General features: G+C 69.2%; 55 protein-coding genes (1 of these 55 cut by a window edge). 22 read left to right on the top strand and 33 right to left on the bottom strand.

What is annotated here, in order from left to right; translation table 11 throughout:
• The 3 genes in view from NM203_RS05555 to NM203_RS05545 are tightly spaced (at most 17 nt apart) and all read right to left on the bottom strand, a layout consistent with a single transcriptional unit that may run on beyond the window.
• Positions 1-903 carry the 5' portion of a serine hydrolase gene (locus NM203_RS05555; protein WP_255058698.1) on the bottom strand. It extends 708 nt beyond the left edge of the window, so the window shows 903 of its 1,611 coding nt (coding positions 1-903); the start codon lies at positions 901-903; its stop codon lies off the left edge, out of view.
• Positions 904-920: 17 nt separating this feature from the next.
• Positions 921-2,027, bottom strand: coding sequence for an MBL fold metallo-hydrolase (locus NM203_RS05550; protein ID WP_255058697.1), 1,107 nt, complete (start codon positions 2,025-2,027; stop codon positions 921-923).
• Positions 2,028-2,762 carry an enoyl-CoA hydratase gene (locus tag NM203_RS05545; RefSeq protein ID WP_255058696.1) on the bottom strand — a complete coding sequence of 245 codons (735 nt, stop codon included), beginning with the start codon at positions 2,760-2,762 and terminating at the stop codon, positions 2,028-2,030.
• Positions 2,763-2,800: 38 nt separating this feature from the next.
• Here NM203_RS05545 and NM203_RS05540 point away from each other — a divergent pair, with 38 nt between their 5' ends.
• A complete protein-coding gene (locus NM203_RS05540) occupies positions 2,801-4,276 on the top strand; it encodes a carboxyl transferase domain-containing protein (protein WP_255058695.1) in 1,476 nt (491 codons plus the stop codon).
• A gap of 77 nt (positions 4,277-4,353) precedes the next feature.
• On the opposite strand, the gene NM203_RS05535 is transcribed toward NM203_RS05540, so the two are convergent.
• On the bottom strand, positions 4,354-4,989 hold the full coding sequence (locus NM203_RS05535) for an NUDIX hydrolase (RefSeq protein ID WP_255058694.1): 636 nt from the start codon (positions 4,987-4,989) through the stop codon (positions 4,354-4,356).
• Positions 4,990-5,065: 76 nt separating this feature from the next.
• Here NM203_RS05535 and NM203_RS05530 point away from each other — a divergent pair, with 76 nt between their 5' ends.
• Both NM203_RS05530 and NM203_RS05525 read left to right on the top strand, forming a co-directional pair.
• Positions 5,066-6,496, top strand: a complete 1,431-nt coding sequence (locus NM203_RS05530; protein WP_255058693.1) for an ADP-ribosylglycohydrolase family protein — start codon at positions 5,066-5,068, stop codon at positions 6,494-6,496.
• Positions 6,497-6,527: 31 nt separating this feature from the next.
• Entirely contained in the window at positions 6,528-7,208 is a 681-nt protein-coding gene (locus NM203_RS05525) for a DUF2786 domain-containing protein (protein ID WP_255058692.1), read from the top strand.
• Positions 7,209-7,219: 11 nt separating this feature from the next.
• On the opposite strand, the gene NM203_RS05520 is transcribed toward NM203_RS05525, so the two are convergent.
• Positions 7,220-7,759, bottom strand: coding sequence for a TetR/AcrR family transcriptional regulator (locus NM203_RS05520; RefSeq protein ID WP_255058691.1), 540 nt, complete (start codon positions 7,757-7,759; stop codon positions 7,220-7,222).
• 99 nt (positions 7,760-7,858) lie between these two features.
• On the opposite strand from NM203_RS05520, the gene NM203_RS05515 reads away from it, so the two are divergent.
• The 3 genes from NM203_RS05515 (at position 7,859) to NM203_RS05505 (ending at position 11,208) form a co-directional block, all read left to right on the top strand.
• Positions 7,859-8,992: an FAD-dependent oxidoreductase gene (locus NM203_RS05515; RefSeq protein ID WP_255058690.1), complete on the top strand. Its 1,134-nt coding sequence runs from the start codon at positions 7,859-7,861 to the stop codon at positions 8,990-8,992.
• A 197-nt stretch (positions 8,993-9,189) separates the two neighbouring features.
• Positions 9,190-9,774, top strand: a complete 585-nt coding sequence (locus tag NM203_RS05510; protein WP_255058689.1) for a VOC family protein — start codon at positions 9,190-9,192, stop codon at positions 9,772-9,774.
• A gap of 27 nt (positions 9,775-9,801) precedes the next feature.
• Positions 9,802-11,208 carry an NAD(P)-binding protein gene (locus NM203_RS05505; RefSeq protein ID WP_255058688.1) on the top strand — a complete coding sequence of 469 codons (1,407 nt, stop codon included), beginning with the start codon at positions 9,802-9,804 and terminating at the stop codon, positions 11,206-11,208.
• Positions 11,209-11,263: 55 nt separating this feature from the next.
• Here the strand turns inward: NM203_RS05505 and NM203_RS05500 are convergent, their stop codons facing one another.
• Positions 11,264-12,886 carry an AMP-binding protein gene (locus NM203_RS05500; protein WP_255058687.1) on the bottom strand — a complete coding sequence of 541 codons (1,623 nt, stop codon included), beginning with the start codon at positions 12,884-12,886 and terminating at the stop codon, positions 11,264-11,266.
• Positions 12,883-14,568, bottom strand: coding sequence for an AMP-binding protein (locus NM203_RS05495; RefSeq protein WP_255058686.1), 1,686 nt, complete (start codon positions 14,566-14,568; stop codon positions 12,883-12,885). Before NM203_RS05495 ends, NM203_RS05500 begins: the two co-directional genes overlap by 4 nt.
• A 58-nt stretch (positions 14,569-14,626) precedes the next feature.
• Here NM203_RS05495 and NM203_RS05490 point away from each other — a divergent pair, with 58 nt between their 5' ends.
• Complete coding sequence (locus tag NM203_RS05490) at positions 14,627-15,445, top strand: helix-turn-helix transcriptional regulator (RefSeq protein WP_255058685.1); 819 nt, start codon at positions 14,627-14,629, stop codon at positions 15,443-15,445.
• Here NM203_RS05490 and NM203_RS05485 read toward each other — a convergent pair.
• The 7 genes from NM203_RS05485 to NM203_RS05455 all read right to left on the bottom strand — a co-directional run bounded on the left by NM203_RS05485 (position 15,442) and on the right by NM203_RS05455 (position 25,893).
• Entirely contained in the window at positions 15,442-16,896 is a 1,455-nt protein-coding gene (locus tag NM203_RS05485; RefSeq protein WP_255058684.1) for a purine-cytosine permease family protein, read from the bottom strand. The genes NM203_RS05490 and NM203_RS05485 overlap by 4 nt on opposite strands.
• Positions 16,897-16,914: 18 nt before the next feature.
• Positions 16,915-17,742, bottom strand: coding sequence for a nitrilase-related carbon-nitrogen hydrolase (locus NM203_RS05480; protein ID WP_255058683.1), 828 nt, complete (start codon positions 17,740-17,742; stop codon positions 16,915-16,917).
• Positions 17,742-19,100, bottom strand: coding sequence for a histidinol dehydrogenase (gene hisD / locus NM203_RS05475; protein WP_255058682.1), 1,359 nt, complete (start codon positions 19,098-19,100; stop codon positions 17,742-17,744). Before hisD ends, NM203_RS05480 begins: the two co-directional genes overlap by 1 nt.
• A 94-nt stretch (positions 19,101-19,194) precedes the next feature.
• A complete protein-coding gene (locus tag NM203_RS05470; protein WP_255058681.1) occupies positions 19,195-20,157 on the bottom strand; it encodes a LysR family transcriptional regulator in 963 nt (320 codons plus the stop codon).
• 26 nt (positions 20,158-20,183) lie between these two features.
• Positions 20,184-22,004, bottom strand: a complete 1,821-nt coding sequence (locus NM203_RS05465) for an ABC transporter ATP-binding protein (protein ID WP_255058680.1) — start codon at positions 22,002-22,004, stop codon at positions 20,184-20,186.
• Positions 22,001-23,917, bottom strand: a complete 1,917-nt coding sequence (locus NM203_RS05460; RefSeq protein WP_255058679.1) for an ABC transporter ATP-binding protein — start codon at positions 23,915-23,917, stop codon at positions 22,001-22,003. Before NM203_RS05460 ends, NM203_RS05465 begins: the two co-directional genes overlap by 4 nt.
• 95 nt (positions 23,918-24,012) lie before the next feature.
• Positions 24,013-25,893 (bottom strand): ABC transporter ATP-binding protein, encoded by a 1,881-nt coding sequence (locus tag NM203_RS05455; protein WP_255058678.1) that lies wholly within the window; start codon positions 25,891-25,893, stop codon positions 24,013-24,015.
• A gap of 170 nt (positions 25,894-26,063) precedes the next feature.
• Here NM203_RS05455 and NM203_RS05450 point away from each other — a divergent pair, with 170 nt between their 5' ends.
• Together NM203_RS05450 and NM203_RS05445 are read left to right on the top strand one after the other, a co-directional pair.
• A complete protein-coding gene (locus tag NM203_RS05450) occupies positions 26,064-26,783 on the top strand; it encodes a response regulator transcription factor (RefSeq protein WP_255058677.1) in 720 nt (239 codons plus the stop codon).
• A gap of 2 nt (positions 26,784-26,785) precedes the next feature.
• On the top strand, positions 26,786-28,159 hold the full coding sequence (locus tag NM203_RS05445; RefSeq protein ID WP_255058676.1) for a sensor histidine kinase: 1,374 nt from the start codon (positions 26,786-26,788) through the stop codon (positions 28,157-28,159).
• 4 nt (positions 28,160-28,163) lie between these two features.
• Here the strand turns inward: NM203_RS05445 and arfC are convergent, their stop codons facing one another.
• The 4 genes from arfC to NM203_RS05425 are packed head-to-tail and all read right to left on the bottom strand — an operon-like array spanning position 28,164 to position 30,137.
• On the bottom strand, positions 28,164-28,559 hold the full coding sequence (arfC, locus tag NM203_RS05440) for a channel accessory protein ArfC, sunset domain variant (RefSeq protein ID WP_255058675.1): 396 nt from the start codon (positions 28,557-28,559) through the stop codon (positions 28,164-28,166).
• Positions 28,556-28,711 carry a channel accessory protein ArfB gene (gene arfB, locus NM203_RS05435; RefSeq protein ID WP_255058674.1) on the bottom strand — a complete coding sequence of 52 codons (156 nt, stop codon included), beginning with the start codon at positions 28,709-28,711 and terminating at the stop codon, positions 28,556-28,558. The genes arfC and arfB overlap by 4 nt, the downstream gene beginning before the upstream one ends.
• Positions 28,712-28,723: 12 nt before the next feature.
• Positions 28,724-29,758: a channel-forming protein ArfA/OmpATb gene (gene arfA, locus NM203_RS05430; protein WP_255058673.1), complete on the bottom strand. Its 1,035-nt coding sequence runs from the start codon at positions 29,756-29,758 to the stop codon at positions 28,724-28,726.
• A gap of 10 nt (positions 29,759-29,768) precedes the next feature.
• Complete coding sequence (locus NM203_RS05425) at positions 29,769-30,137, bottom strand: FKBP-type peptidyl-prolyl cis-trans isomerase (RefSeq protein WP_255058672.1); 369 nt, start codon at positions 30,135-30,137, stop codon at positions 29,769-29,771.
• A 31-nt stretch (positions 30,138-30,168) separates the two neighbouring features.
• On the opposite strand from NM203_RS05425, the gene NM203_RS05420 reads away from it, so the two are divergent.
• Together NM203_RS05420 and NM203_RS05415 are read left to right on the top strand one after the other, a co-directional pair.
• Entirely contained in the window at positions 30,169-30,417 is a 249-nt protein-coding gene (locus NM203_RS05420) for a DUF2630 family protein (protein WP_255058671.1), read from the top strand.
• A gap of 9 nt (positions 30,418-30,426) precedes the next feature.
• Positions 30,427-31,986, top strand: coding sequence for a phytoene desaturase family protein (locus NM203_RS05415; protein ID WP_255058670.1), 1,560 nt, complete (start codon positions 30,427-30,429; stop codon positions 31,984-31,986).
• Here the strand turns inward: NM203_RS05415 and NM203_RS05410 are convergent.
• From NM203_RS05410 to pdxH, 6 genes are all read right to left on the bottom strand, one after another.
• On the bottom strand, positions 31,983-32,402 hold the full coding sequence (locus NM203_RS05410; RefSeq protein ID WP_255058669.1) for a MarR family winged helix-turn-helix transcriptional regulator: 420 nt from the start codon (positions 32,400-32,402) through the stop codon (positions 31,983-31,985). The genes NM203_RS05415 and NM203_RS05410 overlap by 4 nt on opposite strands.
• Entirely contained in the window at positions 32,395-33,828 is a 1,434-nt protein-coding gene (locus NM203_RS05405; protein WP_255059125.1) for an MFS transporter, read from the bottom strand. The genes NM203_RS05410 and NM203_RS05405 overlap by 8 nt, the downstream gene beginning before the upstream one ends.
• Positions 33,829-33,934: 106 nt before the next feature.
• Positions 33,935-35,236: a citrate synthase gene (locus NM203_RS05400; protein WP_255058668.1), complete on the bottom strand. Its 1,302-nt coding sequence runs from the start codon at positions 35,234-35,236 to the stop codon at positions 33,935-33,937.
• A gap of 58 nt (positions 35,237-35,294) precedes the next feature.
• Complete coding sequence (locus NM203_RS05395; protein ID WP_255058667.1) at positions 35,295-35,990, bottom strand: TetR/AcrR family transcriptional regulator; 696 nt, start codon at positions 35,988-35,990, stop codon at positions 35,295-35,297.
• An 81-nt stretch (positions 35,991-36,071) separates the two neighbouring features.
• Positions 36,072-37,331: an MFS transporter gene (locus tag NM203_RS05390; protein WP_255058666.1), complete on the bottom strand. Its 1,260-nt coding sequence runs from the start codon at positions 37,329-37,331 to the stop codon at positions 36,072-36,074.
• A gap of 2 nt (positions 37,332-37,333) precedes the next feature.
• The gene (gene pdxH / locus NM203_RS05385; protein ID WP_255059124.1) at positions 37,334-37,963 is read right to left on the bottom strand and encodes a pyridoxamine 5'-phosphate oxidase; all 630 of its coding nucleotides are present in this window, start codon (positions 37,961-37,963) and stop codon (positions 37,334-37,336) included.
• Between the two features lie 138 nt (positions 37,964-38,101).
• On the opposite strand from pdxH, the gene NM203_RS05380 reads away from it, so the two are divergent.
• The 3 genes from NM203_RS05380 to NM203_RS05370 are packed head-to-tail and all read left to right on the top strand — an operon-like array spanning position 38,102 to position 40,356.
• Positions 38,102-39,229 (top strand): citrate synthase 2, encoded by a 1,128-nt coding sequence (locus tag NM203_RS05380; RefSeq protein WP_255058665.1) that lies wholly within the window; start codon positions 38,102-38,104, stop codon positions 39,227-39,229.
• Positions 39,226-39,831 (top strand): maleylpyruvate isomerase N-terminal domain-containing protein, encoded by a 606-nt coding sequence (locus NM203_RS05375; protein ID WP_255058664.1) that lies wholly within the window; start codon positions 39,226-39,228, stop codon positions 39,829-39,831. Before NM203_RS05380 ends, NM203_RS05375 begins: the two co-directional genes overlap by 4 nt.
• Before the next feature lie 60 nt (positions 39,832-39,891).
• Positions 39,892-40,356: a VOC family protein gene (locus NM203_RS05370; protein ID WP_255058663.1), complete on the top strand. Its 465-nt coding sequence runs from the start codon at positions 39,892-39,894 to the stop codon at positions 40,354-40,356.
• Here the strand turns inward: NM203_RS05370 and NM203_RS05365 are convergent.
• Genes NM203_RS05365 through NM203_RS05355 form a run of 3 tightly spaced genes read right to left on the bottom strand, consistent with a single transcriptional unit; the run spans position 40,351 to position 45,745 of the window.
• A complete protein-coding gene (locus NM203_RS05365) occupies positions 40,351-42,972 on the bottom strand; it encodes a family 1 glycosylhydrolase (RefSeq protein WP_255058662.1) in 2,622 nt (873 codons plus the stop codon). The two genes, NM203_RS05370 and NM203_RS05365, sit on opposite strands and share 6 nt — an antisense overlap.
• Positions 42,973-43,027: 55 nt before the next feature.
• Positions 43,028-44,692: an FAD-dependent oxidoreductase gene (locus tag NM203_RS05360; protein WP_255058661.1), complete on the bottom strand. Its 1,665-nt coding sequence runs from the start codon at positions 44,690-44,692 to the stop codon at positions 43,028-43,030.
• Positions 44,693-44,701: 9 nt separating this feature from the next.
• Positions 44,702-45,745 carry an AurF N-oxygenase family protein gene (locus tag NM203_RS05355; protein ID WP_255058660.1) on the bottom strand — a complete coding sequence of 348 codons (1,044 nt, stop codon included), beginning with the start codon at positions 45,743-45,745 and terminating at the stop codon, positions 44,702-44,704.
• Between the two features lie 212 nt (positions 45,746-45,957).
• Here NM203_RS05355 and serC point away from each other — a divergent pair, with 212 nt between their 5' ends.
• Together serC and sepH are read left to right on the top strand one after the other, a co-directional pair.
• Positions 45,958-47,061 carry a phosphoserine transaminase gene (serC, locus tag NM203_RS05350; protein WP_255058659.1) on the top strand — a complete coding sequence of 368 codons (1,104 nt, stop codon included), beginning with the start codon at positions 45,958-45,960 and terminating at the stop codon, positions 47,059-47,061.
• A 138-nt stretch (positions 47,062-47,199) separates the two neighbouring features.
• On the top strand, positions 47,200-48,003 hold the full coding sequence (sepH, locus tag NM203_RS05345) for a septation protein SepH (protein WP_255058658.1): 804 nt from the start codon (positions 47,200-47,202) through the stop codon (positions 48,001-48,003).
• On the opposite strand, the gene NM203_RS05340 is transcribed toward sepH, so the two are convergent.
• The 3 genes from NM203_RS05340 to NM203_RS05330 are packed head-to-tail and all read right to left on the bottom strand — an operon-like array spanning position 47,994 to position 49,533.
• Entirely contained in the window at positions 47,994-48,290 is a 297-nt protein-coding gene (locus NM203_RS05340; protein WP_255058657.1) for a DUF2537 domain-containing protein, read from the bottom strand. The two genes, sepH and NM203_RS05340, sit on opposite strands and share 10 nt — an antisense overlap.
• Positions 48,287-49,105, bottom strand: a complete 819-nt coding sequence (locus tag NM203_RS05335; RefSeq protein WP_408633307.1) for a TrmH family RNA methyltransferase — start codon at positions 49,103-49,105, stop codon at positions 48,287-48,289. Before NM203_RS05335 ends, NM203_RS05340 begins: the two co-directional genes overlap by 4 nt.
• Positions 49,102-49,533, bottom strand: coding sequence for an Rv0880 family HTH-type transcriptional regulator (locus tag NM203_RS05330; RefSeq protein ID WP_255058656.1), 432 nt, complete (start codon positions 49,531-49,533; stop codon positions 49,102-49,104). The genes NM203_RS05335 and NM203_RS05330 overlap by 4 nt, the downstream gene beginning before the upstream one ends.
• Positions 49,534-49,630: 97 nt before the next feature.
• Here NM203_RS05330 and NM203_RS05325 point away from each other — a divergent pair, with 97 nt between their 5' ends.
• Positions 49,631-49,903, top strand: a complete 273-nt coding sequence (locus NM203_RS05325; RefSeq protein ID WP_255058655.1) for a DUF2530 domain-containing protein — start codon at positions 49,631-49,633, stop codon at positions 49,901-49,903.
• 22 nt (positions 49,904-49,925) lie between these two features.
• Complete coding sequence (locus tag NM203_RS05320; RefSeq protein ID WP_255058654.1) at positions 49,926-50,378, top strand: SRPBCC family protein; 453 nt, start codon at positions 49,926-49,928, stop codon at positions 50,376-50,378.
• Here NM203_RS05320 and NM203_RS05315 read toward each other — a convergent pair whose 3' ends face one another.
• Complete coding sequence (locus NM203_RS05315) at positions 50,379-51,173, bottom strand: DUF3027 domain-containing protein (protein ID WP_255058652.1); 795 nt, start codon at positions 51,171-51,173, stop codon at positions 50,379-50,381. It abuts the gene before it with no gap.
• Between the two features lie 200 nt (positions 51,174-51,373).
• Here NM203_RS05315 and NM203_RS05310 point away from each other — a divergent pair, with 200 nt between their 5' ends.
• Both NM203_RS05310 and NM203_RS05305 read left to right on the top strand, forming a co-directional pair.
• Positions 51,374-52,948, top strand: a complete 1,575-nt coding sequence (locus NM203_RS05310) for an MFS transporter (RefSeq protein ID WP_255059121.1) — start codon at positions 51,374-51,376, stop codon at positions 52,946-52,948.
• Positions 52,945-53,433, top strand: a complete 489-nt coding sequence (locus NM203_RS05305; RefSeq protein ID WP_255058651.1) for a DUF2771 domain-containing protein — start codon at positions 52,945-52,947, stop codon at positions 53,431-53,433. Before NM203_RS05310 ends, NM203_RS05305 begins: the two co-directional genes overlap by 4 nt.
• Here the strand turns inward: NM203_RS05305 and NM203_RS05300 are convergent.
• Together NM203_RS05300 and NM203_RS05295 are read right to left on the bottom strand one after the other, a co-directional pair.
• A complete protein-coding gene (locus tag NM203_RS05300) occupies positions 53,430-54,434 on the bottom strand; it encodes a glutathione S-transferase family protein (protein WP_255058650.1) in 1,005 nt (334 codons plus the stop codon). The two genes, NM203_RS05305 and NM203_RS05300, sit on opposite strands and share 4 nt — an antisense overlap.
• 28 nt (positions 54,435-54,462) lie before the next feature.
• Positions 54,463-54,873 (bottom strand): cold-shock protein, encoded by a 411-nt coding sequence (locus NM203_RS05295; protein ID WP_255058649.1) that lies wholly within the window; start codon positions 54,871-54,873, stop codon positions 54,463-54,465.
• Between the two features lie 157 nt (positions 54,874-55,030).
• On the opposite strand from NM203_RS05295, the gene NM203_RS05290 reads away from it, so the two are divergent.
• Together NM203_RS05290 and moaA are read left to right on the top strand one after the other, a co-directional pair.
• Entirely contained in the window at positions 55,031-55,429 is a 399-nt protein-coding gene (locus NM203_RS05290; RefSeq protein ID WP_255058648.1) for a YccF domain-containing protein, read from the top strand.
• A complete protein-coding gene (gene moaA, locus NM203_RS05285; protein ID WP_255058647.1) occupies positions 55,426-56,484 on the top strand; it encodes a GTP 3',8-cyclase MoaA in 1,059 nt (352 codons plus the stop codon). The genes NM203_RS05290 and moaA overlap by 4 nt, the downstream gene beginning before the upstream one ends.
• Positions 56,485-56,694: the final 210 nt, after the last annotated feature.

The raw sequence follows: 56,694 nt of genomic DNA, 5'->3' as shown, positions 1-56,694 counted from the left end.
CATGTCGTTGACCGAACTGCTCGCGCCGCCCGCCGGCGATTGCTGTTGCGGGTCGCGGACGTAGTCGGGCGCGTACTTGTCCCCGAGGCGGATGTGTCCGACGGCGCGGTCCGGCCGGGCCTCGTAGTCGGCGAACTCGGAGCTCGTCGAGCTCATGCCGAGCGGCGCGTACAGCACGTCCCGGCTGAGGTCCTCCCACGACTTGCCCGCACCGAAGGCTGCCGCTTCGGCACCCGTCGTGTAGCCGTAGTTGGTGTAGGCATAGGAGATTCGGAACGGATCGAGCGGGAAGTCACGTAGCTTCTCGAGAATCTGCTGCCGGTCGTAGCCGAGGTCCTCGAGCAGATCGCCCGCGTGGTCCGGCAGCCCCGACCGATGCGACATCATGTCCCCGATCGTGACCATGCGGGTGACTGCCGGATCGGAGAGCGCGAACCAGGGCAGCTTCTCGACGATGGGCGTGTCCCAACCAATCGCCTTCTCCCCGACCTGATGGGCGACGACCGTCGAGGCCAGCGACTTCGAGACGGAGGCGAGTTGGAACACCGTATCGGGATCAACCCTGTTCGCCGGGTCGTCGGTTGGCTTGCGGTTGTCCTTGACCCCGAAGCCCTTGGCGTACACGCTCTTTCCGCCGTGCACCACGGCGACGGCCATGCCGGGCAGCCCGGACTTCTTCAGCAGGTCCTCGGCGAGTCCGTCCAGCTTGGCGACGGCGTTCTCGACGGCGTTCTCCGGCAGCGGCATTGCCGGAACGAGCGGGGGTGGGACGTTGCCGAGTTCGGGCGGCTTGCTCGCCGACGACGCCGACGGTTGGGCGGGCTCCGCGGGTCGGGCGTCGCAGCCAACCACGAGGAGCGCGACGGCGGCGAGACAGGCGACGGAACGGCGGGGCGGGATCACACCAGCACGCTAGCCGGTCAGGCCCGCCACCACGTGTCCAATGGCGGCGACACGGACGCGACGCGCTCACCCGGTCTCGGCGTCGCCACCCGCACGTTCTCCGCGGCCGCGGCGGCGAGCATGCGCTCGACCGGTTCGGACCACGGATGCGGTGCGAGGCGGAACGTCGCCCAGTGGATGGGCACCAGGAGGCCCGTGTCGGTGACGTCGCGGTGCGCCCGGATCGCGTCCTCCGGGTTCATGTGGATGTCGGGCCAGCCGGGGTGGTACGCGCCGATCGGCATCAGCGTGACGTCGAACGGTCCGTGGTCGGCGCCGATGTCGGGGAAGCTCTTGGTGTAGCCGGTGTCGCCGCCGAAGAAGGCCCGGTGCGTCGGCCCGATCAGCGCCCAGGACGACCACAGCGTGACGTTGCGAGTGAGGAAGCGCCCCGAGAAGTGCCGCGCGGGAGTGCACACCAGCGTCAGCTCGCCGAGCGTCGCGCTCTCGTTCCAGTCGAGTTCGACGATGCGGTCCTCGGGAATCCGCCACTCCCGCAGATGCGCTCCGATACCGAGCGGCACGAAGAACTTCGCGCGCTGCGTGCGCGCGAGCACCTTGACGGTGTCGACGTCGAGATGGTCGTAGTGGTCGTGGCTGATGATCACCGCGTCGATCGCGGGTAGCGCGTCGAGCGCGGAGGGCGGCTCGTGGAGGCGCTGGGGTCCGACGACGCGCGACGGCGAGCACCGGTCGCTCCACACCGGATCGGCGAGCACCCGGTAGCCGTCGATTTCGATGATCGCCGACGAGTGGCCGTACCAGGTGACGGCCAACTCCCCCGCGGGCAGAGCCGGGGCCGGGGTGACCAGCGGAACCGGGAACGGCGGCTGGCGCTTCTCGTTGCCGGTGAAGAGTTCACCGACGAGCCGGAACTGATCCTGGCGCGTCATGCTCGCGTCGGACGCCGGCTCGAGGTTCTGGAAGACGCCCTCGCTCCAGTTGGGTGAGTTCCTGGCGACGGGGTGGATGTCCAGCGGTGACGCGCCGAGCGCGGCGGGTGCACCCTGGACGGCCCGCAGCGCAAAGCCACCGGCGACGACCGCCGCCGTGCCCCCCACCAGCCGGGCCGCCTGCACCCACATCTAGGCCCCCTGGAAGTTCGGCGGCCGCTTCTCGATGCGCGCCACCTGTGCCTCGATGATGTCCTTGCTGCTCCAGGCCCTGTCGAAGAGCTCCTGATGCGCCGGCCACGGATCCTCGTAGGCGCCGTCGTCGTTGAGGACCCGCTTCGCGTGCTGCAGGGCCAGCGGCGCGAAACCGGCGAGCTCCTGCGCCCAGGCCTGGGCGTCGGCGAGCGTGCCGATCCGGTTGGCCAGTCCGGTCTGCAGGGCGGTGTCGGCGGTCAGCCGATCGGCCGCCATCAGCATGCCGCGGGCCCGGCCGTGGCCGACCAGCGAGACGAGGCGACGGATGCTCCAGTTGTCGAGCGCGATGCCGTACTTCGCGACGGGGAACTGGAAGTACGCCTCGGGCGCGACGACCCGCAGATCGCAGATCATCGACAGGATGACCCCCGCGCCGATGGCCGGGCCGTTGATCGCCCCGATCACCGGGATGGGCGCCTGATCGATCGCGATGTTCAGCGCCTTGGCCTTGTCCGGCAGCTCCTCGGCGACACCGGACGCGTCGGACAGATCCGCACCGGAACTGAAGACGTGGCCCTGGCCGGTGAGCACGACGACGCGGGTGTCGTCGGCGGCGGCTCTCTCGATCGCCTCCCGCAAACCGTCGACGAGTTCGCTGTTGAGCGCGTTGCGGCGCTCGGCGCGTTGCAGTTCGAGGGTCGTGACGTGGCCCTCTCGGGTAACTCCGATCATGCCGACCACCCTAACGACCACCCGGCTAGCCTTTCCTGGTGAGCCGGATCAGCGCCACCACCCTGCGCGACACCGTGCTGGACGAGGGGTCGTTCATCAGCTGGGATTCGCCACCGTTGGACGTGCGGCCGAACGCCTCGTATCGCGACGAGCTGGCGGCGGCGCGGGCGGCGACGGGCCTCGATGAATCGGTGCTGACCGGCGAGGGCAGGGTGTTCGGCCGCCGGGTGGCCGTGGTGGCCTGCGAGTTCGACTTCCTGGCCGGCTCCATCGGCGTCGCGGCCGCCGAGCGCATCACCACGGCCGTCGAGCGCGCCACCGCCGAGGGGCTGCCGCTGGTGGCGTCGCCCAGCTCCGGCGGTACCCGCATGCAGGAGGGGACGGTCGCGTTCCTCCAGATGGTGAAGATCGCCGCCGCCGTCGAACTGCACAAGAAGGCGCATCTGCCCTACCTGGTGTACCTGAGGCACCCGACGACGGGCGGGGTGTTCGCATCGTGGGGTTCACTCGGGCACGTAACCGCCGCCGAACCCGGCGCGCTGATCGGCTTCCTCGGGCCGCGCGTGTACGAGCACCTCTACGGCGAGCCGTTCCCGAAGGGGGTGCAGGTGGCGGAGAACCTGCACCGCAACGGCGTCATCGACGGCGTCGTCCCACTGGAGTTCCTGAGGTCGACGCTCGACCGGGCACTGCGCGTCGTCGCGGATGCGCCGGGCGCAACGCATCCGGTTCCGGCTACCGGCCCGGTGCCCGATGTGCCGGCCTGGGAGTCCGTGGTGGCGTCACGCAGGCCCGATCGACCCGGTATCGGCTACGTGCTGAAGCACGGCACGACCGAGCGGGTGCTGCTGTCCGGTACCGACCAGGGCGAAGCGGCGACGACGGTGCTGGCGCTGGCGCGGTTCGGCGGGCAGCCCGCGGTGGTCGTCGGGCAGCAGCGCGCCGCGGGTGGCCTTGTCGGTCCGGCGGCGCTGCGCGAGGCGCGCCGCGGAATGGCGCTGGCCGAGGGACTTCGACTGCCCCTGGTGTCGGTGATCGACACCGTCGGGCCGGCGCTCTCGGTGGAGGCCGAGCAGGACGGTCTGGCGGGCGAGATCGCACGCTGCTTGGCCGAACTCGTCACGCTGGACACTCCGACGGTGTCGGTGTTGCTCGGACAGGGCAGCGGTGGACCCGCACTGGCGATGGTGCCCGCCGATCGCGTGCTCGCCGCCCTGCACGGGTGGCTGGCGCCGCTTCCGCCGGAGGGTGCGAGCGCCATCGTGTATCGCGACGTCGATCACGCACCGGAACTCGCTGCGGCGCAGGGCATCCGGTCGGTGGATCTGATGCGCAACGGCATCGTCGACGCGATCGTGCCCGAGAAGCCCGATGCCGCCGACACTCCCGCCGACTTCACCGAACGGTTGTCGGCCACCATCGCGGGCGAACTGTCCGCATTGCGAGACATGCCCGCCGCCGAGCGACTGTCGCAGCGGTTGGACCGGTATCGGCGAATCGGCTTGCCGGACTGAGGGATCGCGCGACGAGACTGCACTTGATGACGGAATGAACTCGATTCTCGTCATCAAGTGAAGTCTCGAAGATGATCTCAGTGCGGTAGTTTTCGCCGGAAGAGTTCGGCGGGTCTCCCGCGGCCACGCGTCACCGACTCGTTCACCGACTCGACGTGATCTCGCATGGCCCGGCGAAAGCTGTCGCGCTGCAACCTCTTTCCCGCGACGGCACTGTGGGCGTTCAGCAGCTCGAGCATGGTGAACGTGTCATCGAGCAGCCCGTCCGGGTCGGCCCCCTTCGCGTAGCGAGCACGGAGATCGTCGACGGCCCTGCCGATGATCTCGGGGTGATCCCAGGCCATCTCGCGCGGATCGATCGCCGCCACGGGAGCCAGGCGCGTGGTCTCGGCCAGCCGGCCGGCCAGCTCCTCGCGATGAACGACCGCGACGTGCGCGACGGACAGCACCCAACCCCGGTCATCGCGGTCGAGTGCGTCGAACACGTGCAGCTGCCGTGGCCGGACCCCCTCGACCCCGGTCTTCACCCGCAGAGCCCGGCGCACGGCGTCGGCCAGGGTCTCACCCTGGTGCAGGAACGTGCCGGGCAGCGCCCACGTCGGCCCCGCCTCGCGGTGGACCAGCAGGACCTGCAGTTCGCGGCCGCTGTCGTCGAGCGTCAGCAGGGCCGCGTCGACGGCCACCGACGGTCTCGGATAGCGGTCGAGCTGCACGTGTCGGCCCCCTCGTTATAGTGGTCTCAGGAATTAGAGCGTAATCGCTCAAATTCATCAACCGGGGAGGATGACGATGGAACTCAACACGGCACAGCTGGATCGGGCGGTCGGGGTGCTGCTGGCCAACGCGGCGGGCGACGCACTCGGCGCCCCCTACGAGTTCCAGCCGGCGCGCGGCCCCGAACTCGAGGTCGCGATGGTCGGGGGCGGCGCGTTCGGCTGGAAGCGCGGCGAGTGGACCGACGACACCTCGATGGCGATCGCGATCGGCGAGGTCGCGGCGACCGGCGTCGACCTCCGCGATGACGCCGCGCTGACCGCGATCGTCACGCGCTGGCATGGCTGGGCGCAGACCGCCAACGACGTCGGCAACCAGACCCGGAGCGTGCTCGGCGCGACCGGGCGCGCGGGCCTCTCGGCGACCAACGCGCTCACCGCGTCCCGAGAGCACTACGAACGCACCGGCCACTCGGCGGGCAACGGGTCGCTCATGCGCACCTCCCCCGTCGCCCTGGCGTTTCTCGACGACCCGGCCGCGCTGGCCGAGGCAGCGGCGCGCATCAGCGCGCTGACGCACTACGACCCCGATGCGCAGGACGCGTGCGTGCTGTGGTGTCTCGCCATCCGGCACGCGGTGCTGACCGGAGCACTCGACGTCCGCGCCGGGCTCGACCGGCTCCCCGACGACCGGCGGGCGCTGTGGTCCGAGCGGCTCGACGTCGCCGAGCGGTCGACGCCGTCGGACTTCCGCAACAACGGCTGGGTGGTCGAGGCGCTGCAGGCCGCGTGGTGCGCGATCGCCACCACCCCGGTGCCCGAGGACGATCCCGAGGCCGGCGTGTTCGCCGCGGACCACCTGCGGCTCGCACTCGACGCTGCTGTGCGTTCGGGCAACGACACCGACACCGTGGCCGCCATCGCGGGCGGCCTGCTGGGGGCGCGCTGGGGCGCGTCGGCGGTGCCGGGCGTGTGGCGCCGCGTGCTCAACGGCTGGCCGGGGCTACGCACGCGCGGGCTGGTGCAGATGGCGACGCGAATCGTGAAGGCCGACAGGGACTTCCCGCGCCCGCAGCGGCCGCACATCGCCGTTCAGCATCCTGTCGACGATGGCGTCTGGCTTGGCAACGCCCACACTCTGCGAAAACTCCCGCCGGGCGTCGACTGCATCGTGTCGCTCTGCCGGGTGCACGACGACGACCTGCCATCGGGCGTCGAACACATCGACGTGCGGCTGGTCGATCGCACGGATCCGGACGAGAACGTCAACCTGGAGTTCGTGCTGACCGACACGGTGCGGTTGATCGAGCAGTTGCGCATCGAGCACCGCACCGTGCTGGTGCACTGTCACGGCGCCTACAGCAGGACACCGACGATCGGTGCGCTGTACGGGGCGCGGGCTCTCCCGACCAGTGGTGCGGAGGCACTGCACGACGTGCTCGAGGTACTCCCGCATGCCGATCCGAACATCGCCTTCCGGGATGCGATCGAACGGCTCGCGCCCTGACCGACCGACGCGCGATGGCATCCTGGATGAGGTGGAGTCGTTCCTACAGTTCGCCGGAAACTTCTGGTGGCTGATCTTTCCGCTCGGCGGCGTGATCGGCGGTGGTGTGAAGGCGGTCTCCGCCGCGAACGAGCGCCGCGCCGAACGGCGACTCGAGCGGTACCGCATCAAGCAGCAGACGAAGGTCGCGGTCGCCGAGGCTCGCGGGCGGGCGAAGGTCGACGACGCCGCCCTCCGCCGCGACACCGGCAAGGTCCTCGCCCAGCACGAGAGCACCGACGCGCGGTGGCTGGACTACGAGATGGACGTGGCCAAGCTACTCGACTTCCCGATGATGACCGACATGCGCGAACCGCTGACCGTGGCGTTCCACAAGGCCCGCAGCCGAGCCGACCTGCTGAGGCCCGTCGGGGACGTCGACCGGGATGCCGCGCTCGAGTACCGCGACGCCGTCCACGAGTACGTGACCGCGTTCGACGTCGCCGAAGCCGAGGCGGTTCGCCGCAGGCGCAGCGACTTCAGCGCGGAGGGCCGGGAACGCATCGAACGCGCGCAGCGGCTGCTGCGCCTGGCATCCGACTCCGCGGCAACGCCGGACGAGCGGCAGAACGCCTACGCCAAGGCGCAGCGGGAACTCGACGGCTTGATCGTGCTTCCCGCGGTGACGCGACGCGCACTCGAGCGGGCCGTCGCCCGCGAACTCGAGGCCTGAGTACCGCCCGCTCACTCGGTCGCGTAGCGCTGCAGTGTGGGACCCAACCAGTCGACGAGTTCGGCGCGGCTCAACCCGACCACCGGTGGCAGCTTGAGCACGAAGCGGCACAGCGCCATGCCGAGCACCTGGGTCGCGATGAGGCCGGCTCGCCGGGGTGCGTCGTCGGGCACGATCTTGGCGATCGCGGGTAGTAGCTGCGCCGCGAAGATGTCCGTCATGCGTTGTGCCGCTTCGGCGTTCGTGGTGGCCGAGCGCAGCAACACGATGAGCGCGTCATCGTCCTCCCAGCGCAGCAGGAAGTGCGACACCAGCGCCTCGCCCAGCTCGCCGGGCGGCACGTCGGTGAGGTCCGGGAACCGCAGGTCGAACTCCGCGGCCGCGGCGAACAGCAGATCCTTACTGCCGAAGTAGCGCATGACCATCGACGGATCGATGTGCGCGTCGGCCGCGATGGCGCGAATCGTCGCCGCCTCGTACCCGGACTCGGCGAAGCGGTCCCTGGCCGCGGCCAGTATCGCGGCCCTCGTCTGATCACCCTTCCTGCCCACGCCCGACACTATATGCCAACAGGTGTTGACTTTTTCTTCGTCCGGGCGCACGATAAAAAAAGTCAACGTCCGTTGGCTTTTATCTCGAAGGGATTCGCCATGACCACCACCGACGTCCTCATCGTGGGAGCGGGCCCGACAGGGCTCACGCTGGCCGCGTCACTACTGCTGCACGGTGTCGACGTGATGCTCGTCGACCGCCAGGCCGACGGCGCGAACACCTCGCGAGCGGCGGCCGTCAACGCGCGCACGCTCGAAGTGCTCGAGCACGTCGACGTCACGCGCCGACTGCTCAAGGAGGGCGTCGAAGCACCGCGCTTCGCCATCCGCGACCGCGCCAAGACGCTCGTCGACGTCGACTTCAGCGGACTGGCCACCGACTATCCGTTCACGCTGCTGATACCCCAGTCGACCACCGAACGTCTGCTGCTCGAGCGGGTCCGCGAACTCGGTGGCGACGTGACTCGACCCAAGGTGCTCGCCGCCGTCACCCAGGATGCGGTGGGGGTCACCGCCACCTTCGACGACGGCGACACGGTCCGGGCGCGGTACGTCGTCGGCGCCGACGGCATGCACAGCACCGTCCGCGAGCAGGCCGGCATCGGCTTCGCCGGCGGGTCCTACGAGCACTCGTTCGTCCTCGCCGATGCCCGGCTGACGGGCGACGCCCCCGCCGACGAGGTGCGGCTGTTCTGGGCCGGCGAGGGCCTGACCGTCGTCGCCCCCCTGCCCAACGGCGACTTCCGCATCGTCGCGCCCGTGGACGACGCACCGGAGGAACCCTCGGTGGCGTTCGTCCAGCAGATCCTCGACGAACGCGGTCCCGGTGGCATCACCGTCACCGACGTCACGTGGGGTTCGCGATTCCGCATCCACCACCGCGTCGCGGACACCTACCGCGCGGGCCGGATCCTGCTCGCGGGCGATGCCGCGCACGTCCACAGCCCGGCAGGCGGGCAGGGCATGAACCTCGGAGTTCAGGACGCCGTCGCGTTGGCCGACGCGTTGGTCGCCGTCCTCGGTGGTGGTGCCGATTCGCTCCTCGACGACTACAGCGCCACGCGACGCCCGATCGCGCAGCAGGTCGTCGCGTTGACCGACCGGCTGACCCGGTTGGCCACCCTGCCCCCAGCGCTTCGCCCGATCCGAAACGTGTTGCTGGGCATCATCGGTCGCATTCCACCGGCGACGACGGCGCTGGCGTCGCGGCTCTCGGGGCTGGTCTACCGCTGATCAGGGGTTGGCTACTCCGGTGAGGGGGAACCAGAACCGCGGCCTGTTCGACTGGACGTTCACCGACGCCATGCCCGCCGAAGCGCCGGGCAACTACCTGGTCGCGACGATCGGTGGTGAGGACGTCGCGGCGATCGGAACGGCTGACGGCGGACCCGAGGGAGTCTGGCGCACCTACATCGCCGTCGACGACGCCGATGCGTCCGCCGCAGCGGTCGAAGGCGCCGGCGGCGAGGTCACGCTGGCACCCGTCGACGCCGGTCCCGGCGGGCGCCGCGCGGTGTGCGTCGACCCGCGCGGCGCCGCGTTCAGCCTGTGGCAGGCGTGCGCCCGGCCGGGCGCCCAGCGGGTCAACGTGCACGGCACGTGGAACTTCAGCGATCTGCACACCACCGACCCGCACGCCGCGGCGCCGTTCTACGGAGGTCTTCGGCTGGGAGGTCGACGACGTCGGCTTCGCCACTCTGATACGACGGCCCGGCTACGGCGACCACCTCGCGGCGACCGTCAACCCCGACATCAGGAAGATCCAAGCCGACGTGATGGTGCCGCCGGGATTCGAGGACGCCGTCGCGTGGATGGCCCTCGAGCAGCAGGGGCACCCGGAGCACTGGCAGGTGTCGTTCGCGGTCGACGACCGCGACGCCGCCGCCGCTTCAGCCGAGAACCTGGGCGCGACGGTGCTGTCGTCGGAGGACGAGGTGTGGACCCGTACCGCGACGGTGCGCGATCCGCAGGGTGCGGTCTTCGTGCTGAGCCAGTTCACCCCACCGACGAAGTAGCGAACGCCCGTCTGGCAGCCTGTCCGGATGCACACAGTCGAAGCCGATTACCTGGTCGTCGGGGCGGGCGCGATGGGCATGGCGTTCGTCGACACCCTGATCACCGAGACCGACGCGACCGTCGTGCTCGTCGACCGCAACGACGCCCCCGGCGGGCACTGGCTGTCCGCCTACCCGTACGTGCGGTTGCATCAGCCGTCGGCGTACTACGGGGTGAACTCGCGACGCCTCGGCAACGACTCGATCGACGCGAGCGGCTGGAACGAGGGCTTCTGGGAGCTCGCAGGCGGCAGCGAGGTCGTCTCGTACTACGACACGGTCATGCGGCAGCACCTGCTGCCGTCGGGTCGCGTGCAGTACTTCCCGATGAGCGACTATCTGGGTTTCGGAGCGCACGAGCGCAGCGACTCGGGAGATGTCACAGGCCGGTTCCGCAACCTGGGCGGTGACGAGTACCGCGTCGAGGTGAAGCGACGCGTCGTCGACGCCACCTACCTCAGCGTCGTGGTGCCGTCGATGCGGCCGCCCGCCTACGAGGTCTCGCCCGACGTCGTCTGCATTCCGCCGAACGGTCTGGCTCGCCAGCCGGTCCACGAGCAGTACGTCATCGTCGGTGCGGGCAAGACGTCGATGGACACGTGCTCGTGGCTGCTGCGCCACGACATCGCACCCGAGCGGATCACCTGGATCAAGAACCGCGAGTCGTGGATCCTCGATCGAGGCGCCGTGCAACCGGGACCGGAGTTCGCTCGCCGCGTGCTCGCCGACTTCTCCGCGCAGTCGCGGGCCATCAAGAAGGCGACCTCGATCGACGACCTCTATCTGCAGCTGGAGAAGCTGGGCTGCCTGATGCGCATCGACCAGTCGGTCGAGCCGACGATGTACCGCTGCGCGATCCTGTCGCAGCTCGAACTGGAGAAGCTGCGCACCATCACCGACGTCGTGCGGCTCGGCTACGTGCAGTCGATCGCGCCGGGTCGGGTGACCCTGGAACGAGGCGTCATCGAGACCGCCGCCGACACCCTGTACGTCGACTGCACCGGGGACGGCATCGGCCAGAAGCCGCCGACTCCCGTCTACTCCCCCGGCGCGATCACGCTGCAGTCGGTGCGCACCTGTCAGCCGGCGTTCAGCGCCGCCGTCATCGCCCATGTCGAGGCGATGGACGTCGACGACGACGAGCGCAACGAGTACTGCCGTCCCGTTCCGCACCCGACGAATCCGCTCGACTGGGTGACGATGACGCTCGCGTTCAACCACAACCAGCTGAAGTGGTTCAGCGACCCGGCGATGATGCAGTGGCTCAACCGCGCGCGCCTCAACGCGGTGAGCCACATGCAGACCAGCGACGAGGAAGCCCAGCAGGGCGCACGCATGATCGAACCCCGACTGATCGCCGCCAGCGCGAAGCTGAACGAGCTACTGGCGCAGTAGCCTCCCGCGATTTGTGCACGTTAGAGAGCGCTCACCGCTCCCGCGGGTGCACAAATCACGACAAACCGAGGATCTCGACGGTGCGCTCGCGCATCTCGACCTTGCGCACCTTGCCGGTGACGGTCATCGGGAACTCGTCGACGACGTGGACGTAGCGCGGGATCTTGTAGTGCGCCAGGCGTCCGTCGGCGAACTCGCGAACAGCGGCGGCGTCCAGCGGTGTGCGCTCCGGCTTCATCCGGATCCACGCGCAGATCTCCTCGCCGTACTTCGCGTCGGGCACCCCGATCACCTGGGCGTCCTCGATGTCGGGATGCGTGTAGAGGAACTCCTCGATCTCGCGCGGATAGACGTTCTCGCCGCCCCGGATCACCATGTCCTTGATCCGGCCGACGATGTTGCAGTAGCCGTCCTCGCGCATGACGGCGAGGTCGCCGGTGTGCATCCAGCCCTCGGAATCGATTGCCTGCGCGGTCTTCTCGTCGTCGTTCCAGTAGCCGAGCATCACCGAGTAGCCGCGCGTGCAGAACTCCCCCGGCTCACCCCGAGGTACCGTCTCGCCGGTCTCCGGGTCGACGATCTTGATCTCGACGTGCGGGTGCGCCCGGCCTATCGACGCCGTGCGGCGCTCGAGATCGTCGTCGACGCGGGTCTGACACGACACCGGCGACGTCTCCGTCATGCCGTAGGCGATCGCCACCTCGGACATGTGCATGTCGTTGACGCAGTGCTTCATCACCTCGACCGGACACACCGAGCCCGCCATGATGCCCGTGCGCAACTCCGACAGGTCGTACTGGGCGAAGTCGGGGTGGTTCTGCATCGCGATGAACATCGTCGGGACCCCGTAGACACCCGTACAGCGTTCGTCGGCAACGGCTTTCAGCGTCAGGCCTGGATCGAAGCCCGGTGCGGGGATGACCATCGTGGTGCCGTGGCTGGTGCAGCCGAGGTTCCCCATCACCATGCCGAAGCAGTGGTAGAAGGGCACCGGGATGCAGAGCCGATCGTCGGGCCCGAGCCTTATGAGTTCGGTGGTGAAGTAGCCGTTGTTCAGGATATTGCGGTGCGAGAGCGTCGCACCCTTCGGGAAACCCGTTGTGCCCGAGGTGTACTGGATGTTGATCGGATCGGTGTTGGCCAGGCTCGCCATCCGGTCGGCGAGCGCGTCCGCGGGCACCTCGGAGGCACCGTCGCGCAACCGATCCCAGTCGGCGGTGCCGATGAACACCACGTCGGTCAACCCCGACGCCTCGGCGCGCACCTCGGCCACCATCGCCACGTAGTCCGAGGTCTTGAACGACGTCGCGGCGATCAGCAACCGCGTCCCGGACTGGTTGAGCACGTACGCGAGTTCGTGCGTCCGATAAGCCGGGTTGATGTTGACGAGGATCGCGCCGACCTTGGCGGCGGCGTACTGCGCCAGCGTCCACTGCGCACAGTTCGGCGCCCAGATCCCGACGCGATCGCCCTTCTCGATGCCCATCGCCATCAGACCGCGCGCGACGACATCGACCTCGGCGTTCAGTTCGGCGTACGTGTAGCGCAGACCCTGCGCGACATCGACGAGCGCTTCCACGTCCGGGTGGCGGGCGGCGGTGCGTTCGAAGTCGGCACCGATCGTGTCCTCGAGAATCGGCGTGTCAGTGGGTCCGGCGTCGTATGAAGGTGAGGTCATAGCAGGTCCTCGTAGCGATGTTCCGTACCGATCGGCGTACCCGACCGGTGTGCCTCATCCTCGCGCTTGCGCAACTCCACGCGGCGGATCTTGCCCGAAATCGTCTTGGGCAGTTCGAAGAACTCCACCCGACGCACCTTGAGGTAGGGCGCCAGGTGGTCGCGGGCGTACTCCATGATCTGGCGGGCGGTGTGGGCGTCGGCGGCCCAGCCCTCGGCCAGCGCGACGTAGGCCTTCGGCACCGAGAGCCGCGTCGCGTCGGGTTGCGGGACGACGGCCGCCTCGACAACGGCGGGGTGCTCGATCAGCACGCTCTCCAGCTCGAACGGCGAGACCTTGTAATCCGACGACTTGAACACGTCGTCGGTGCGGCCGATGTAGGTGATGTAACCGTCCTCGTCACGGCTCGCGACGTCGCCGGTGTGGTAATACCCGCCCGCGGTGACGGCGGCATTGCGCTCGGGATCCCCGAGGTATCCCGTCATCAGGTTGAGCGGCGCGCGGCCGAGGTCGAGGCAGATCTCACCCTCGTCGGCCGGCTCGCCGGTCACCGGATCGACCAGGACGACGGGCACACCCGGCATGGGCCTGCCCATCGAGCCGGCCTTGACCGGCTGGCCGGGGGTGTTGCCGACCTGCAGCGTCGTCTCGGTCTGGCCGAAGCCGTCGCGGATCGTCAGGCCCCACGCCGCCTCGACGCGGGCGATCACGTCGGGGTTCAGCGGTTCGCCTGCCCCGAGAACCTCTCTGAGCTCTCGCGGCCTATCACCGAGGTCGGCCTGAATCAGCATGCGCCACACCGTCGGTGGCGCGCAGAACGTGTTCACGCCGGCGCGCTGCAGCTGACCGAGCAGCGCTGCGGCGTCGAACCGGGAGTAGTTGTAGACGAAGATCGTGGCCTCGGCGATCCACGGCGCGAAGAAGCAACTCCACGCGTGCTTGGCCCAGCCGGGCGAGCTGATCGCCAAGTGCACGTCACCCGGTTTGACGCCGATCCAGGCCATCGTCGACATGTGCCCGACGGCGTAGCTCACCTGCGAGTGCTCGACGAGCTTCGGCCTGCTGGTGGTGCCCGACGTGAAGTAGACGAGGCTGGTGTCGTCGCCGGCCGTGCAGGCGGTGAACGGCTGGGGCTCAACGGCGTAGGCGTCGGCGTACGTGTGCCAGCCGGACACCGGCTCCCCCACCACGACGCGCGTGTAATCGCCGTCGACGGCCTCGAACTTCGCGGTGTCATCGGCGTTGGCGATGACGAAGCGGGCACCGCCGCGGCCGATGCGGTCAGCCAGATCGGCGGGGCCGAGCGCGCTCGTCGTCGGCATGATCACCGCGCCGAGCTTCGCCACGGCCAGCATCGCCTCCCACAGCTCGACCTGGTTGCCCAGCATCAGGATGACGCGGTCGCCCTTCCCGACGCCGAGGCCCCGCAGCCACGTGGCGCCGCGGTCGGAGCGATCGGCCATCTCGGCGAACGTCACCCGAGTCTCGGTGCCGTCCTCCTCCACAATCCAGAGCGCGAGGCGGTGGTTATCCCGCGCGATGACGTCGAACCAGTCGGTGGCCCAGTTGAACGCGCCCTCGATGCGCGGCCACGCGAAGGTGTCGACGGCCTTGTCGTAATCGCTGATCACGGCCACCAGGTGATCGCGGGCGGCGCGATACAGATCGGTGTTGGTCGTCATGGTGACTAGGATCTACGTCACACTCACCCGTCCGCTACCCCCGAAAGAGGGGAACCCTGTGCGATCGCTGTTAAGGCCCCGCGACACCGACGTGCTGCGGGCCGAGTTGCGCCGGGTCGCCGTCGACGGCGGGGTGCCGGTGCTCTTCGGCGGCGAGGTGCGGGGTGACGCGTTGCTGCTCAGCGAGTTCGTCGGGACCAGGACCGGGCGGCTGCGCGGGCTGATCGTGCGATCCAACTCGGGGCTGGGCGGGGCGAGCATGGTCGAGGGCAGACCGCTGTCGGTGGCCGACTACCGCAACGCGTCGACCATCACGCACGACTACGACGGCCCCGTGCTGTCCGAGGGCATCCGGTCGGTGCTCGCGGTCCCCGTGATCGTCGACGGCGTGCCGCGCGCGATGCTCTACGGCGCGTACCGGTCGAGTGCGCCGGTGGGCGGACGCGCCGCCGATCTTATGGTCGCCTCCAGTCGCAGGATCTCCGACGAACTGCGCATCCGCGACGAGGTCGACCGCCGGCTACGGCTGCACGAGGCCGCTGCGGCAGGAGCCGTGGCGTCCGAGCGGGTGCGCGAGGTCCACGCGGAGTTGCGCCGACTCGCCGGGGTGGCGCCCGAGTTGCGGGGCGAGTTGGAGCGACTGGCCGGCCGGCTGACGGGCGACAGCGGGACGACCGATGTACCGCACCTGACTGCGCGCGAGCTCGACGTTCTCGCTCAGGTGGCCCTGGGCTGCTCCAATGCCGAAGCGGCCAAGCGACTTTCGCTGCGACCCGAGACCGTCAAGAGCTACCTGCGCAGCGCCACCGCGAAGCTCGGTGCGCGAACCCGGCACGAAGCCGTGTCCACGGCGCGGCGCGCGGGGTTGCTGCCCTAGGTTTCGACCGGCGCGACGCGGCCGGAGAAGCTGACCGCCTCGATGCCGTGGTCGCGAGAGTCGGCCTCCGCCTTCGCGATCTCCGCGGCGAGGTCGAGTGACCGCGCCATCAGCAGGTAGGCGAGCGCCGACGCGAACAGTCCGACGAACAGGGCGATGTCGACGTCACCGAGCGCCGAGGCGACCGGGCCGGTGTACCAGACCGTCACCACGAACGGGATCATCGCGACGATTCCGATGGCGTACGCACCCAGGCCGCGCCACCCCCACGTTCCGTACACGCCGCCGGTGGGCACGAAGATCTCGCGGATGGCGTAGTGGCCGCGCCGGACGAAGTAGTAGTCGACCAGGTTGACCGACGTCCACGGCACCAGCAGGTAGAGCAGCACCACCAGGAAGCTGCCGAAGTTGGCGAGGAATTCACCCGTCGACAGCACCGCTCCGAGCAGGCCGGCCGACGCGATCACCGAGCACGACACGATCCGCAGCCGGAGGGTGGGCCGCACCGCCTTGAACGAGTCGATCATCGTGATCAGCTCGAGGGACGCCGCGTAGATGTTGACCGTGATCACGGTGATGAGTCCGGGCAGCGCTGCCACCAGCAGCCAGGTGCCGGAGCCGGCGACGAGCTGGTCGGCGGCGCTCTTGACGGCCTCGAGCGGCGACGCGTCGGCGAGCAGAGCGGCGACCAGCGCGCCGAGCACCATCAGCCAGGCCGCACCGACGAAGACACCGGCGTACGTGTACCACAGCGCCTTTCGCGGACTCGTCTGCGGCGGCAGGTAGCGCGAGTAGTCCGAGACGTAGGGTGCCCAGCCGAGTGCGTACGCCGCCGCGGCGGCGAACTGCACGAGGAAAGCGGCCCAGGTGAAGCCGTCGAAACCGAACTGCCCCTGCGGAAGTGGCAGGAAGACCAGCGCCGCGACGGTGAACACGCCGAACGTCGCGAGGAACAGCCACGTCAGCCACGTCTGGAAGCGGTGGATCCAGTGATAGCCGTAGATCGCCAGCGCCAGCGCCAGGCCGGTGATGAGGACGAACCACAGGTCCCGCAGGTCGGTGTGGGTGGTCAGGGTGATGACGTCGGCGGCCAGGATCTGGTTGAAGATGTTGAACCCGACGATGCTGAACACGACGACGGCGCAGATCACGACGACACCCCGGTAGCCGAATTGCGCTCGCGACTGGATCATCTGGGGCAGTCCGAGCTGCGGTCCCTGCGCGGAGTGGAACGCGGTGAAGACCGTTCCGACGGCGGCGCCCAGCACGATCGCCACCAGCGACGTCAGAAACGACGCACCGAGCGATGCGCCGACCATGCCGGTGGCGAGGGTGGTGAGGTTCGCATTCGACATGAACCACAGGGGGAACAGCGTCGACGGCTTTCCCCGTCGTTCGTCGAGGGGGACCCAGTCGATGGACTTCGACTCGATGGCGGACGTCTCGGGCATGGCTTCCTCGCTAGCTGTTCAGTAGGACGTGCGGTTCAACAGGGCGTAGTCGGGCGTGTACAGCTCGGGGCGTCGATCGGCGAACAGGTCGTTGTACGGCCCGATCGACTTGTCTGAGGTCGTGGTGAGCACGGTGGAGGCGACGCCGTGCTCGTCCGGGGTCGCGCACACCCAGCCGTCGGGCGAGATGATCGCGGTGCCGCCGGTCCATTCGACGCCGCGCTCGACGCCGTGCCGATCGGCGATCACCGTGGGCAGTCGTGAGGCCCTGGCGGCTGCCATGGCCTGCACGAGCTCCGGCGGGTGCTCGCCTGCTGGCCGCTGCACCAGCGGCCAGTTCGACGGCAGTGCAAGCACTTCGGCTCCCGCCAGTGCGAGCCGGCGCGGCACCTCGGGGAACTCGTTGTCGTAGCAAATCGCCACGCCGAGGCGACCGACCGGGGTGTCGAGCACCGTTCCCGCCTCACCTCCGGTGGCGAAGATCCGGCACTCGGCGTCCCACAGGTGCGACTTGCGGTAGCACCCGAGCGCGCCGGACCGAGTCAGCACGAGCGCCGAGTTGTACAGCGCGCCGTCCGCCTGTTCGCAGAACCCGACGACGGCCACCGCGCCGTCCGGCACGGCGTCGGCGAGCGAGGTCAGCCGTGGGTCGTCGGCGCTCAGCGCGAGCGATCGGGCCTCGTTGTCGTCGGTGAACACGTAACCGCTGGTTGCCAATTCGGTGAAGACGATCAGGTGCGGTCCCGCCTCGGCCCGCGTCAACGCAGCGCGGATCGCGGCCAGATTGGCCGCGAGGTTCCCGAATTCGATCGGGATCGCGACAGCGGATGCGCGGACCGTGGCCATCAGCGGCCTCGGGTAACCGCGGGTGTGCCGTCGAAAGCGCCGGAGTGGCGGCCGATCTCGTCGATCCGGATGGTCGCGGTGGCTTCATGGGCGGCGAGTCCTTCGAACGCCGAGATCCGTTCGACCGCCGGGGCGAGCGCCGCGGTGGCCTCGCGCTGCGCCCGCTGGTAAGTCAGCGGCTTGAGGAACCGCGATACGGACAGCCCGGCGTTGTAGCGTGCCGTCTTGCCGGTCGGCAGCACGTGATTGGTTCCGGCGATGCCCTTGTCGGAGTAGGCCACGGTGCTCCACGGCCCGATGAACAGCGAGCCGTAGTTGCGCAGCTCCTTGAGGAAGTATTCGTCGTCGTCGGTCTGGACTTCGAGGTGCTCCGGGCCGAGGACATCGGCGATCGCGGCGGCCTGGGCCCGATCCGTCGCCACGACGACCGAGCCGTAGTCCCGCCACGCCGCTCCGGCGATCTCGCGGGTGGCCAGCGTGGCCAGCTGGCGGTCGATCGCCTCGATCACCCTGCGGCCCAACGACTCCGACGTGGTGATCAACGCGGCGGGTGAGTTGGGCCCGTGCTCGGCCTGCCCCAGCAGGTCGGCGGCCACCCACTCCGGATCGGCGGTCTCGTCGGCGAGCACCGCGACTTCGGACGGCCCTGCGAGCAGGTCGATACCGACGCGCCCGAACAGCTGCCGCTTGGCCTCGGTCACGAAGGCGTTGCCCGCACCGACGATCATGTCCACGGGCGCCTCACCGAGGAGGCCGAACGCCATCGCGCCCAGCGCCTGCACGCCGCCCACGGCGAACACCCGGTCGGCGCGGGACAGGTAGGCGCCGTACAGCACCGCGGGGTGCGCACCGTGCTCACCCGACGGCGGGGTGCACGCGACGACCGTCGGAACGCCCGCGGTCTTGGCGAAGCCGACGGTCATGAAGGCGCTGGCGAGCAGCGGGAAGCGGCCGGCGGGGAGATACGCGCCGACGCGGGTGACCGGGATGTACTGCACGCCGCCGACGACGCCCGGCGCGATGTCCACCTCGAAGTCGGAGAGGTGCGCGCGCTGCGCGGTGGCGAAGCGGTTCGTGCGCTCGTAGCCGAGTTCCAGTGCGGCCCGGACATCGGCGGGCAGGGCGTCGCCGCTGCGGCGGAGATCGTCGACGCCCACCTCGAGATCGCCGGTCCAGCCGTCGAGTTCGCGCGCGTAGTTGCGTACCGCGTCCAACCCGTTGCGTTCGATGTCGGTGAGCATCTCGGACACCCGCTCGACGACCTTCGGATCCCGTTGGGCGGGCGGCCCGTCGACGGCCGGCTTCTTGAGCCAGGTGATCGGTCCGAGGGCGCGGGCTTCGTCGGGCGTGATCTGCATGGCGGCGACGGTAGGCGGATTTGAGCCAAAGGACTAGATGGGTGAATCCAGCATAAACCACAGGACAACCCTGCTGTTAAGCGGTACCCGCTGGTCAGGACCGATTCCGGGCTATCAGCGGCACCGCGCCCGCCCGCTGCTCAGCCCTGGTGAGCGGGACGACGGGGAGGTGACGGATGGTGTCCTCGGCCAGCCGAGCGAACTCGCGCGTCGCGTTCGACAGCGGCCGTCCGCGATGCTGAGCGAGGGCGATCGTGTCGTAGAGCGGCTCGGCGAACGGCGTGGTGTGCAGACCGGCGGGGAACGCCTCGCTCGTCAGGACCGCGCCGCTGACGATGGTGTCGCCGATACCCGCGGCGACGAGCTTGAGCGCCGATTCCACGTGTTCGATCTCGATGACGGGCTCGAGCTTCAGACCCGCGAGTTGAGCGCGTTCGGCGAGCTGCCTGCGGGTGGGGTCCTTCCAGCCGTAGTGCGCGTCGTAGAGCACCAGGGTGGCCTGCGCGAATTGCCTTATCGTGATCGGCTTCTCGGTGCGCGCGGGGTCGGCGCTGACGTAGTACACCTCGTCGCGCAGCAGCGGCCGGATCACCAGATCCTCGTCGTCGATCGGCAGGATCAGCATGCCCGCCTCGATCTCCCCTGCCGCGATCGTCGCCGCCGTCTCCGCGGAGTTCTGCCCGACGAGCCGCACCCTGACCGCGGGGTAGCGCATGTGGAACGTCTGCACGAGGCTCGACAGCAGGTAGTAGTCGGCGTTACGGGGCACGCCGAACGTCGCCGTCCCACCGCCCAGCGACCCCACGGCCCGCACGGCGTCGACGCCGCTCTCGGACGCGTGCACGGCCTGCTGCGCGTACGGGAGCAGTTCGCGTCCCGCGGCGGTCAGGGTGAGCCGCCGACTGCCACGCACGAACAATTGCGCGTCGAGTTCGTCCTCGAGCCTGCGCACCAACTCCGACACCGACGCCTGCGCCATCACCAGCGCGTCGGCGGCAGCGGTGAAGGACCCGAGCCGTTGGGCCTCGACGAAGGCGCGGAGCTGATTGAGCGTCATACGGGTCGATTGTGGATCACCTACGCTCAGACCAGCGATTCGACCCAGGCCCGATGCAGCGCCGCGTACCGGCCGTCGCCCTGCATCAACTCCGCAGGCGGACCGTCTTCGACGATGCGGCCGTGCTCGAGCACCAGCACCCGGTCGGCGACCTGCACGGTCGACAGCCGGTGGGCGATCACCAACGCGGTGCGGTCGGCCAGCACGGTCGCGAGCGCGCGCTGCACCAGTCGCTCACTCGGGATGTCCAGCGACGAGGTGGCCTCGTCGAGGATCAGCACCGCGGGATCGGCGAGGAACGCCCGCGCGAAGGCGATCAGCTGACGCTGACCAGCCGACAGCCGACCGCCGCGTTTGGCCACGTCGGTCTCGTAACCCTCCGGCAGCGCCTCGATGAAACGCTGCGCGCCAACGGCTTCCGCCGCCGCGCGGACCTCCACGTCGGTGGCGTCGGGCCTGCCGAACCGGATGTTGTCGGCGACGGAGCCCTCGAACATGAAGTTCTCCTGCGTCACCATGACGACGTGCCTGCGCAACTCGCTCTGGTCGAGGTCGCGAAGGTCGACTCCGTCGAGGGTCACCGCACCCGAGGTCGGGTCGTAGAACCGCGCGATCAGCTTGGCGATGGTCGTCTTACCCGCTCCCGTGGTACCGACCAGCGCGACGGTCTGGCCCGCAGGCACCTCCAGCTGCATGTCGGGCAGCACCGGGCGCCCCGGCACGTAGGAGAAACTGACGTCCCGAAACCGGATGTCGCCCTTGACCGTCGGCAGCTCGACCGGCTTCTCGGGATCCGTCACCGCGGGCTGCTGAGCCAGCACGCCCGCGATCTTCTCCAGGGCCGCCGACGCCGACTGGAACGTGTTGAAGAACTGTGAGATCTCCTGCATCGGCTCGAAGAACATGCGCAGATACAGCAGGAACGCGGTCAGCGTGCCGATCGTCATCTCGCCGCGCAGCACCCGGTAGCCGCCGTACAGCAGCACGACACCGGTGGTGACGTTGCCGACGAGTTTGACGCCCGGCATGAAGATCGCGAGCAGCTTGAAGGCCTTCTCGTTGATGTCGCGGTACTGATCGGCGACGTCTTCGTAGATCTCCTGGTTGCGCGGTTCGCGGCGGTAGGCCTGAACGGCCTTGATGCCCGTCATCGTCTCGACGAACTGGACGATCAGCAGCGCCGCGCTCTCGCGCACCTTCAGATACGTCTTCGACGTCTGGGTCCGGAACCACCACACCAGGCCGACCAGGATGGGGAACGCCGCGAGGCACACCAGGCCGAGGTGGACGTCGAGCACCACCAGCAGCACCGCCGTGCCACCGAGTGTGAGGATCGCGGTGATCAGCCCGTCGAACCCGGTTTCGAGCATGTCCTGGATCGCCTCGACGTCGTTGGTCGACCGGCTCACCACCCGGCCCGACGTGTAGCGGTCGTGGAACGCCACATCGAGGCGCTGGAAGTGCCGGTAGATCCGCTGGCGCAGCGCGAGCAGCACCCGCTGACCGATCCGTCCGGAGCGCCGCAGGAAGTACATCCGGCTGACGGCCTGCAGCAGCACGACACCGCACAGCGCGCCGACGATCGTCAGGAGCTCGCGCGCCGGCCCCCCCGCGGCGATCGGCGGGATGCCGTGGTCGATACCCCGCTGCACCAGCAGCGGCACCGACAGCCGGGCGGCGTTCTCGACGATCACGACGAGCGCCAGCAGCGCCACCGCGGGTGCGTACGGCCGCAGCAGCGATCCCAGCAGCGACCGAGCCTCGCGACGACGGGACACCGATTCGTCGATCGGAAGATCGTCGTCGCGATCCTCGATCGTGCGGCCGCGCCAGTCCGTGACGCTCATGTGCGCGACCTCCCCTCCGCCAGATCCCTTTCCTCACAAGCCTCTTCGGTGGCCCTGGCCTCGAGGTAGAGGTTCTCCAGGCGCGTACGTTCGTCGTCCTGTTCCCATTCGAGGTCCTCGTCGGCGGCCAGCAGATACCGGTACTCGGGAGCGTCGGCCAGCAGTTCGGCGTGCGTCCCCACCCGCGTGATGGTGCCCCTCTCGAGCAGCGCGACGCGGTCGGCGAGCAGCACCGTCGACGCCCGGTGCGCGACGACGATGCCCGTCACCGCACCGAGCACCCGGCCCAACGCCTCGGTGACGACGGCCTCGGTGTGTACGTCCAGCGCCGACAGGGTGTCGTCCAGCACCAGCACGGCGGGCGCGGCCAGAATCGCCCTGGCGAGCGAAAGTCGTTGCCGCTGGCCGCCGGACAGGCTCATCCCCTGTTCACCGATGCGGGTGTCGAGGCCGAACGGCAGGTCGTAGACGAACTGCGCGGCGGCGACGTCGATGGCCTGAGCGATATCGTCGTCGGTCACAGGGTTGTCTGGGGCACTACCGAGTCTTAGATTCTCCGCCACCGACATTGAGAACAGCGTCGGATCCTCGAAGGCGGTCGCCACGGTCCGGCGCAACGCGGACAGCGACAACTCGCGGATGTCGAGGCCGTCGACGAGGATGCGTCCCTCGGTGACGTCGTACAGGCGCGACATCAGCGCGGCGAGCACCGTCTTCCCCGACCCGGTGGCGCCGACGAGGGCCAGCGTTTCACCGGGTTCGACGGTCACGTCGACGTGCCGCAGCGCCCACTCGTCCGAGTCCGGGAAGCGGAAGCCGACGTCGACCAGTTCCAGCCGGCCGCCGCGGGGCGGCTCGTCGATCGGGCCGTCGACGATGTCGCGCGGCGCGTCGAAGATCTCCACGACGCGGTCAGCCGCGGTGAACGACTCCTGTGTCATCGACAGCAGGAACCCCAGCGAGGCGATCGGCCACACCAGCGACAGCATCATGGTGATGAACGCGACCAGGGTGCCCAGGGTGACGAGGCCGTTGCCCGCGGCGTACGCACCGAAGCCGAGCACCAGGATCAGCGTGATGTTCGGAATGACCTCGAGCAGCGTCCAGAACCGCGCCGACACCGCGACCTTCTCGAGCTGGGTGTCGTACAGCTCCGCGGCGCGAGAGTTGAACCGCTCGTAGCTGTAGTCCTCGCGGCCGAACGACTTCACCACGCGCATGCCGAGCGCGGCCTCCTCGACGTGCGTCGCCACATGGCCGGCCTGGTCCTGCGACCGCCGCGACAGCACGGTGAACTTCCGCTGGAAGTGGAAGACCGTGACGGTGATCGGGACGATCGACACCACGACGACGACCCCGAGCGGCCAGTACATCGTGAGCAGGATCGCGGTGATGACCGTGATCTGAATCCCGTTGAGAACCAGGAACAACAACCCGAACGACAGGAACTGCCGAATGGCGCTCAAGTCGTTCATGACGCGTGACAGCAGCTGACCCGACTGCCAGCGGCCGTGGAAGGACATCGGCAGGATCTGCAGCCGGGCGTACAGGTCCTTGCGGATATCGGCCTCGACCCCGAGGGTCGCGCGTGCGACGAGCCAGCGCCGGATGAACCACATCAGGGCTTCGGTGATGCCGACGCTCAGCGCGGCCAACCCGAGCACCCACAGCCCCCGCTCGTCCTGGTTGCGAACCGGCCCGTCGATCACCGCGCGCGTCATCAGCGGGATCGCGACGGTGGCGGCGAGGCTGAACACCGAGACCAGCGCCATGATCGTCCAGCGCCACCGATACGGCTTCAGGTACGGCAGCAGGCGCGTCAGCGACGACGCCGCCCGCGACGACCGGCGCGGGCCCGCGACGGCCGGCGCACGCGTCAGCGTCGGAGGCCTCGACTCCCGTTTCGCGCGCATCACACCATCACCTGTCATCTGTCTAGCTCGTGCCTGTGACACGTTGAACGTCCCCGCTCACGATGTTCCCACCGCAAGCAACCGATTAAGCAACGTCACGCAACGGCTTTCCGGTCGCCGAACTGCGTCTCGTACAGCGACGCGTAGCGCCCGCGGCGGGCCAGCAGTCCGTCGTGCGTGCCGCGCTCGACGATGCGCCCGTCCTCGACGACCAGAATCAGGTCGGCGGCGCGCACGGTCGAGAGCCGGTGTGCGATCACGATCGAGGTCCGGCCCGCCAGTGCCTCGTCGAGTGCGGACTGCACCGCGACCTCCGACTCCGAGTCCAGCGCCGCCGTGGCCTCGTCGAGCACCACGACGCGCGAGCGGCCCAGCAGCAGCCGCGCGATGGTCAACCGCTGCCGCTGACCACCGGACAGCCGGTACCCCCGCTCGCCGACGACGGTGTCCAGGCCGTCGGGCATGTCGGCGACGACGTCGGCGAGGCGGGCCCGCCGCAGCGCGTCCCACAGCTGATCGTCGGTGGCTTCCGGTGCGGCCAGCAGCAGGTTCGCCCGGATGGACTCGTGGAACAGGTGCCCGTCCTGGGTGACGACGCCGACGGTGTCGCGCAGCGACGCGAACGACACGTCGCGCACGTCGGTGCCCGCCAGCCTGACGGTTCCCGAGTCGACGTCGTACAGCCGGGCCAGCAGCGACGCGATCGTCGACTTGCCCGCCCCCGACGGCCCGACCAGTGCGACCATCTGCCCCGGCTGCGCAGTGAACGAAACACCGTGGAGGACTTCGTCTCCGCCGCGCTCGTCCAGCACGGCGACCTCCTCGAGCGAGGCCAGCGACACTTTGTCCGCGGACGGGTAGCCGAAGCGCACGTCGTCAAACTCGACGGCGACCGGACCGTCGGGAACCGGCACGGCGTCGTCGCGTTCCCGGATGAGCGGCACCAGGTCGAGCACCTCGAAGACGCGCTCGAAACTGACCAGCGCACTGGAGATCTCGACACGGGCGTTGGCGAGCGCGGTCAGCGGCGCGTACAGCCGGGTCAGCAGCAGCGCCAGCGACACGATGGCGCCCGCCTGCAGCTGGCCGCCGATGGCCAGCACACCGCCGAGGCCGTAGACGAGCGCCAGCGCGAGCGCGGACATCAGCGTCAGCGAGTTCATGAACGTGGCTTGCAGCATCGCGGTCTTCACGCCGATGTCGCGCACCCGACTGGCCCGCGCCGTGAACTCCGCCGATTCGGCAACCGGGTTGCCGAACAGCTTGACCAGCGTGGCGCCCGGCGCCGAGAACCGTTCCGTCATCTGGGTGGTCATCGTCGCGTTGTAGATCGCGCTCTCGCGGCTGAGCTTGGCCATCGTGGAGCCGATCCGCCGCGCGGGCACCAGGAACAGCGGCATCAGCAGCAGCGCCAGCGCCGTGATCTGCCAGGAGATGCCGATCATCACGACGAGCGTCAGCGTCAGCGTGACGAGGTTGCCGACGACACCGGACAGAGTGTCGGAGAACGCGCGCTGCGCGCCGATGACGTCGTTGCCCAGCCGGCTGACGAGTGCGCCGGTGCGGGTTCTGGTGAAGAAGGCGATCGGCATCCGCTGCACGTGGTCGAACACCGCGCTGCGCAGGTCGAGGATGAGGCCCTCGCCGATAGTCGACGACAGCCAGCGGGTGACCAGACCGACGCCGGCCTCGGCCAGCGCGACGGCGGCGATGACCGCCGCGATCACCACCACCGTGGACGGCGCCCCGCCTTTGACGATGACGTCGACCACCCGGCCCGCCAGCAGCGGTGTCGCCACCGCCAGCAGGGCCCCCACGACGCTGATCGCGACGAATCCGCCCAGCCGTCGGTGGTGTCGCGCGGCGAAGCGCCAGATGCGCGTCAGCAGCGCCCTGTCGGCTAAGCCGCTGACATCGCCGCCGCGGGCTCGCGTCTGCCGGTACAACGTCTGGCGCGCGACTGTCTCAAGATTCATGTCATCACCGTAGAACCTCAACAAATGATGAGGTCAACGCCTTCCCGATCGTGCTTTTCCTGCGATTTCGGCGTGATGACCGTCGCCGAGCGAACGGAATCACGCCGAAATCACGACTGGACGATGCCGAATACCCCGCTTACCGCGTCCTGCCCACCTCATCGGGCAAGATGGCACCCATGGACATGGGCGCGGCCGCTGGCTCCTCACCCAGAGTGCTCGTGGTCGACGACGACCCCGACGTGCTCGCCTCGCTCGAACGCGGGTTGCGGCTGTCCGGCTTCGACGTCTCGACCGCGGTCGACGGCGCCGAGGCGCTGCGCAGCGCGACGGAGACGCGGCCCGACGCGATCGTGCTCGACATCAACATGCCGGTGCTGGACGGCGTCAGCGTGGTCACCGCGCTGCGGGCGATGGACAACGACGTGCCGGTGTGCGTGCTGTCGGCGCGCAGCTCGGTCGACGACCGCGTCGCCGGTCTCGAGGCCGGGGCCGACGACTACCTGGTCAAGCCGTTCGTGCTGCAGGAGCTGGTGGCGCGCGTGAAGGCGCTGCTGCGTCGCCGCGGCGCCACGGCGACGTTCTCGTCGGAGACCATCGCCGTCGGCCCGCTGGAGGTCGACATCCCCGGCAGGCGCGCTCGTGTCAACGGCGCCGACGTCGACCTGACCAAGCGCGAGTTCGACCTGCTGGCCGTGCTCGCGGAACACAAGACCGCGGTGCTGTCGCGCGCCCAGCTGCTGGAGCTGGTGTGGGGTTACGACTTCGCCGCCGACACCAACGTCGTCGACGTATTCATCGGATACCTGCGCCGCAAGCTCGAAGCGGGCGGCGCTCCGCGGCTGCTGCACACCGTGCGCGGCGTGGGATTCGTCCTGCGGCAGCAGTAGGAGTGAACCTGCAGGCGCGGACGTTCCGACGGACCCCGTCGCTGCGCACCCGCGTCGCGTTCGCCAGCGCCGTCGCCGCCGCGATCCTCATCACGATCGTCGGGACCATCGTCTGGGTCGGCATCACCAACGACCGCAAGGAACGGCTCGACCGGCGCCTCGACGAGGCCGCGGGATTCGCCATTCCGTTCCTGCCGCGCGGAATCGAGCAGATTCCCCCGTCGCCCAACGACCAGGACGTGATCATCACGGTGCGTCGCGGCGGCCAGGTCGCGTCGAACTCCGATGTCCTCCTACCCGAACTGCCCGCCGGCTACGCCGACACCGAGGTCGACGGGGTGCGCTACCGCGTTCGCACCGTCGAGATCGTCGGCCCGTCCGAGCCGACGGCCGGGGCGAGCGAAGCGACGGGGAAGACCTCGGTGGCCGTCGGCGCCACCTACGACGCGACCATCGCCGACACCAACAACCTGCACCGCCGCGTGCTGATGATCTGCTTCTTCGCCGTCGGCGCCGCGGCACTGCTCGGCTGGCTGCTCGCCGCGTTCGCGATCCGACCGCTCAAGAGCCTGGCCAAGCAGACCAGGGAGATCGACCTGGACGACGAGGAACCCGACGTCGACGTCCGCGGGGCCACCGAGGCCGTCGAGATCGGTGATGCGGTCAACGGTCTCATCGAACGCATCTGGGAGGAACGCGACCGCACCGAGGCCGCGCTCGCGTCCGCGCGCGACTTCTCCGCGGTGTCGGCGCACGAACTGCGCACCCCGCTGACGGCCATGCGCACCAACCTCGAAGTGCTCGCCACCCTCGACATGACCGACGAGCAGCGCAAGGAGGTCCTCGGCGACGTCATCCGCACGCAGAGCCGTGTCGAGGACACCCTGACGGCGCTCGAACGCCTTGCGCAGGGCGAACTTTCGACGTCAGACGACCACGTGCCGGTGGACATCACCGAACTCCTCGACCGCGCCGCGCAGGATGCGATGCGGGTCTACCCCGACCTCGAGGTGTCACTGGTGCCCGCGCCCACGATGATCATCGTGGGGCTGCCGACGGGGTTGCGGCTCACGGTCGACAACGCGATCGCCAACGCGGTCAAACACGGCGGGGCGAGCCGCGTGCAGCTCTCGGCGGTCAGTTCGCGTGCCGGTGTCGAGATCGCGATCGACGACAACGGTGTCGGCGTACCCGAAAAGGAGCGCAAGGTGGTGTTCGACAGGTTCAGCCGGGGATCGACGGCCTCGCGTTCCGGCTCGGGCCTGGGCTTGGCGCTGGTGGCTCAGCAGGCCCAGTTGCACGGCGGGACAGCATCACTCGAGGAGAGCCCGCTGGGCGGCGCGCGGCTGCTGCTACGCCTACCCGGCCCGACCTAGCGCGTTACTTCTTGGGGCGCTGCGACTTTCCGCTGTCCCATCGGTTGAATCCCGCCGCCTCAGCGGTTTCGACGTCGCGGAACCACACCTCGGCGATGGTCCGTCCGTAGTACGGGCTCTCCGTCGAGTGGTAGAGCATCGAGTCCTCGTTGCCCTTGACCAGCCAGCCCTCGGGCCCGCTGCCGTCGGCGGCCGGCTTCGCCGAGCCCGGACCATGCGGCGCGTCGACGTCGGACTCGGCCTTCGCCGTGTTCACCGATCCCGTCAGCGTGGCGGCCGTGGCTCCCCCACCGGCGGGCGCCGGGACCTCGTGCTGGACCCGTCGGATCATGAAGGCGAGCGTCAACGCCACGCCCAGCACGAACGCCAGGGCGACGAGGTACCAGTTCACCGAGGTCATCGCTCGCCTCCGATCGCCCGCGAGCCGGACAGGTCGGCCAACGCCTCGTCCTCGCTGGTGCGTTTGATCGTCGCGGCGGTGACACCCCACGCCACCAGGGAGCCGACCAGGAACGCGAGCACGTACCACACCCATTGGATGAAGAAGTCCACTCTGTTCGCTCCTCAGTTGACCGTGATCTCGACGCGCCGGTTCTGGGCCCGGCCCTCGGCGGTGTCGTCGGGGGCGATCGGGGCCGATGCGCCCACCCCTCTGGACGTCACGTTGCCCGCGGGGACGCCGTCGGCGACCAGCGCGTCGGCGACGGCCTTCGCCCGGCCGGCGCTCAGCGGGGTGTTGATCGCGTCGTTGCCCGTCCCGTCGGTGTGACCGGTGACCGACAGCTTGGCGTCGGGACACCCCTTGACCTTGTCGGCGATCTGCCCGACCAGGCGCTGCGACTCCGCGGCGAGCGTCGCGCCGTTGGTGACGAAGGTGATGGGCGTCTTCAGCAGACCGGTGATATCGGCCTGCAGTGACGCGCACGCCCCACCCGGCGCAGGCGCAGGTGGCCGAGCCTGAGTGGTGGTGGCCGACGGCGGTGGCGCGGAGGCCGACGGCGAGGCGGCCGATACCTCGATGTCGTTGACCACGTTGACATCCGGGAAGGCGGCCTTCGCGTACGTGTCGGCACTGTCCTTGATCGGCTGCGCAGGCGCCACACCGGTGAGCGTCGCGGTGCCGCCGTCGAGCTTCAGGCTGAAGTCCGGAATTCCCACCGCCGCACTGAACAGGCCACCGAGACCGCCGATGTCGGGGGTTCGAACGCCGGGCGTGACCTTCAGCTCGTCGACGATCGAGGCACCCGGCAGCACCAGCTTGAGCGTGTCGATCAGGCCCCGCTTGGTCTCCTCATCGGCTACCTCGCCGGTGAGCGTGAAACCGTTGCCGCTGCGCACGATTGACCATGCCGGGTAGTCGCCCCGCGGAGCCGCGGCGGTCGACGACGGCGGCGTCGGCGCGCTGGCGGTCTCGCTCATCGTCGCCGTCGGATTCACCGTCGGCAGCGTCAGCGCATCGGAGGTCGTTCCGGTTCGGCCCAGGCCCGCCCACCCGATCAGCGCCAGCAGCAGGGGCACTGCGAGGAAGGCAAACAACCACCCCGGACCGGGCATCCGCCGGTAGAACCGGGACTCGGCGCGCCTGTCGGAACCCGCCATGGAAAGCGGCCTACCGGGCGTCGAGCAGGTCGATGACGAAGATCAGCGTCTTGCCCGACAACTGGTGCCCCGAACCCGCCGGACCGTAGGCCTGCTCCGGCGGGATGGTGAGCTTGCGCCGCCCGCCGACCTTCATGCCCGGAATACCGTCCTGCCAGCCCTGGATCAGCCCGCGCAGCGGGAATTCGATGGACTCGCCGCGGTTCCACGAACTGTCGAATTCCTCGCCGGTGTCGTGTTCGACGCCGACGTAGTGCACCGTGACGGTGCCGCCGGCGACTGCCTCGGCGCCCTCGCCGATCTCCAGATCTTCGATGACGAGCTCGGTGGGTGCCGGACCGTCGGGGAAGTCGATCTCGGGTTTCTTGTCGTTGGCCACGACGTACACCGTAGTCGGGCAGACTGGGGCGGTGGATAAGGACCGCGACATTCTCGAACAGGTCAACCAGCTCGTCGCTGAAGAGCACGAACTGCGCGCCAAACTGCAGCGTCACGAGGTCGACGAGACCGAGGAGCACCGGAGGCTGCAATCGCTGGAGGTTCAGCTCGACCAGTGCTGGGACCTGCTGAGACAGCGTCGCGCGTTGCGCGAAACCGGTCAGGACCCGGACCAGGCCAGCGCGCGCCCCGGCGACCAGGTCGAGGGCTATCTGGGCTGACGTGACGTCGTGACGGCATCAGAGAGCTACGACGCCGTCGTCGTCGGCGGTGGTCACAACGGCTTGGTCGCGGCGGCCTACCTCGCACGGGCGGGGCGGCGGGTGCTGGTCCTCGAGCGCCTGGAACACGTTGGTGGCGCGGCGGTTTCTGCGCAGGCCTTCGACGGCGTCGGTGCGCGTCTGTCGCGCTACTCCTATCTGGTCAGCCTGCTGCCCGCGCGCATCGCCGAGGACCTCGGCGCGCAGGTGCGGCTGGCCAGCCGCCGGTACTCCTCGTACACGCCGGATCCCGCGACGGGCGGCCGCACCGGACTGCTGGTCGGGCCCGGCGGTTCGTTCGACACCATCGGAGCGGGGGCGGACAGGGCCGCATTCGACGACTTCTACCGACGCTGTTCGCTGGTCACCCGGCGGCTGTGGCCGACGCTGCTGCAACCGCTGCGCACGGCCGACGACGCCCGCCGCCTGGTCACCGCCGACGAATCGGCCGACGCCGCGACCGCGTGGGAGGAACTCATCCGGCAGCCGATCGGCGCGGCGATCACCGATGCCGTCGCTCACGACCTGGTGCGCGGCATCATGGCGACCGACGCGCTCATCGGGACGTTCGCGCGGACCGACGATCCCGCACTGAGCCAGAACGTCTGCTTCCTGTACCACCTGATCGGCGGCGGCACCGGGGACTGGGACGTCCCGATCGGCGGCATGGGTGCCGTCAGCGGGGCACTGGCCGCGGCGGCAGCGAGCCACGGCGCCGACATCGTCACCGGCGCCGAGGTCTACGCGGTGACACCGGACGGCGAGGTGCGATACCGCCGCGGCGGCGTCGACAACGTCGTGCACGGGCACCGCGTGCTGTCCGGCGTGACACCGACGGTGCTCGCCGGTCTCCTGGGCGAGCCCGCGCCCGAGTCCGCTCCCGGCGCGCAGGTGAAGGTCAATCTGATGCTGAAACGACTTCCCCGCCTTCGTGATTCGACGATCGCACCCGAGCAGGCGTTCGGCGGCACGTTCCACATCAACGAGACGCTGACCCAACTCGACGGAGCCTACGAGACGGCACGCCGCGGCGAGGTGCCTGATCCGCTGCCGTGTGAGATCTACTGCCATTCACTGACCGACCCCAGCATCCTGTCCGAGGAGTTACAGCGCTCCGGGGCGCAGACGCTGACGGTGTTCGGGTTGCACACCCCCCACACGCTGGCGGCGGGCGATCCCGACGCGACCCGGTCCCGCCTCACCGACGCCGTCCTCGCCTCGCTGAATTCGGTTCTCGCCGAGCCGATTCAGGACGTGGTGATGACCGACGCGCAGGGCAAACCGTGCATCGAGACCAAGACGACAGCCGACCTCGAGGACGCCCTGGGCATGACGGCGGGCAACATCTTCCACGGCGCCCTGCAGTGGCCGTTCGCCGGGGATGACGACCCCCTGGACACGCCGGCGCGACGCTGGGGTGTCGCCACGGCGCACGATCGCATCCTGCTGTGCGGGTCCGGCTCGCGACGCGGCGGCGCGGTATCGGGGATCGGCGGCCACAACGCGGCCATGGCGGTACTGGAGACCTAGCCGGGTCGGACCTTTCCGAGAATCCGTTGCAGCGTGCGTAATTCGGACACCGGCAACTCGGCGATCACGCCGGGCGCGGGGTCGTCGAGACGAGAGATGCTGTCGATCAGTTCGCGGCCGGCGGCCGTCAGCGAGATCAGCTTGGACCGGCGGTTCGTGGGATCGGCTTCCCGGATCACCAGACCGCGCTCCTGCAGATCGTTCACCGCGACCGTGGTGGCCGGAGCGTCCATGGACGCGGCCTTCGCGATCTCCTTGGCGGTCATCGGCCGCGCCGCAAGCCTGCGCAGCACCCGCACGCGGGAGAACGGCAGCCCGGTGTGCTCGATGACGGTGCGCTTCCATGCATCGCGGTTGTCGAAGACGACTGCGGCCATGGTCCGCCACACGTCGTCGGCCAGTCGGGCGTCAGACATCGACGGCCACCTTCGGCACGTCCGGCCCCGTGATCAGCGGCGCGAGCCGTTCCGCCGACCGGATCGCGCGTGCCGACGTCGCGAACCAGCCCAGGGCCAGGATGACGATCCCGCACCCGACACACGCGAACCACAGCGGCCGCGCGGCGGTACCGAAGTCGGAGTCGGCCTGCGTCAGCGCCGCACCGGTCAGCGAACCGCACAGGGCCACGCCGATGCTGACGCCGACCTGTCTGCTGGTCGACGTCACCGCCGACGCGGCGCCTGCCCGGTCCAGCGGCATCCCGCTGACGGCGGCGTTGGTCACCGGGGCGTTGACCATCGAGAAGCCGATGCCGAACACGGTGAACACGATCAGCAGCTGCCACACCGGCGTCGTCGCGGTCCGGAACGTCAGCAACACCGATGCCGCGGTGATCAGCACCCCGGCGCTCAGCAGCGACGGCCGAGCTCCGAAGCGGCCGACCAGGCGGCCCGACAGCGGTGAGAACACCAGCGCGCCAACGGCGATCGGCAGGTAGATCAGCCCCGTCTGCATCGCGGTGAAGTGCCGCTCGCCCTGCAGGTAGAGCGACATCACGAACAGGAAGGCGCCCCAGGCCGCGAACGCGGAGACCGCCGTCACCGTGGCCGACGCGAACGGGATGCTGCGGAAGAAGCGCAGGTCGATGAACGGGTCGAGCCGCCGGGATTCGTAGTAGAGGAAGCCGACGAACGCGACTGCGGCGACCGCCGCGATCCCGAGAACGAGCGGCGACGTCCAGCCGTAACCGGGGCCTTCGATGAGCGCGAAGACGACCCCGAACAGGAAGGTCACGGCGAGCAGTTGCCCGATGGGGTCGATGGACCGCATGGTGGCGGACTTGCTCTCCGGCACGAAGATCGCGGTCAGCGCGATGGCGAGCACGCAGATCGGCAGGTTGATCCAGAACACCGCCCGCCAGCCGACGTACTCGATGAGCAGGCCGCCCACGATCGGGCCGAGCGCCATCGAGATGCCGACGACGGCACCCCAGATGCCGAGCGCCTTTGCGCGCTCCACGCGGCCGGTGAAGATCTGCGAGATGATCGACAGGGCAACGGGATTCATCATCGATCCACCGATGCCCTGCACGAAGCGGGCGGCGATCAGCATGTCGATCGACGGCGCGAGGCTGCACAGCAGCGAGCCGATCGCGAAGACCGTCAGGCCGATCTGGAACACGCGCCGCCTGCCGAAGCGGTCACCCGTCGCGCCCGCGAGGATCAGTAGCGACGCCAGCACCAGCGTGTAGACGTCGACGACCCACTGCAGCTGTGACGGCGAGGCGTGCAGATCCGACCGGATGGCCGGTATCGCGACGTTCACGATCGTCGCGTCCATCGACACGATCAGCAGGCTCAGGCAGCAGGAGACCAGGATGACGGCTTTACGCCGCGAGGTCATTCCTGCCGTGTTCACCCGACCATTGTGAAACTACAATCATTATCAATGCAAACGACCTTGCGGTGAGCTTGGTCTCATGCGGGTGCACGCGCGAACGGCGGAAAACCTAGCGGGCGTCGAGGTCGGCGTAGTCGCGTTCGGTGTAGCCCGTGTAGACCTGACGCGGGCGGCCGATCTTGCTCGGCTCGGAGTGCATCTCCTGCCAGTGCGCGATCCAGCCGGGCAGCCGGCCGAGCGCGAACAGCACGGTGAACATGCGGGTCGGGAAGCCCATCGCCCGGTAGATCACGCCGGTGTAGTAGTCGACGTTCGGGTAGAGCTTGCGCTCGACGAAGAAGTCGTCGGTCAGCGCGATCTCCTCGAGCTGCTTGGCGATGTCGAGCAGCGGATCCTCGACGCCGAGCTTGGCGAGGATCTTGTCGGCCTGCTCCTTGACGATCCGCGCGCGGGGGTCGTAGTTCTTGTAGACCCGGTGCCCGAAGCCCATGAGCTTCACGCCGTCCTCGCGGTTCTTGACCTTCTTGACGAAGGTCTCGACGTCGTCGCCACCGTCGCGGATCTTGGTGAGCATCTCCAGCACCGCCTGGTTGGCGCCGCCGTGCAGCGGGCCCCACAGCGCGTTGATGCCTCCGGAGATCGACGTGAACAGGTTGGCCTGCGACGACCCGACGAGTCGCACCGTCGACGTCGAGCAGTTCTGCTCGTGATCGGCGTGCAGGATCAGCAGCATGTCCAGCGCGCGGACGATCTCCGGATCGACCTCGTAGGGCTCAGCCGGGAAGCCGAACGTCATCCGGAGGAAGTTCTCGACCAGCGTCAGCGAGTTGTCCGGGTAGAGGAACGGCTGCCCCTCGGACTTCTTGTAGGCGTACGCCGCGATGGTCGGCAGCTTGGCCAGCAGGCGGATCGTCGACAGCTCGACCTGCTTGCGGTCCAGCGGATCCAGCGAATCCTGGTAGTACGCGCTGAGCGCGTTGACCGCGGAAGACAGCACCGGCATCGGATGCGCGTTGCGGGGGAACCCGTCGAAGAAGCGCTTGAGGTCCTCGTGCAGCAGGGTGTGCCGCTGAATCAGGTTGGTGAACGTCGCCAGCTGGTCGGCGGTCGGCAGCTCGCCGTAGATGAGCAGGTAACTGACCTCGATGAACGTCGACTTCTCGGCCAGTTGCTCGATCGGGTAGCCGCGGTAGCGCAGGATGCCCGCGTCGCCGTCGATGTAGGTGATCGCACTCTTGGTCGACGACGTGTTGACGAAGCCGCCGTCGAACGTCGTGTAACCCGTCTTCGCGAGGAGCGGGCCCAACGCGATACCGTCCGATCCCTCAGTCGCCTTGACGATCTCAAGATCGATCTCACCACCGGGGTAGCGGAGCGACGCGACCTCGGCGGGAGTGGAGTTGTCGGGCACGTTAACCCCTTCTGCGGTTGTCCTGGGGACAGTGTTCGTCGGGCTGGCTGTCCGTCACTTAGGGAAGGTAGTCGCTATCCACCGGCGGCGCTTGCGTGGGGTTCCCGTTGGGGCCGCCCGCCGCGTTCCAGGGTTTGCACGTTCGGCAGAACAGGTCGTACTGGGCCTGCAGGCGGTCGCACAGGGTGCGCGGTTCCAGCGGTTCGTGCCCCGGCATCCCGAGCCCGGCGAACGCGTTCGCAAAGATCACCGTCCAGGTGTCGCCGACCATCCGGACGGCCGGATCGTCGGCGTCGACGCCCATCCGCCTGCCCATCACGACGAACGCCTCGCGCTCCTGCACCCCGCGCTGGTGCAGGAACGCCGACGAGCGCAGCGACTCGGCGTTGTTGATGATCTGGATGAGCACGGCCATGCGCGTGAAGCCGGGCGTCCGGTAGTCGGCGTCCGGTTTGAACACCTCGAGGTGGGCCCGCAGCAGCGCCTCGTACTCGGTGATCCCGGACGACTGCGCGGCGAGGGCCGCGGCGAGGTAGCGGTCCATGTCCCCGGTCATCGCGACGACCACCGACTCCTTCGTCGGGAAGTACCGGCTGAACGTCCGTGTCGACACGTCGGCGGCGGCCGCGATCTGCTCGACGGTGGTGTGGTCGAAACCCCTCTGCAGGCACAGCGTGGCCGCGGCGTCGATCAGGGCCTCTCGGGTGCGAAGCTTCTTGCGCTCCCTGATACCGGACGGCGCGATGTCAGGCATGCACCGTCTCGTGCGTGAGCTGCGAAACCGGTTCGACGCCCATGAGCCGATGTTAACCCGCCTGCACAGGAGGTAACGCGTTCACACGCGATAGCGAATGAACGCCGGCACAGCGACTGTGGCGATGATCACGCCGACGACGACCAACCCGCCGCCACCCGCTGCGGCGACCGTCGTGCCCACCGCGGCGGCGGCGGCGCCGTGCACCGCGTCGGCGAGTCGCGGGCCACCCGCGACGACCACGGTGAAGACGCCCTGAAGCCGGCCACGGAGGTCGTCGGAGGCCGCCTGCTGCAGGATCGTGTTGCGAAAGGCCGACGAGACCATGTCCGCCGCGCCACCCACCGCCAGGAACGCCAAGGCGACCCACAGCAGCGTCCCCGCCCGACCGTCCGCGAAGCCCGCGGCGAGACCGAACCCGATCATCGCGACGCCCCACACCAGGATGGCGACGACGACCGCGAGGCCCTGTCGCCGGACGCGCGGCAACCAGCCCGAGAACACCCCGCCCGCCACCGCGCCCACCGAGATCGCCGCGGCCAGCAGCGCCATCGTCGTGCCGCCCTCCACGGGCCCGCCGAAGTTCTCGTGCGCCATCTGCGGGAACAGCGCGCGCGGCATGCCCGCGATCATCGCGATCAGATCGACGACGAACGACATCAGCACGACCTTGTTCCCGGCCAGGTACCGGAACCCGTCCCACACGGCCGCGACACCGTACTTGCTGCGGACCGTCTCGGTGGCCGTCGGCGGGATGGGCGACAGCCTGAACGTCGCCCAGATCGGGAGGATGCACGTCACCGCGTCGATGGCGTAGAGCGTCGACAGATCCACCCAGCGCAGCAGCACGCCGGCCAGCAGCGGCCCGACGATGGCGCCGAACTGCATCACCGTGATGTTGAGCGAGTTCGCCGCGGCCACCTGTTCGCCGGGCAGCATGCGCGGGATCGCCGCGGCGCGGGTGGGCGCGTTGATCGCGTAGAACGCCTGCTGGACCGACAGCAGACACAGCACCGCCCACACGTTGTTCAGCGCCAGCGCCGCCTGCAACCAGAGGAACACCGACGACACCGCCAGGCCGATCGAGGCGATGATCAGCAGGACGCGGCGGTCCATCGCGTCGGCCAGCGCGCCGCCCCACAGGCCGAAGACGATCAGGGGAACGAGCGCGAAGATCCCGGACAGCCCGACGTACGCCGAGTTCTGCGTCAGCGCGTACAGCTGGACCGGGACCGCGAAGATCGTGAGGTTCGCCCCGATGACGGTCGGGATGCCCGCGACCCAGAGTCGGCGGAAGTCCGGCGTCCGCAGCGGCGTGGTGTCGGCGAAGAAACCGCCCACTCTTAGGGCTGAAGCCGCTCGAGACGGCCGTCTGCGACGCGGATGCGATTGTGCACACGGTTCTCGCGGCCCTGCCAGAACTCGACGACGTCGGGGGTGATGAGGTAACCGCCCCAGTTCGGCGGCACCGGAACGGTTTCCAGGTCGGCGAAGCGGGCGGTGACGTCGGCAAGCTGCTCGAGCAACGCCGCGCGCGATGCGATGGGCCGCGACTGCTGCGATGCCCAGGCGCCCAACTGCGAGCCGCGCGGGCGCGTCGACCAGTAGTCCAGCGTGGCGGCGGCGGAGACCTTGGTGACCGAGCCGCGGATGTGGACCTGCCTGCCGAGCGCGTACCACGGGAACGTCGCCGACGCGTAGGGCGTGGCGGCGAGTTGCTCGCCCTTGTCGGAGGCGTAGTTCGTGAAGAACGTGATGCCGGCCTCGTCCACGCTCTTGCACAGCACCGTGCGCGTGACGGGCCGTCCCGCCTGGTCGACGGTGCCGACCACCATCGCGTTGGCCTCGACGCACCCGCCCTGTTCGGCGTCGGCGAGCCAGGCCCGCAGCAGACTCAGCCAGCCGTCCGCCAGCCAGTCCGCGTCGAGATCGGCACTGCCGTCCTTCTCCACCGAGCCGTACTCCACCCGCATGTTGGCGAGGTGGTCGCCGTTGACAGGACCGGACTCGGGACTCCCAGCGCTCACCCGTGCGACGCTACGCCCGGAAGTTCGGCCACTCGTTACCGACCGGAAGTAGTCGCCGCCGATCCCAGTGCGAGAATCGCGGACATGACGCAACCGTCAGTGGTCCCCGATGACTTCGTCGCCGGTCTCGAGGGCGTCGTCGCCTTCACCACCGAGATCGCCGAACCCGATAAGGACGGTGGCGCGCTGCGCTATCGCGGTGTCGACATCGAGGATCTGGTGGCCGACCACGTGACGTTCGGCGACGTGTGGGCGCTGCTGGTCGACGGCCGGTTCGGCAACGGGCTCGTCCCCGCCGAGCCGTTCCCGCTGCCGATCCACAGCGGCGACGTGCGCGTCGACGTGCAGGCCGGTCTCGCGATGCTCGCGCCGATCTGGGGTTACGCGCCCACCCTCGACATCGACGATCAGACGGCGCGCGACCAGCTCGCCCGCGCGTCGGTGATGGCGCTGTCCTACGTCGCGCAGTCCGCTCGCGGCATCTACAAGCCCGCCGTACCCCAGCGCGTGATCGACGAATGCGCAACGGTCACACAGCGTTTCATGACCCGCTGGAAGGGTGACCCCGATCCCCGCCACGTCGAAGCCATCGACGCGTACTGGGTGACGGCCGCTGAGCACGGGATGAACGCGTCGACCTTCACCGCGCGGGTGATCACGTCCACCGGGGCCGACGTCGCGGCCGCGTTGTCGGGGGCGGTCGGGGCGATGAGCGGTCCGCTGCACGGCGGCGCCCCCGCCCGCGTGCTGCCGATGATCGAGGAGGTCGAGGCGACCGGCGACGCCCGCGCCGTCGTCAAGGGCATCCTCGACCGCAAGGACAAGCTGATGGGCTTCGGCCATCGGGTCTACCGCGCGGAGGATCCGCGGGCACGCGTGCTGCGCGCCACGGCGCAGCGCCTGCAGGCGCCCCGCTTCGAGGTGGCCGCGGCGCTCGAGCAGGCGGCGCTGGCCGAATTGCGCGAACGCAGGCCGGATCGGGCGATCGAGACCAACGTCGAGTTCTGGGCGGCGGTCATCCTCGACTTCGCGGGCGTTCCCGCCACGATGATGCCCGCGATGTTCACCTGCGGACGAACCGCGGGGTGGTGCGCGCACATCCTCGAGCAGAAGCGCCTCGGCAAGCTCGTCCGCCCCGCCGCGATCTACGTCGGACCCGAACCCCGCTCACCCCAGTCGGTGGAGGGCTGGGACCAGATCGCAGCGAGGTGACCACGACGTTCGCGGCCGCGGCGCACGCATTCGCGGCCCAGGTGCGCGCCCTGCCGCGGGACGGGTGGGCAGGGCCGGGCCTCGGCGAATGGGATCTGCGGGCACTCGTCGGCCACACGTCCCGCTCACTGATCACGGTCTCGACCTACCTGCAGTCGACAGCCGAGCACGAAGACGTCACCAGCGCGGCCGACTACTACGCGAAGATCCGCGACTACGCCTCGAACGTCGGGGCCGCCGACATCGTCGAACGCGGCAGGCAGGCCGGCCTCGCCCTCGGCGACGATCCCGTGGCGACCGTCGACGCGCTGGTGGTGCGCACGCTGGAAGACGTTGCCGCCGTCGACGATCCGTTGATTACGGTGATCGGCGGACTGGGCATCCGGCTGAGCAACTACCTCCCGACGCGCGTCTTCGAGTTCGCGGTGCACGGCCTCGACATCGCGCGGGCCACGGGGTTGCCTCCGACCCAACCGGCCGACGTGCTCGCGGAGGCGGCGGCGCTGGCCGCCCGCATCGCGGTTCAGGTCGGTGACGGCGAGGACGTGCTGCTGGCGCTGACCGGACGGGCCGCGCTGCCACCGGACTTCTCCGTCGTGTAGCGATGAGTTCCCGGTGTGCCGCGAGTCAGCATCGCGTCACCCCAACGAACGGAGTCAGCCATGACCGACCTCACCCCTCCCACCCCGCCCTTCGTCGCAGCCCACCTCGTCGTCGACGACGCCGCGGCGGCCATCGACTTCTACGCGGCGGCGTTCGGCGCCGAGGAGATGATCCGGCTCGCCGGGCCGGACGGCAGGATCGCGCACGCCTCGCTGCTGGTGAACGGCGCGATGATCATGCTCAACGACGACTACCCCGAGATGTCGGGCGGCAAGTCCACGACGCCGACCGCGCTGGGCGGCTCGGCGGTCACCATCCACCTCCAATTCGCCGACGACGTCGAGTCCCGATTCCAGCGCGCGCTGGACGCGGGCGCCACCGTCGTCGCGCCGCTGGAGGACCAGTTCTGGGGCGACCGCTACGGCGCTATCCGCGACCCGTTCGGCCACCTCTGGTCGCTGGCGCAGCACGTGCGCGAGGTCGACATGGCCGAACTCGCCGGGCAGATGAGCCAGGGGTCATAGCGACGGCGCGTACTGGCCGAGCAGGAACAGGGGCAACCCGTTCGAGCCGGTGATCGCACTGATCGCCGCGATGCTCGCCGGTTTCGGGGTGCGTTCCAGTTCCGGCGTCGTCGGGTCCGACCCGTACAACCCGAACTGCAGGTGGTAACCCTCCGACCACTCGAGGTTGTCGACGAACGACCAGTACGTGTATCCGCGGATGTCGGTACCGTGCGCGACCAGGTCCTGTACGACCGCGATGTGGTTCACCAGGTACCCCGGCCGCTTGGTGTCCTCGTCGTCGGCGATGCCGTTCTCCGTGACCCACACCGGTTTCCCGTACGACGCCGCCACCTCGAGCACCTCGCGGAACCCGCCGGGGTCGATCGGCTGGTTGAAGTCGCTGCACGTCGCCGACGCCGCCTCACACCGGATGGGGATGCCGCGCAGGAACGGGAATCCGGGCACGGGTGCGACGCCGAAACCGGTCATCGGCTGCGACCCGTAGTACTGAACGCCGAGGAAGTCGATCTTGTCCGCGAAGTCCGGGTGGATCTCGTCGGGCGTCTGAACGCCGTCGAAGTTCGCGTCGACCCAGCCGTTGACCACTGCCTGGGGAAACCAGTTGTTGTAGAAGAGGTTCCACGCGTCCGCCGCCTGCACGTCGAGTTCACTGGTCGGGTTGGCCGGGCGTGCCGGAATCATGTTGTTCGTGAAGCCGACGAACGCATCGGCGTCCCAGGCGTGGATCGCGTCGTAGGCGGCGACGTGCCCCTTGGCCTCGTTCACCAGGAACGTCGACGCCAGGTCGGGGCGGATGACACCCGGCGGCCACGCCGGCACGACGCCGGGGATCGCGAAGTACTGGGTGAGCACCGGAGGGAACGGCTCGTTGATGGTGGCCCAGTTGTCCACCTGGTCGCCGTACTTCCATGCGAGATAGGCGGCGTACTTCTCGAACTCGACGGGCGTGGTCTCCGACAGCCAACCCGCCGCCGGCGCGGGCAGGCCGAGCTGAATCAGCGGGCGCGCCGCGATCGGGTCGTTGACCCAGACGGGCAACGAGAAATGCGACACCGTCACCATGGGCTCGAGCCCGTGTGCGCGCAGCGACGCCAGCACGTCCCGGTAGTGCGCGACCTCGGCCTCGTCAGCCAGCTCGTCCATCGCCTGCAGATCGGCGAGGCTGATCACGCCGCCCTCATCCGAGATGTCGATGGCGGCAGTCGAGTTGGGGAAGATGCGACTCCACTCGATGCTCATCCGGAAGGTGTTCATCCCCAGTTCGTCACGGGCCAGCTGGGCGTCCTCGTCGTACCGGACGTAAGCGCCCGGCCCGTCCTCCGGCACCCCCCTGGTGAGGCCGAGCAGCTGGTTGATCGGGTCGTGCACCCATCGATACCAGTCGGAATTCGGGTCGACGGGGGACCCTGGTCCACCCTCGGCCTGGAAGCCAGCGTGCGCGACACCCCAGTGGAAGCCGTCGGGGAACGACAGGTCGACGCCCGCTGTCGGTGCGACGGTGACCGTGACGGTCTTCGCAACCCGATGTCCGGCACCGGGATTCAGGAAGTCACCGAGGATCGGCACGAACTGCAGCAGGCCGAGCGGGCCGTGCACGTGCAGGCCTGCGGCCGCGTCGTCGACGACGACGGTGAACTGATCCCACCCGCCGACGGCGGCCATCGCGTTGGTGGGCCGATAGGTGAAGCCCCCGTCGACGTCGACGGACACGGTGCCGCCGTTGAGTGGGCGGCCGATCACCGTGTACGTCCTCGGGTCCGCGTCGGCGTCGTCGGCGCCGATGTCACCCGTGACGACGACGTCACCGTCGGAGTTGACCGTCTGCGAGTTGAGCACCGGGTCGTAGGTGATGGTCGGCGACTCGTTGAACAGCTCGCGGCGCACCCATGCCAGCAGCGTCCACACCGTCGGCGGTTCGACGGGGCCGGCGGGCAACCCCGCGGCGAACGGGTTGAGCACGGCACTGACGACACTGGTCACCAGGCCCGTCAGGTAACTCACCGCCGTCGTGGGGTCGAACGCCGTCGGCCAGGCGCGCAGGCCCGGTACCGCGGGCTCGGTGGCAGCGGTGGTGAGTGAGAGTCGTTGCTGCGTAGCCGGTTCCGGCTCGGGGTCGGCAGGCTCGGGGTCGGTTGGCTCGGAGTCGGTTGGCTCGGGGTCGGCTGCTCGAGATTGAACTGACGCAGAGGAAGTACGAGTGGCGACCTGCGTGGTGTCGATCTCGCGAACGCCGGGCTCGGGTGCCTGGCTGGCGAGCTTCTTGCGCTGGAGCTTCGGCTTCGGTTCGGCGATCCCGGTCTCGTCGGGTTCGGGCCCGACCTCGTCGGAATCCTCGTCGGAATCGTCGGCGCTCACCGGCACGCCGTTGACCGACGACGTCGGCCCGTCGGTGTCGGCCGACCCGGTAGCTCCGGATTCGGCACCGTCACCGGTCGGCTCAGGAGTCGTCGACTCGGCGTGGCTCGACTCGGCTTGGCTCGACTCGGCTGACGACGAGCCGCTCGATTCGTCAGGGTCCGCCCACGCGACCCCCGTACCGGTGAACAACCCGGCACCGACCCCCAGCGCCACCGCCAGTGCCCCGACCCGACCCACGTACGTCGCACACGTCACGACATCTGCCTACGCCCGCGCTCCCCCGCCGCGCGCCGCTTTGGGAAAAGTCGCGTCAGCGCAGCAGGCCGCTGAGCAACCTGCGGCTGAGCGGCGGCCGCGGTGCGGTCGCCGCGACGGCGAGCATCTCCGGCACCGCGGTGAACTTCACCCGCGGCCGGATGCCGCCTCCGCGCGCCAGTTCGGCGCTGTCGATGGCCGCCCACCCCGCCGAGTCCACCAGGTCGGGCTGGCGCGTGCGGACCAGCCGGTCCAGCGCGGAGGTCTTCGCGACGGGATCGGCCAGGGCGCCCGCGTTGTAGTCGGCCACCAGTTCGTGCACGGTCTGCGAGGCACACGACTTGTTGGTGCCGATGAAGCCCGTCGGCCCCCGCTTGATCCAGCCGGCGACGTAGGTGCCGGGCGTCCCGTCGACGCGGCCACCTTCGTTGGGCACCACACCGGCGGCGTCGTCGAACGGCAGGTCGCGAATCGCCTTGCCGCGGTAGCCGATCGACGTGAGCAGGAGTCCGGTGTCGAGACGACGGGTCTCGGTCGTCCCGGTGATCGTGAACTCGACGCCCTCGACGCGGCCCGCTGATCCGATCACCCGGTGCGGTGTCATCAAGTAGGCGAACCGGATGCGCGGTCGGGTGCTCGGCGCCTCGGCGGCACCGAGTCCGGCCAGAATCTCGAGCTTGCTACGGGTCAAGGGATCGGACTCGGTGGCGAGGTCGGACTGCACCAGGTCGTGGTCCGCTGCGCTGAGGACCACCTCGTGTGTCGCCGTCAGACCGATGAGTTCGGGCAGCGTGAACGCCGACTGGGCTGGGCCGCGGCGCGCGGCGATGACCACTTCGCGGACGTGGGAGTCCCGCAGCGCCGTGAGGGCGTGGTCGGAGATGTCGGTGCGGGCGAGCGCGTCCGGTTCCGCGGTGAGAATGCGCGCCACGTCGAGTGCCACGTTGCCGTTGCCGACGATCACCACGCGCTCGTGGCTCAGGTCGACGGGCAGGTCGGTGTACTCCGGGTGGCCGTTGAACCAGGCGACGACCTCGGTGGCCGTGCTGGTGCCGGACAGGTCGACCCCCTCGATGTCGAGCCTGCGGTCATTGGGCGCGCCGACGGCGTAGAGCACCGCGTGGTGGTGGGCCAGCAGTTCGTCGTGCGTGATGTGCTCGCCGACCGCGACGTTCAGGTAGAACGTGAAACCGGGCGAGGCCGCCGTCCGATCGAACAGCCGCGTGACGTGCTTGGTGGTCTGGTGATCCGGTGCGACTCCGGCGCGCACCAAACCGTAAGGCGTCGGCAGCTTCTCGAAGACGTTGACTTCGACGCCCTGCTGGGTCAGAAGTTCGTCGGCCGCGTACATGGCGGCCGGGCCGGAGCCGACGATGGCCACCCGCAGCGGTCCGCCGGGCCGCGAGTTCACGCGCGGTGCCTCGAGCACCGGGGCGAGCTTCGATGTCGGCGGCAGCTTGCCCTCCCGCTTCGGGAAGTACATCGCGTTCAGCTCGACGAAGGGCAGCTGCTTGGGCTCCAGCTTCGTGTCCGGGGCGATTGCTCCGACCGGGCACGCCGACACGCACGCACCGCAGTCGACGCACGCGTCCGGATCGATGTAGAGCATCTCCGCGGTCGCGAAGCCCGGCTCGTCCGGTGAGGGGTGGATGCAGTTCACCGGACAGGCGTAAACGCAGGACCCGTCGCTGCAACACGACTGGGTGACGACGTGGGGCACTCGGCGAGCCTATGCCGCCGAGACCAGATGCTGGCGCTGCGGCTCGCTGCGGTAACGGCTGGGTGTGCCGTTGATCCGGCACATCCGCCAAATTAGCTTGGCGACCGGATTCATCAGGCCGGTGTCGTGCGCCAGCATGCGCACGTCGCCGAACATGTCGCGCAGCATCTGACGCGACTCGGGCGAGGCGAAGAAGATCTCCTTGCGGACCGAGCGCGGAATGTCGAATTCCTTCCAGAACGCCCGCGGCGGCACGATGATCGCCGAGCACAGGATCCGCATCGTCAGCGGCACGAAGAGCGACAGCCAGAAGCGCTTGCGGCGCGGCAGGTGCGGCACCCGCTTACGCAGGTACTCGTGCGCGAAGGAGATGTGCCGGGCCTCCTCGGCCACGTGGATCGCCATCACCCGCTCCATGATGGGGTGCAGTTCCTTGCCCTCGCGCAGCACGTTCTTCTGTGTGTGATCGATCGGTTCCTCACCCGCGAGGATGCCGAACCAGAACGGAATCGGAAGCGGCCCGGCGACCAGCGGGATGGCCGGCTGCACCCACTTGAGCAGCCGCGGCATACCGGGCACGTCGGCCCCGATGCGGTTGACCATCTCCTGGAACATCAGGGTGTGGTTGCACTCCTCGACCGCCTCGTGCAGGCAGTACCGGTATTCGGGCGAGCCGTTCGGCGTCCAGAACGCGTACTCCATCAGGCCGCGGATCAGGATCGACTCGAAGTGCAGTCCGACCTTCGCGACGTTGGCCTGGCGCCACATGCCGATCTCGATCTGCCGCTCGACCGACTGAGACCGGTACCAGGGGTGCTGGCCGATCGGATCGGTCGCGGGAAGGATCCAGCGCTCGTCGTTCGGGACGACGGCGAACTCGGGCGAGTCCCAGTCGATGTCGGTGTAGGGGTTGAAGTTGCGTCGCACCGACCCCTCGGACAGCGTCTTCAGGGTGTCGACGTACTCGGTGTCGTCGAGGACGTCCATGTTCTTGCGCCAGCGGCGGACGACTCGCGTCCTGGCTTCTTTGACAGCCACTTCAAGGCCTCCCATGCCTACCGTGAGGTTTACATTCGGTTGCTCGTTGTCTAAGCACAGTACCCGCGGTCCCAGGAAGTAACCAGGGGCTATTCCGAGATGTGGTTCAGCGAGGTTATCCACATCACATGTGACCCACTTCACATCACATCCCTGCGATCTGCGTGTGCAGCGCCGCGCTGGACGCGGGTGCACACACGCAAGTCACCGTTATTAGGCTTGGCGACATGGCGCTCACGATCCCCGAGGACCTCAAGCCCAAGGACGGCCGCTTCGGCTCCGGCCCCTCGAAGGTCCGGCCGGAACAGCTACAGGCCCTGGTCCAGGCGAGCGAACTGTTCGGCACGTCGCACCGGCAGGCGCCGGTGAAGGACCTCGTCGGGCGGGTGCGCGATGGCGTGAAGCAGCTGTTCTCGACGCCCGAGGGGTACGAGGTCATTCTGGGCAACGGCGGCTCGACCGCCTTCTGGGACGCCGCGGCGTTCGGCCTCATCGACAAGCGCTCGCTGCACCTCACCTACGGAGAGTTCAGCGCGAAGTTCGCCTCCGCCGTGAAGGCCAACCCGTTCGTCGGAGACCCGATCGTCGTCACGACCGATCCCGGCGACGCCCCCGAGCCGCAATCGGACCCGTCGGTCGACGTGGTGGCGTGGGCGCACAACGAGACGTCGACGGGCGTCGCCGTGCCCGTGCAACGCCCGGCCGGTGACGCGCTGGTGGTCATCGACGCGACCTCGGCGGCGGGCGGCCTGCCGGTCGACATCACCGCGGCCGACACGTATTACTTTGCGCCGCAGAAGAACTTCGCCGCCGACGGCGGGCTGTGGCTGGCGATCATGAGCCCCGCCGCGCTGACGCGCGTCGAGCAGATCGCCGCGAGCGGACGCTGGGTCCCCGATTTCTTGTCGCTGCCGATCGCCGTGGACAACAGCCTGAAGAACCAGACCTACAACACCCCGGCGATCGGCACGCTGGTGCTTCTGGCCGAGCAACTCGACTGGCTCAACGGCAACGGCGGCCTGGACTGGGCCGTCGGCCGGACCGCCGACTCGTCCTCACGGCTGTACACGTGGGCGGAGAAGACGAGCTACACGACGCCGTTCGTCGCCGACCCGGCAAAGCGCTCGCAGGTCGTCGGCACCGTCGACTTCAGCGACGACGTGGATGCCGCCGCCGTCGCCAAGGTGCTGCGCGCCAATGGCATCGTCGACACCGAGCCCTATCGCAAGCTGGGGCGCAACCAGCTGCGGGTCGCGATGTTCCCGGCCGTCGACCCCGACGACGTCAGCGCACTGACCGCCTGCGTCGACTGGGTCGTCGAACGGCTCTGAGCACACCTTCAGCCCCTTCAGCACCACGAGTAACAGCACAGAACCGCCGCGAAAGCAAGCGTCGACCACCCCGCGTGTCGGGCCGGTGACGACCCGATCACGCAGTAGGGTGACGCCTTAAGCTCCGAGGAGGTCGGTATGCGGGAACTCAATGTCGTCGGACTCGACGTCGACGGCAAACGGATCATCTGCGAGACGTCCGACGCGAGCGAGAAGTTCATCTTGGACCCGGACGACCGGCTGCACGCCGCGCTCCGCGGTGAGGTCATCAGCTCCAGCAAGCCCAATATCGAGGTCGAGGTTCCAACCGTGCTGCGCCCCAAGGACATTCAATCCAGGATTCGCGCAGGCGCATCCGTCGACCAGGTCGCAGCCGCATCGGGTATGGAGCGCCACCGCGTCGAGCGGTTCGCCCATCCCGTCCTCCTCGAACGCGCACGGGCGGCCGAACTCGCCACCGCCGCGCACCCGGTGCTGTCCGACGGGCCCGCGGTCATGACGCTGCTGGAGACCATCACCGCCGCGCTGATCTCCCGCGGCCTCGACCCCGAGGCGACCACCTGGGACGCCTGGCGAAACGAGGACGGCCGCTGGACCGTTCAGCTCGCGTGGAAGGCGGGCCGCTCGGACAACGTGGCCCACTTCCGCTTCAGCCCCGGGGCGCACGGCGGCACGGCGACCGCCTTCGACGACGCCGCCTCCGAGCTCATCGACCCGGACTTCAATCGGCCGCCGCTCCGCTCCGTGGCACCGGTGGCCGAGCCCGTCGTACAGCCCGCCGTCTCCGAGCCCCACCTACCACTGGTGGTCACTCCGGAGCCCGTCGCCGTCGTCGAACCGGAGCCGAAGCCCGCCCCCAAGCAGCGCGCTCGCAAGCGCAAGCCCGAGGTGCCCGGCTGGGAAGACGTTCTCCTGGGCGTGCGTTCGGGCACTCAGCCGTAGCCGCCCAGCGCGAGCGCCACGGCCGCCACCCAGCCGACGGCGACGCCGACACCGGCACCCAGCACGAACCAGCGCCACACCGGCCGAGTGCGCCAGCCCCACACCGTCGGGGCCAGTCCGCCCACCGCGACGGCGTTCAAGCCGACGGCGAGCAGCGGATGCACGCGGGTCAGCCCGAGGCTCAGCACGATGATCGCCGCGGCCACCACGGCGGCGACGAAGGCCGCGACCGTCAGCCCGGTGCCCCACGGCGTATCGGCGGCCTGCCTCGGCGCCTGCTCACTCACCCCGCCACCCTAGCCCGCTCGTAGAAGGCCAGTGCCGCGGCCGTTGCCACGTTCAACGAGTCGGTGCCGCGCGACATCGGAATGCGAACGCGCACATCGCTGCTCCGCATCGCCCGCTCGGTCAGCCCCGGCCCCTCGGCACCGACGAGGATCGCCACGCGATCGCCCGCCAGGCCCTCCATCGCGGCGGCCAGCGTGAGCGCCTGCGGGTTCGGTGTCATGGCCAGCAGCCGAAAGCCGTTGTCCCGCATGGTCTCGAGATCGGCCGGCCAGCTAGCCCACGCGTAGGGCACCAGCAGCGCATGGCCCATCGACACGCGCACCGCCCGCCGGTAGAGCGGGTCGGCGCAGCCCGTGCCGAACACCACCGCGTCGACGTCGAGGCCCGCCGCGTTGCGGAAGATCGAGCCGAGGTTCTCGTGATCGTTGACGCCCTCGAGCACCGCGACGGTACGCGCTCCGTCTAGCACCTCGGCCACCGTGAGCTCGCGCGGGCGCGGTGCCGACGCGAGAACGCCGCGGTTGAGATGGAACCCGACGACGTCGGCCATCACCTCGGCACTCGCCCGGTAGTACGGCACGTCGACACCGGCCAGGTCGGCGCTGAGTTCCCGCAGCCGCCGATCGGTGCCCAGTAGCGCGCGAGGAGTGAAGCGCGACAACAACATCCGCTGGACTACCAGCACGCCCTCCGCGATCACCAACCCCTTGCCGGTCGGTAGGTCCGGCCTGCGGTCGATGCTGTTGAGGTCGCGGAAGTCGTCGAGCCGCGGATCCGCCGGGTCGTCGACGTCTATGACGGCACTCAGGCTCAGGCGCTTTCGTCGACGATCGCCGTCATCAGGTCGGCGGCCGATACCAGCGTCCTGCGGTCCTCCGGCGTGAGTTCGGCCAGCCGCTGCTGCAGCCACTCCCGGCTCGCGCGCCGCTCGACCTCGATCAGGTCGGTGCCCGACGGCGACACCGACACCAGCACCTGCCTGCCGTCGTCGGGGTGCGCACACCGGTCGACGAAGCCCAATTCGACGAGCGAGGCGATCACCCGCGTCATCGACGGCGGACGGACGCGTTCACGGATGGCGAGCGCACCCGGCGTCATCGGCCCCTCCTTCGCCAGCGTCGCGAGCGCGGACAACTGCGATAGCGAGACCGGCGAGTCCGGTCGACGGAACCTCAGTTGCCGCGCCAGTCGAACGACCGCCAACGACAAATCGCTGGCCAGGCGGGCATCGGCGTCGGTCACGACCTGAAGGTTACCGACAGTAAGGACATCCGGCGGCCAACCCCACACCATTCGGGCCATTCCACAGGCGAACGGGCACGAGCTAGGTTGATCGGCGATGACTGGACCCTCAGTACCCTCCGGCGCACCGGCGGCCCCGGAACCGCCGGTGCTCCCCGCGTCGCTGCTGGCGCCGTGGCCCGTCATCGTCGCGATCGCCGCAGGCTGGGTTGTCGCGGTGGTGCTCGCGTTCACCGTGCCCGCACTGCACGACTGGCGCCCCATCACGATCGCGGGGCTCGGCGTCGGCGTGCTGGGGACGAGCATCTTCCTGTGGCAGCGCCACGCGTACCGCCGCGGCTCGCGCGGCGCCCAAACCGGGCTCAGCTGAGCCCCCGACGAGTGGAGAGTCCGTGTCCGACCAGGTACTGCAGGCCCAGATCGACATCGCGGCACCGCCCGAGCGGGTGTGGGCGCTGATCTCCGATCTGAGCCAGATGAAGCGCTGGAGTCCGCAGTGCCGCGCCATGAAGGCGCTCGGCCCCGTGATGGCGGGGACCAGGACGGTGAACCTGAACCGGCGCGGTCTGATGGTGTGGCCCACCACGTGCAAGCTCACCGAGGTGGTCTACGAGAAGAAGCTGGCGTTCCGCGTCAACGAGAACAACACCGTCTGGTCCTATGAGCTGGAGCCCACCGACACGGGCACCAGAGTCACCGAAACCCGGCGCGCGGACGACGGCATCAAGCCGGCGTCCAACTTCCTCGTCGGCAAGTTCATGGGCGGCGTCCCCAGTTTCGAGCGGGAACTGGTCGACGGAATGAACCAGTCGCTGTCCCGCATCAAGGCCGCCGCCGAGCTCTGACTACTGGTCCGCGAGGTCCAGCACGCCGTCGTCGAACGGGTCGAACATCGGCGAGCCGATGCTGGCGGGCGCGGGGGTGTCCGAGTGGGCGCCGCAGCCGTACTCGCTGGCCACCACGTGACCGTCGGCCGACATCTCGTTGCCGCACACCCCGAACGACGGACCCAGCGAGCCGGCCAGGGGTAGATAGAAGCCGCACTCGCGACACAGCCGGCGGGTCGCCCGCGCCATCGCAGAGCCCGGTCCGTAGTCGCCGTCGTACCAGCGCTGCGCGGCGTCCATGCGACCCCACTGGCTGAGCACCTGACGGCGGCCGAAGCCGACCTCGTTGGCCACCTCGTCGAGATCGGGATCACCGACGCCCAGAAAACCGGGCACCAGTCGCGGGTCGTCCGCCTGCGGCGACAGTAGATCACCGGGGCCGAGGTCACCGGGCTGGACGCGTTCGTGCCACGGCACCCACGCCGGCGCCAGCAGCGCGGTGGGACCCGGCACCAGGACGACCTCGCTGACCGTGGCGCGCTCCGAGCCGGGGTAGGCCGCGACCACGACGGCCCACTGCCAGCCCTGATATCCGGGCACGTCGGCCAGGAACCGGTGGGTCGCGGCGGTCGGGTCGTCGAAGCTCGCGCCGAGGTACTCGCCGACGACGCCGTCCTCGCTGAACTCCTCGATGGCGGCGCGCGCCATCTCGACGGCGCCGGTCAGCACCGTCGCCAGCTCAGCCGGAACCTCCACTGCGGTGTCAGTGGGGTCGCTGGCGGGCTGCTCGACTTCTTCAGTAACGCTGTCCATCGGCATCAATACTGCCTGACGACCGGCGAGCAAAGCCACACCGGCCGCCCTGCGGGCGCCTGTCGGGTCGATGGGGAACAATCGACGGCGTGAGCGGACCGCGGGATCGAGGGCAGTGGGCCGGGGGCCACGGGGATTCCCGCGATCCCCGCTACTCACCGCCCCGTCCGCCGTCCGGCGGCTCCGACGAGCATCCCGGAATGGCCAACTATCCGAGCCACCCACCGGGTCCGCGCCGCCCGCGCCGTGACCCGCAACCCGGCAGCGCCAATCGGTACCTGCCGCCCATCGATCAGGCACGGGGCCGCCCGCTCCCGCCTCCGCGAGAGGGCGGCGCGGGCAGGTCGGCCGGTGAACGCGTGGATCCGGGGCCGCGCGGCGCCGCAGCGCGTGGACGCGAGATGGGCTCGAAGATGTACGGCCTGTTCCAGAAGGCCGCCACCGCCGACGGCGCGGACAAGTCCGGTCTGACCGCGTTGACCTATCCGGTGATGGCCAACTTCGCCGCCGACTCCGCGATGGCCATCGCGCTCGCCGACACGCTGTTCTTCGCCGCCGCCTCCGGCGAGAGCAAGGGCAAGGTCGCCCTGTACCTGCTCATCACCATCGCACCGTTCGCGGTCATCGCACCGCTGATCGGCCCGGCCCTCGACCGCGTCCAGCACGGCCGCCGCGTCGCGCTCGCCACGTCCTTCGCGCTGCGCACCGCGCTGGCCGTGGTGCTGATCGCCTACTACGCCAACGGCAGCTTCCCCCCGTGGGTGCTGTACCCGTGTGCGCTGGGCATGATGGTGCTCTCGAAGTCGTTCTCGGTACTGCGCAGCGCGATGACGCCGCGCGTGCTTCCCCCGACGATCGACCTGGTTCGGGTGAACTCCCGGCTGACGATGTTCGGACTCATCGGCGGGACCATCGTCGGCGGTGGCATCGCCGTCGGCTTCCAGTACGGCCTGAAGGTCCTCGACATGCCGGGCGCGCTCTACGTGTGCGTCGCGGTGACCGTGGCCGGTGCGGTGCTCTCGATGCGCATCCCGAAGTGGGTCGAGGTCACCGAGGGCGAGGTGCCCACCACCCTGAGCTACCACGAGCCCACCGAACTGATCCGACGCGACGCGAAGGGCAAGCCCGCCCGGCAACCGCTGGGCCGCAACATCATCACGGCGCTGTGGGGCAACTGCACCATCAAGATCATGGTCGGTTTCCTGTTCCTGTATCCCGCGTTCGTCGCCAAGGCGGACGCGGACAGCAGCGGCTGGGAGCAGATCAAGGTGCTCGGGCTCATCGGCGTCGCCGCGGGGATCGGCAACTTCGGCGGCAACATGGTCGCCGCTCGGCTCAAACTCGGCCACCCGGCGAGGCTCGTCGTCTGGTCCACCGTCGCCGTGACGGGCGTGGCACTCGCGACCGCCCTCGCGGGCAACATCCTCGTCGCCGCGGCCGCCACCCTGGTGACCTCGGCCGCCAGCGCGATCGCCAAGGCGTGTCTGGACGCCTCGCTGCAGGACGACCTGCCCGAGGAGTCGACGGCGTCGGCGTTCGGCCGCTCGGAGTCGCTGCTGCAGTTGGCCTGGGTGATCGGCGGCGCGACCGGGGTGCTGGTGTACACCGACCTGTGGGTGGGCTTCACCGCCGTCACCGCCTTGCTCATCCCCGGCTTGGCGCAGACGTTGGTGAGCTACAACGGGGATTCGCTGATTCCGGGCCTCGGCGGCAACCGGCCCGTCGTCGCCGAGCAGGAGGGCTGGCGCTGGAGTCCGATGGCGGCGCCGGAGTGAAGCGCGTCATCGCGATCCTGGGCGTCGTCGCGGTGCTGGCGTGCGCCGCCACCGCCGTCCTGGTGTGGCGGCTCAGCGCAACGCAGTCGCCGCAGTACCCGGAGATCAGCGCGTACACGCACGGCCAGCTGGCGCGGATCGGCCCGTACCGCTACTGCGAGGTGTTCGACCTGAACACGTGCGTCACCCCGCAGACGACCGGTGAACTGACCCTGAATCCCCGTGACGCCGTTCAGCTTTCAGTGCCGCCGTCGATCTCCAGAGCCCCGTGGGTGCTTCTGCTCGCCTACGAGTCCGAGGACGGTCCGCCGCCGCGGGAGTTCCGGCCCGGCAGCACGCTCGCGGTCACCATCCCCAGCGTGGATCCCCGCTACGGCAGGCTCACCGGCCTGGCGGTGCAGTTACCGACTCTGGTGCGCGACGAGGCGGGCAACGAGTTCCCCCTCCCGCACGCCGAGTGGTCGGTGCGGATGGTCTGGGCCTAGCCGGCGCCGTGCCCCGCGGGCACCCGCTCGGAATCGCGGGTCGGCCCTGGCGGCGTTCCGGCTCCGAACGGCTTGCCGCCCAACGACTCCCGGCCATGCGGCGTCAGCCAGTTCGCCAACTCGGGCCCCTTCGGCACGACACGCGTCGGGTTGATGTCCGTGTGCACCATGTAGTAGTGCTGCTTGATCTGCACGAAGTCGACGGTGTCGCCGAAGCCGGGGGTCTGGAACAGGTCGCGGGCGTAGCCCCACAGCACCGGCATCTCGTCGAGCTTGGCCCGATTGCACTTGAAGTGACCGTGGTAGACGGGATCGAAGCGCGCCAGCGTGGTGAACAGCCGAACGTCAGCCTCGGTGATGGTGTCCCCGACGAGATACCTTTGGCCGCTGAGCCTTTCCGACAGCCAGTCCAGTGCCGTGAACAGCCGGTCGTAGGCGGCGTCGTACGCGTCCTGGGAACCGGCGAAGCCGCAGCGGTACACGCCGTTGTTGATTTCGGTGTACACGCGCAGCGCCACCTCGTCGATCTCACCGCGCAGCGCCTCCGGGTACAGCTGCGGCGCGCCGTCGCGGTGATGGGCCGTCCACTCCGTCGACAGGTCGAGCGTCATCTGCGCGAAGTCGTTGGTCACCACCGCACCGGTCCCGACGTCGACGATCGCAGGCACCGTGATCCCCTTGGGGTAGTCGGGGTCTCGCGCGAAGTACGCGTCCTGCAGCCGCGGGATCTTCAAGACCGGATCGACGCCACCGGGGTCGAGATCGAAGGTCCAGCTGCGCTCGTCGTGCGTGGGGCCGCAGAACCCGATCGACAGCACGTCCTCGAGGCCAAGCAGCCGACGCACGATGATCGCCCGGTTCGCCCACGGGCACGCCCGTGCGACGACGAGTCGGTACCGCCCCGGTTCGACGGGATAGCCGTCGCGGCCGTCCGCGGTGATGCGGGTGGTGAGGTAATCGGTGTCGCGGTTGAACTCACCCTGGGGATTCACGTAACTCATGCAGCCAGTCTTCCCCGCCGAGCGGGTCCTACGCGTCGAGTTCGCGTGCGACGGCCTTGACGACCTCGGACACCCGGCGGGCGGTCTTGCGGTCGGGATAGCGGCCCTTGCGGAGTTCGTTCTGCACGGTGTCCTCGAGGAGCGTGATCATGTCCGAGACCATGCCGTGCAACTCGTCGGGCGTGTGCTTGTGCTCGGGGCGCTCGGCCTCGCGGCGCGTGCGCTGAATGCTCGGCGGCGCCTCGAGGACCGTCAGGCTGAGGGCCGACGGGCCCCTGCGGCCGGCCGCGATGCCGAACTCGACCTTCTGACCCGCCTTGAGCTCCGCAACGCCTGCGGGCAGCGCCGAGGAGCCCACGTAAACGTCTTCGCCGTCCTCCTGGGACACGAATCCGAAGCCCTTTTCAGCGCTGTACCACTTCACCCTGCCGGTCGGCATTGGAACTCACCCGCTCATCTATCGGTTAACACGAGGAACGCGTCCCACTTACGCAGGACGCGAATGCGATGATCCTACTCGGACGCCGTCCCGACCAGCATTCGAATTGCTCGGCGGACCCGGCCGGTAGTCTCGTAACCACTGCTGGAGGAGACAAATGCGCCTGGTCCTGAACATCATCTGGTTGATCTTCGGAGGGCTGTGGCTGGCCCTCGGGTACTTCCTGGCCGGGATCATCTGCTTCATCCTCATCATCACGATCCCGTTCGGGTTCGCGGCGTTCCGCATCGGCGTCTACGCGTTGTGGCCGTTCGGCTACACCGTCGTGGACAAACCGGGTCCGCGTCCGGGCGCGGCCGTCGGCAACGTCATCTGGCTGATCGTGGCGGGCATCTGGCTCGCCATCGGGCACGTGCTGACGGCGATCGCGATGGCCGTCACCATCATCGGCATCCCGCTCGCCATCGCGAACCTGAAGCTGATCCCGGTGTCGCTGCTGCCGCTGGGCAAGGAGATCGTCCCCACTGACGCGCCGTTCGCCGGAGCGCCCAGATGACCGTCACCGAACTGGGCGTGCCCTCGCTGCGGCGCCCCGTGGGTGCGGCACCGGCGACCGGCGGGCTCATCGACACCTACGGTCGCGTGGCGACGGACCTGCGGGTCTCGCTGACCGACCGCTGCAATCTGCGGTGCACGTACTGCATGCCCGCCGAGGGCCTGGACTGGCTGCCGGGTGACGAACTGCTCACCACAGCCGAGCTGACCCGCCTCATCGGCATCGCCGTCACCCGACTCGGCGTGGACAGCGTCCGGTTCACCGGCGGTGAGCCGCTGGTGTCCCCGAACCTCGAGCCGGCCATCGCCGCCGCGGCCGCAATGTCGCCCCGGCCCGAGATCGCCTTGACCACGAACGGACTCGGACTGGCCCGCCGGGCCGCTCGGTTGAAGGCCGCGGGACTGAACCGGGTGAACGTCTCGCTCGACACCGTCGACGCCGACCGGTTCGCCACGATCACCCGGCGTGACCGGCTCCCCGACGTACTCGCGGGGCTCGAGGCGGCAGCTGCGGCGGGCCTCACCCCGGTGAAGGTCAACGCCGTCCTCGATCCCGTCACCGGGCTGGACGACGCGGTCTCCCTGCTGCGGTTCTGCCTGGAACACGGCTATCAACTGCGCATCATCGAGCAGATGCCGCTGGACGCAGGCCATCACTGGCAGCGCGACAACACCCTCGACGCCGACAGCATCCTGTCGGCGCTGCGAGCGCATTTCGAGCTCGAGCCGGATCCCGCGCCGCGCGGCTCGGCGCCCGCCGAGCTGTGGCGCGTTCTGGGTCCGGAGCACACGGGCACGGTCGGCGTCGTCGCCTCGGTGTCGCAGGCCTTCTGTGCGGCGTGTGACCGGACGCGGCTCACCGCGGACGGTCAGGTGCGCAGCTGCCTGTTCTCCCGCGAGGAGACCGATCTGCGGGCCCTGCTGCGATCGGGAGCCGACGACGACGCGGTGGAGGCCGCCTGGCGCGGCGCGATGTGGGCCAAGCCCGCCGGACACGGGATCAACGATCCGGGGTTCGTGCAGCCGGATCGGCCGATGTCCGCCATCGGCGGATGAGCGCTTGCGCGAAGACCAGAAAGCAGGGGATGAGCGCTTGCGCGAAGACCAGAAAGCAGCGGATGAGCGCTTGCGCGAAGACCAGAAAGCAGGGGATGAGCGCTTGCGCGAAGACCAGAAAGCAGCGGATGAGCGCTTGCGCGAAGACCAGACAGCAGCGGATGAGCGCTTGCGCGAAGACCAGAAAGCAGGGGATGAGCGCTTGCGCGA

Source organism: Mycolicibacterium arenosum (assembly GCF_024320865.1).
GTDB lineage: Bacteria > Actinomycetota > Actinomycetes > Mycobacteriales > Mycobacteriaceae > Mycobacterium > Mycobacterium arenosum.
The sequence above is the reverse complement of the archived record's forward strand: the minus strand, read 5'-3'. Positions and strand labels throughout refer to the sequence as shown.

Excerpts from the sequence above, each read along its gene's own strand:
- NM203_RS05470 (WP_255058681.1), bottom strand. The coding sequence starts at position 20,157 with ATGACGCTCAATCAGCTCCGCGCCTTCGTCGAGGCCCAACGGCTCGGG.
- NM203_RS05530 (WP_255058693.1), top strand. The coding sequence starts at position 5,066 with ATGGAACTCAACACGGCACAGCTGGATCGGGCGGTCGGGGTGCTGCTG.
- NM203_RS05405 (WP_255059125.1), bottom strand. The coding sequence starts at position 33,828 with ATGACCTCGCGGCGTAAAGCCGTCATCCTGGTCTCCTGCTGCCTGAGC.
- NM203_RS05510 (WP_255058689.1), top strand. The coding sequence starts at position 9,190 with ATGCGTCCGCCGCAGCGGTCGAAGGCGCCGGCGGCGAGGTCACGCTGG.
- NM203_RS05310 (WP_255059121.1), top strand. The coding sequence starts at position 51,374 with ATGGCCAACTATCCGAGCCACCCACCGGGTCCGCGCCGCCCGCGCCGT.
- hisD (WP_255058682.1), bottom strand. The coding sequence starts at position 19,100 with ATGCAGATCACGCCCGACGAAGCCCGCGCCCTCGGACCGATCACCTGG.
- pdxH (WP_255059124.1), bottom strand. The coding sequence starts at position 37,963 with ATGCGGGTGGAGTACGGCTCGGTGGAGAAGGACGGCAGTGCCGATCTC.
- NM203_RS05355 (WP_255058660.1), bottom strand. The coding sequence starts at position 45,745 with ATGGGAGGCCTTGAAGTGGCTGTCAAAGAAGCCAGGACGCGAGTCGTC.
- NM203_RS05370 (WP_255058663.1), top strand. The coding sequence starts at position 39,892 with ATGACCGACCTCACCCCTCCCACCCCGCCCTTCGTCGCAGCCCACCTC.
- NM203_RS05465 (WP_255058680.1), bottom strand. The coding sequence starts at position 22,004 with ATGAGCGTCACGGACTGGCGCGGCCGCACGATCGAGGATCGCGACGAC.
- NM203_RS05550 (WP_255058697.1), bottom strand. The coding sequence starts at position 2,027 with ATGTGGGTGCAGGCGGCCCGGCTGGTGGGGGGCACGGCGGCGGTCGTC.
- NM203_RS05495 (WP_255058686.1), bottom strand. The coding sequence starts at position 14,568 with ATGACGACCAACACCGATCTGTATCGCGCCGCCCGCGATCACCTGGTG.
- NM203_RS05460 (WP_255058679.1), bottom strand. The coding sequence starts at position 23,917 with ATGCGCGCGAAACGGGAGTCGAGGCCTCCGACGCTGACGCGTGCGCCG.
- NM203_RS05380 (WP_255058665.1), top strand. The coding sequence starts at position 38,102 with ATGACGCAACCGTCAGTGGTCCCCGATGACTTCGTCGCCGGTCTCGAG.
- NM203_RS05315 (WP_255058652.1), bottom strand. The coding sequence starts at position 51,173 with ATGGACAGCGTTACTGAAGAAGTCGAGCAGCCCGCCAGCGACCCCACT.
- NM203_RS05485 (WP_255058684.1), bottom strand. The coding sequence starts at position 16,896 with ATGCCCGAGACGTCCGCCATCGAGTCGAAGTCCATCGACTGGGTCCCC.
- serC (WP_255058659.1), top strand. The coding sequence starts at position 45,958 with ATGGCGCTCACGATCCCCGAGGACCTCAAGCCCAAGGACGGCCGCTTC.
- NM203_RS05515 (WP_255058690.1), top strand. The coding sequence starts at position 7,859 with ATGACCACCACCGACGTCCTCATCGTGGGAGCGGGCCCGACAGGGCTC.
- NM203_RS05450 (WP_255058677.1), top strand. The coding sequence starts at position 26,064 with ATGGCACCCATGGACATGGGCGCGGCCGCTGGCTCCTCACCCAGAGTG.
- arfA (WP_255058673.1), bottom strand. The coding sequence starts at position 29,758 with ATGGCGGGTTCCGACAGGCGCGCCGAGTCCCGGTTCTACCGGCGGATG.
- NM203_RS05290 (WP_255058648.1), top strand. The coding sequence starts at position 55,031 with ATGCGCCTGGTCCTGAACATCATCTGGTTGATCTTCGGAGGGCTGTGG.
- NM203_RS05410 (WP_255058669.1), bottom strand. The coding sequence starts at position 32,402 with ATGTCTGACGCCCGACTGGCCGACGACGTGTGGCGGACCATGGCCGCA.
- NM203_RS05300 (WP_255058650.1), bottom strand. The coding sequence starts at position 54,434 with ATGAGTTACGTGAATCCCCAGGGTGAGTTCAACCGCGACACCGATTAC.
- NM203_RS05395 (WP_255058667.1), bottom strand. The coding sequence starts at position 35,990 with ATGCCTGACATCGCGCCGTCCGGTATCAGGGAGCGCAAGAAGCTTCGC.
- NM203_RS05455 (WP_255058678.1), bottom strand. The coding sequence starts at position 25,893 with ATGAATCTTGAGACAGTCGCGCGCCAGACGTTGTACCGGCAGACGCGA.
- NM203_RS05545 (WP_255058696.1), bottom strand. The coding sequence starts at position 2,762 with ATGATCGGAGTTACCCGAGAGGGCCACGTCACGACCCTCGAACTGCAA.
- NM203_RS05500 (WP_255058687.1), bottom strand. The coding sequence starts at position 12,886 with ATGACCTCACCTTCATACGACGCCGGACCCACTGACACGCCGATTCTC.
- NM203_RS05480 (WP_255058683.1), bottom strand. The coding sequence starts at position 17,742 with ATGGCCACGGTCCGCGCATCCGCTGTCGCGATCCCGATCGAATTCGGG.
- NM203_RS05505 (WP_255058688.1), top strand. The coding sequence starts at position 9,802 with ATGCACACAGTCGAAGCCGATTACCTGGTCGTCGGGGCGGGCGCGATG.
- sepH (WP_255058658.1), top strand. The coding sequence starts at position 47,200 with ATGCGGGAACTCAATGTCGTCGGACTCGACGTCGACGGCAAACGGATC.
- moaA (WP_255058647.1), top strand. The coding sequence starts at position 55,426 with ATGACCGTCACCGAACTGGGCGTGCCCTCGCTGCGGCGCCCCGTGGGT.
- NM203_RS05295 (WP_255058649.1), bottom strand. The coding sequence starts at position 54,873 with ATGCCGACCGGCAGGGTGAAGTGGTACAGCGCTGAAAAGGGCTTCGGA.
- arfC (WP_255058675.1), bottom strand. The coding sequence starts at position 28,559 with ATGACCTCGGTGAACTGGTACCTCGTCGCCCTGGCGTTCGTGCTGGGC.
- NM203_RS05325 (WP_255058655.1), top strand. The coding sequence starts at position 49,631 with ATGACTGGACCCTCAGTACCCTCCGGCGCACCGGCGGCCCCGGAACCG.